Origin of the sequence: Enterococcus sp. PF1-24 (assembly GCF_029893325.1) — a bacterium.
GTDB lineage: Bacteria > Bacillota > Bacilli > Lactobacillales > Enterococcaceae > HY326.
Genome location: NZ_JARXWL010000021.1, coordinates 1 through 55329, shown reverse-complemented (window position 1 = coordinate 55329; position 55329 = coordinate 1). Strand labels below are relative to the sequence as shown.

General features: G+C 34.2%; 51 protein-coding genes and 1 other annotated feature. Of the genes, 37 read left to right on the top strand and 14 right to left on the bottom strand.

Going from position 1 to position 55329, the window contains the following annotated elements; translation table 11 throughout:
• Positions 1-96: 96 nt before the first annotated feature.
• The 3 genes from M2139_RS10075 to M2139_RS10065 all read right to left on the bottom strand — a co-directional run bounded on the left by M2139_RS10075 (position 97) and on the right by M2139_RS10065 (position 3568).
• The gene (locus M2139_RS10075; protein WP_280738718.1) at positions 97-1257 is read right to left on the bottom strand and encodes a pyridoxal phosphate-dependent aminotransferase; all 1161 of its coding nucleotides are present in this window, start codon (positions 1255-1257) and stop codon (positions 97-99) included.
• Between the two features lie 105 nt (positions 1258-1362).
• The gene (locus tag M2139_RS10070; RefSeq protein ID WP_280738717.1) at positions 1363-2085 is read right to left on the bottom strand and encodes an amino acid ABC transporter ATP-binding protein; all 723 of its coding nucleotides are present in this window, start codon (positions 2083-2085) and stop codon (positions 1363-1365) included.
• Positions 2078-3568 carry an ABC transporter substrate-binding protein/permease gene (locus tag M2139_RS10065; protein ID WP_280738716.1) on the bottom strand — a complete coding sequence of 497 codons (1491 nt, stop codon included), beginning with the start codon at positions 3566-3568 and terminating at the stop codon, positions 2078-2080. The genes M2139_RS10070 and M2139_RS10065 overlap by 8 nt, the downstream gene beginning before the upstream one ends.
• Before the next feature lie 256 nt (positions 3569-3824).
• Between M2139_RS10065 and M2139_RS10060 the strand changes: the two genes are divergently transcribed.
• From M2139_RS10060 to M2139_RS10050, 3 genes are all read left to right on the top strand, one after another.
• Positions 3825-4919 (top strand): iron-containing alcohol dehydrogenase family protein, encoded by a 1095-nt coding sequence (locus tag M2139_RS10060; protein WP_280738715.1) that lies wholly within the window; start codon positions 3825-3827, stop codon positions 4917-4919.
• A 125-nt stretch (positions 4920-5044) separates the two neighbouring features.
• Complete coding sequence (locus tag M2139_RS10055) at positions 5045-5923, top strand: PhzF family phenazine biosynthesis protein (RefSeq protein WP_280738714.1); 879 nt, start codon at positions 5045-5047, stop codon at positions 5921-5923.
• Between the two features lie 13 nt (positions 5924-5936).
• Positions 5937-6986: a DUF3114 domain-containing protein gene (locus tag M2139_RS10050; protein WP_280738713.1), complete on the top strand. Its 1050-nt coding sequence runs from the start codon at positions 5937-5939 to the stop codon at positions 6984-6986.
• A 43-nt stretch (positions 6987-7029) separates the two neighbouring features.
• On the opposite strand, the gene M2139_RS10045 is transcribed toward M2139_RS10050, so the two are convergent.
• Together M2139_RS10045 and lepA are read right to left on the bottom strand one after the other, a co-directional pair.
• Positions 7030-7299 (bottom strand): hypothetical protein, encoded by a 270-nt coding sequence (locus M2139_RS10045; protein WP_280738712.1) that lies wholly within the window; start codon positions 7297-7299, stop codon positions 7030-7032.
• Between the two features lie 94 nt (positions 7300-7393).
• Entirely contained in the window at positions 7394-9229 is a 1836-nt protein-coding gene (gene lepA / locus M2139_RS10040; RefSeq protein ID WP_280738711.1) for a translation elongation factor 4, read from the bottom strand.
• 270 nt (positions 9230-9499) lie between these two features.
• Between lepA and M2139_RS10035 the strand changes: the two genes are divergently transcribed.
• The 5 genes from M2139_RS10035 (at position 9500) to M2139_RS10015 (ending at position 12096) form a co-directional block, all read left to right on the top strand.
• Positions 9500-9988, top strand: a complete 489-nt coding sequence (locus M2139_RS10035; protein WP_280738710.1) for a nucleoside 2-deoxyribosyltransferase — start codon at positions 9500-9502, stop codon at positions 9986-9988.
• A 5-nt stretch (positions 9989-9993) separates the two neighbouring features.
• Positions 9994-10659, top strand: coding sequence for a hypothetical protein (locus M2139_RS10030; RefSeq protein ID WP_280738709.1), 666 nt, complete (start codon positions 9994-9996; stop codon positions 10657-10659).
• 116 nt (positions 10660-10775) lie between these two features.
• The gene (locus M2139_RS10025) at positions 10776-11360 is read left to right on the top strand and encodes a histidine phosphatase family protein (protein ID WP_280738708.1); all 585 of its coding nucleotides are present in this window, start codon (positions 10776-10778) and stop codon (positions 11358-11360) included.
• Between the two features lie 155 nt (positions 11361-11515).
• Entirely contained in the window at positions 11516-11689 is a 174-nt protein-coding gene (locus tag M2139_RS10020; RefSeq protein ID WP_280738707.1) for a hypothetical protein, read from the top strand.
• A 29-nt stretch (positions 11690-11718) separates the two neighbouring features.
• A complete protein-coding gene (locus M2139_RS10015) occupies positions 11719-12096 on the top strand; it encodes a hypothetical protein (protein WP_280738706.1) in 378 nt (125 codons plus the stop codon).
• Positions 12097-12133: 37 nt separating this feature from the next.
• Here M2139_RS10015 and M2139_RS10010 read toward each other — a convergent pair whose 3' ends face one another.
• Positions 12134-12577 (bottom strand): PH domain-containing protein, encoded by a 444-nt coding sequence (locus M2139_RS10010; RefSeq protein ID WP_280738705.1) that lies wholly within the window; start codon positions 12575-12577, stop codon positions 12134-12136.
• A 269-nt stretch (positions 12578-12846) separates the two neighbouring features.
• On the opposite strand from M2139_RS10010, the gene M2139_RS10005 reads away from it, so the two are divergent.
• Entirely contained in the window at positions 12847-13053 is a 207-nt protein-coding gene (locus tag M2139_RS10005) for a hypothetical protein (RefSeq protein ID WP_280738704.1), read from the top strand.
• 532 nt (positions 13054-13585) lie between these two features.
• Here the strand turns inward: M2139_RS10005 and M2139_RS10000 are convergent.
• Entirely contained in the window at positions 13586-13966 is a 381-nt protein-coding gene (locus M2139_RS10000; protein ID WP_280738703.1) for a PH domain-containing protein, read from the bottom strand.
• 24 nt (positions 13967-13990) lie between these two features.
• Entirely contained in the window at positions 13991-14443 is a 453-nt protein-coding gene (locus tag M2139_RS09995) for a hypothetical protein (RefSeq protein ID WP_280738701.1), read from the bottom strand.
• A 391-nt stretch (positions 14444-14834) separates the two neighbouring features.
• Here M2139_RS09995 and M2139_RS09990 point away from each other — a divergent pair, with 391 nt between their 5' ends.
• The 7 genes from M2139_RS09990 (at position 14835) to pheT (ending at position 27480) form a co-directional block, all read left to right on the top strand.
• Positions 14835-15035: a hypothetical protein gene (locus M2139_RS09990; protein WP_280738700.1), complete on the top strand. Its 201-nt coding sequence runs from the start codon at positions 14835-14837 to the stop codon at positions 15033-15035.
• A 45-nt stretch (positions 15036-15080) separates the two neighbouring features.
• A complete protein-coding gene (locus M2139_RS09985; protein WP_280738699.1) occupies positions 15081-15551 on the top strand; it encodes a hypothetical protein in 471 nt (156 codons plus the stop codon).
• A gap of 172 nt (positions 15552-15723) precedes the next feature.
• The gene (gene lepB, locus M2139_RS09980) at positions 15724-16293 is read left to right on the top strand and encodes a signal peptidase I (protein ID WP_280738719.1); all 570 of its coding nucleotides are present in this window, start codon (positions 15724-15726) and stop codon (positions 16291-16293) included.
• A gap of 111 nt (positions 16294-16404) precedes the next feature.
• Positions 16405-19938, top strand: a complete 3534-nt coding sequence (locus M2139_RS09975; RefSeq protein ID WP_280738698.1) for a PD-(D/E)XK nuclease family protein — start codon at positions 16405-16407, stop codon at positions 19936-19938.
• Complete coding sequence (gene addA / locus M2139_RS09970; RefSeq protein ID WP_280738697.1) at positions 19931-23662, top strand: helicase-exonuclease AddAB subunit AddA; 3732 nt, start codon at positions 19931-19933, stop codon at positions 23660-23662. Before M2139_RS09975 ends, addA begins: the two co-directional genes overlap by 8 nt.
• Positions 23663-23718: 56 nt before the next feature.
• Positions 23719-23926: a binding site (T-box leader), on the top strand.
• Between the two features lie 85 nt (positions 23927-24011).
• Positions 24012-25055, top strand: a complete 1044-nt coding sequence (gene pheS, locus M2139_RS09965; protein WP_280738696.1) for a phenylalanine--tRNA ligase subunit alpha — start codon at positions 24012-24014, stop codon at positions 25053-25055.
• A 4-nt stretch (positions 25056-25059) separates the two neighbouring features.
• Entirely contained in the window at positions 25060-27480 is a 2421-nt protein-coding gene (gene pheT, locus M2139_RS09960; protein ID WP_280738695.1) for a phenylalanine--tRNA ligase subunit beta, read from the top strand.
• Between the two features lie 48 nt (positions 27481-27528).
• Here pheT and M2139_RS09955 read toward each other — a convergent pair whose 3' ends face one another.
• Entirely contained in the window at positions 27529-28290 is a 762-nt protein-coding gene (locus M2139_RS09955; RefSeq protein WP_280738694.1) for a hypothetical protein, read from the bottom strand.
• 145 nt (positions 28291-28435) lie between these two features.
• On the opposite strand from M2139_RS09955, the gene M2139_RS09950 reads away from it, so the two are divergent.
• The 16 genes from M2139_RS09950 (at position 28436) to M2139_RS09875 (ending at position 47729) form a co-directional block, all read left to right on the top strand.
• Positions 28436-29218 (top strand): AraC family transcriptional regulator, encoded by a 783-nt coding sequence (locus M2139_RS09950; protein WP_280738693.1) that lies wholly within the window; start codon positions 28436-28438, stop codon positions 29216-29218.
• Positions 29219-29309: 91 nt separating this feature from the next.
• Positions 29310-29702, top strand: a complete 393-nt coding sequence (locus tag M2139_RS09945) for a VOC family protein (RefSeq protein ID WP_280738692.1) — start codon at positions 29310-29312, stop codon at positions 29700-29702.
• A 189-nt stretch (positions 29703-29891) separates the two neighbouring features.
• The gene (locus tag M2139_RS09940) at positions 29892-30734 is read left to right on the top strand and encodes a PRD domain-containing protein (RefSeq protein ID WP_280738691.1); all 843 of its coding nucleotides are present in this window, start codon (positions 29892-29894) and stop codon (positions 30732-30734) included.
• 133 nt (positions 30735-30867) lie between these two features.
• Positions 30868-32718 (top strand): beta-glucoside-specific PTS transporter subunit IIABC, encoded by a 1851-nt coding sequence (locus M2139_RS09935; protein ID WP_280738690.1) that lies wholly within the window; start codon positions 30868-30870, stop codon positions 32716-32718.
• Between the two features lie 14 nt (positions 32719-32732).
• Positions 32733-34190: a glycoside hydrolase family 1 protein gene (locus tag M2139_RS09930; RefSeq protein WP_280738689.1), complete on the top strand. Its 1458-nt coding sequence runs from the start codon at positions 32733-32735 to the stop codon at positions 34188-34190.
• A gap of 243 nt (positions 34191-34433) precedes the next feature.
• Positions 34434-36467: a BglG family transcription antiterminator gene (locus tag M2139_RS09925; protein WP_280738688.1), complete on the top strand. Its 2034-nt coding sequence runs from the start codon at positions 34434-34436 to the stop codon at positions 36465-36467.
• 6 nt (positions 36468-36473) lie between these two features.
• Positions 36474-37094: a bifunctional 4-hydroxy-2-oxoglutarate aldolase/2-dehydro-3-deoxy-phosphogluconate aldolase gene (locus M2139_RS09920; RefSeq protein ID WP_280738687.1), complete on the top strand. Its 621-nt coding sequence runs from the start codon at positions 36474-36476 to the stop codon at positions 37092-37094.
• A gap of 52 nt (positions 37095-37146) precedes the next feature.
• The gene (locus tag M2139_RS09915; RefSeq protein ID WP_280738686.1) at positions 37147-37608 is read left to right on the top strand and encodes a PTS sugar transporter subunit IIA; all 462 of its coding nucleotides are present in this window, start codon (positions 37147-37149) and stop codon (positions 37606-37608) included.
• Between the two features lie 13 nt (positions 37609-37621).
• Positions 37622-37903: a PTS sugar transporter subunit IIB gene (locus tag M2139_RS09910; RefSeq protein ID WP_280738685.1), complete on the top strand. Its 282-nt coding sequence runs from the start codon at positions 37622-37624 to the stop codon at positions 37901-37903.
• 11 nt (positions 37904-37914) lie between these two features.
• A complete protein-coding gene (locus tag M2139_RS09905) occupies positions 37915-39264 on the top strand; it encodes a PTS transporter subunit IIC (RefSeq protein ID WP_280738684.1) in 1350 nt (449 codons plus the stop codon).
• Between the two features lie 26 nt (positions 39265-39290).
• On the top strand, positions 39291-40436 hold the full coding sequence (gene dgoD / locus M2139_RS09900) for a galactonate dehydratase (RefSeq protein WP_280738683.1): 1146 nt from the start codon (positions 39291-39293) through the stop codon (positions 40434-40436).
• 350 nt (positions 40437-40786) lie between these two features.
• Positions 40787-41629, top strand: a complete 843-nt coding sequence (locus tag M2139_RS09895) for a PRD domain-containing protein (RefSeq protein WP_280738682.1) — start codon at positions 40787-40789, stop codon at positions 41627-41629.
• 219 nt (positions 41630-41848) lie between these two features.
• Positions 41849-43720 (top strand): beta-glucoside-specific PTS transporter subunit IIABC, encoded by a 1872-nt coding sequence (locus M2139_RS09890; protein ID WP_280738681.1) that lies wholly within the window; start codon positions 41849-41851, stop codon positions 43718-43720.
• Between the two features lie 151 nt (positions 43721-43871).
• Positions 43872-45311, top strand: a complete 1440-nt coding sequence (locus M2139_RS09885; protein ID WP_280738680.1) for a glycoside hydrolase family 1 protein — start codon at positions 43872-43874, stop codon at positions 45309-45311.
• A gap of 151 nt (positions 45312-45462) precedes the next feature.
• Entirely contained in the window at positions 45463-46185 is a 723-nt protein-coding gene (locus M2139_RS09880) for a DUF2087 domain-containing protein (protein WP_280738679.1), read from the top strand.
• Positions 46186-46370: 185 nt separating this feature from the next.
• Positions 46371-47729 (top strand): MATE family efflux transporter, encoded by a 1359-nt coding sequence (locus tag M2139_RS09875; RefSeq protein ID WP_280738678.1) that lies wholly within the window; start codon positions 46371-46373, stop codon positions 47727-47729.
• A 28-nt stretch (positions 47730-47757) separates the two neighbouring features.
• On the opposite strand, the gene M2139_RS09870 is transcribed toward M2139_RS09875, so the two are convergent.
• Positions 47758-48453: a PRD domain-containing protein gene (locus tag M2139_RS09870; protein WP_280738677.1), complete on the bottom strand. Its 696-nt coding sequence runs from the start codon at positions 48451-48453 to the stop codon at positions 47758-47760.
• 232 nt (positions 48454-48685) lie between these two features.
• Between M2139_RS09870 and M2139_RS09865 the strand changes: the two genes are divergently transcribed.
• The 4 genes from M2139_RS09865 (at position 48686) to M2139_RS09850 (ending at position 51663) form a co-directional block, all read left to right on the top strand.
• The gene (locus tag M2139_RS09865; RefSeq protein WP_280738676.1) at positions 48686-49501 is read left to right on the top strand and encodes a MerR family transcriptional regulator; all 816 of its coding nucleotides are present in this window, start codon (positions 48686-48688) and stop codon (positions 49499-49501) included.
• A 69-nt stretch (positions 49502-49570) separates the two neighbouring features.
• Complete coding sequence (locus tag M2139_RS09860; protein ID WP_280738675.1) at positions 49571-49999, top strand: GNAT family N-acetyltransferase; 429 nt, start codon at positions 49571-49573, stop codon at positions 49997-49999.
• Positions 49992-50849, top strand: a complete 858-nt coding sequence (locus M2139_RS09855; RefSeq protein WP_280738674.1) for an aminoglycoside 6-adenylyltransferase — start codon at positions 49992-49994, stop codon at positions 50847-50849. Before M2139_RS09860 ends, M2139_RS09855 begins: the two co-directional genes overlap by 8 nt.
• A gap of 19 nt (positions 50850-50868) precedes the next feature.
• Positions 50869-51663, top strand: a complete 795-nt coding sequence (locus M2139_RS09850) for an AAA family ATPase (RefSeq protein ID WP_280738673.1) — start codon at positions 50869-50871, stop codon at positions 51661-51663.
• A 64-nt stretch (positions 51664-51727) separates the two neighbouring features.
• On the opposite strand, the gene M2139_RS09845 is transcribed toward M2139_RS09850, so the two are convergent.
• Positions 51728-52216: a hypothetical protein gene (locus M2139_RS09845; RefSeq protein WP_280738672.1), complete on the bottom strand. Its 489-nt coding sequence runs from the start codon at positions 52214-52216 to the stop codon at positions 51728-51730.
• 301 nt (positions 52217-52517) lie between these two features.
• Between M2139_RS09845 and M2139_RS09840 the strand changes: the two genes are divergently transcribed.
• Positions 52518-52823, top strand: coding sequence for a hypothetical protein (locus M2139_RS09840; protein ID WP_280738671.1), 306 nt, complete (start codon positions 52518-52520; stop codon positions 52821-52823).
• Between the two features lie 76 nt (positions 52824-52899).
• Here M2139_RS09840 and M2139_RS09835 read toward each other — a convergent pair whose 3' ends face one another.
• Genes M2139_RS09835 through M2139_RS09825 form a run of 3 tightly spaced genes read right to left on the bottom strand, consistent with a single transcriptional unit; the run spans position 52900 to position 54930 of the window.
• Positions 52900-53844, bottom strand: coding sequence for a LacI family DNA-binding transcriptional regulator (locus M2139_RS09835; RefSeq protein ID WP_280738670.1), 945 nt, complete (start codon positions 53842-53844; stop codon positions 52900-52902).
• Between the two features lie 11 nt (positions 53845-53855).
• A complete protein-coding gene (locus M2139_RS09830; protein ID WP_280738669.1) occupies positions 53856-54635 on the bottom strand; it encodes an HAD family hydrolase in 780 nt (259 codons plus the stop codon).
• A 25-nt stretch (positions 54636-54660) separates the two neighbouring features.
• The gene (locus tag M2139_RS09825; RefSeq protein ID WP_280738668.1) at positions 54661-54930 is read right to left on the bottom strand and encodes a hypothetical protein; all 270 of its coding nucleotides are present in this window, start codon (positions 54928-54930) and stop codon (positions 54661-54663) included.
• Positions 54931-55329 lie beyond the last annotated feature (399 nt).

Sequence of the window (55329 nt, the reverse complement as noted above, 5' to 3'; positions counted from 1 at the left end):
CCTAAAAAAACAGAAATCCCACAAAAACATAATGGTTTTCATAGAATTTCTTTTTTTTGAAACTACGAACATAATTTACTTATGTCACAGCCCCTTTTATTTTAGATAAAATTTCAATTTTTCTAAGCGATCAAAGGCTTCTTTTAAGCAATCAAGGCTTTGGGTGGCTGCTAAACGAACATAGCCGTCACCAGTCGTTTCTCCAAAAGCTTTACCAGGAATCATTAAAACTTTTGTTTCTTTTAGAACTTTTTCAACGAAAGCCACTGAATCTAAGCCGGTTTTTTCAATATTAATAAAAGCATACATAGTGCCTTTAACAGGCGATAAAGTTAAATAAGGAATTTCAGCAACGCGTTTTTCCACGTATTCTAAACGTTCTTTAAAAACGTCAACGACTTTCGGGACTAACTCATCAGCGTGTTGTAACGCATAAATTCCCGCTCTTTGTGAAATTGTCGGAGCAGAGTAGGTTAAGCTTTCATTGATTAATTTGGCGATGCTATTTACATTAGCTGGTGAAATCATATAACCCATGCGCCAACCGGTCATAGCAAAAGCTTTCGAGAAACTGCTAAAAGTAATCGTATGATCTGGCGCAAAAGTCGCCATTGGTACAAATTCTTCATAAAAACTAAAAGCTTCATAAACTTCATCAGATAAAATATACAAATCATTTTCAATCGCCACATCAGCAATCGCTTTAAAAGTTGCCGGTGAAAAGACTGCGCCGGTTGGATTATTTGGTGAGTTAATAATAATCGCTTTAGTCTTATTAGTGATGGCTTTTTTCAAAACTTCAACATCAATCTGAAAACCATCTTTTTCAAAAGTAGGAATAAAAACCGGTTTTCCGCCAGCGAAAATCACTTGATCTTTGTAAGGGGAGAAGTAAGGTTCGTGAATAATCACTTCATCACCAGGATTTAAAATCGCTTGTAAAGCCAAATACATACCATGCAAGGCGCCAACTGTTCCACGAACTTGAGTCGTTTCGAAAATTAAATTGTATTTTTTTTGATAAAAATCAACAACATTTTGAATAAATTCTGCACTACCGTCTGAAGCAGTGTAGTGTGTGTGGCCCGCTTGAGCATCTGCAAAAGCAGCTTCAATAATTGCTGAGTCGGTAATTAAATCAGGATCTCCAATTGATAAATCAATTAAATCCGTCATTTGTTTGGCCAAAGTGGCAATTTCCATTAATAAATTTTCAGCTGGCGTTTTAAAACGTTCAGCAACTTCTAGTTCAGTCATTAACGAACACATCCTTTATAATAAACTTTTTCTTTACAATACACCTACAGCTCGAAATAATCCACAATTGGAAAAATTTCGAGCTGGTGTTTACATCTTGCTATTTTATAAAACTTTTCTTAAAAAGTCTTGGGTTCTTGGATTTTTTGGAGCACCGAAAATTTCAGCTGGTGTGCCTTCTTCTTGAATAATGCCTTCATCCATGAAAATTACGCGATCCGCAACTTCACGAGCGAAGCCCATTTCATGAGTAACCACGACCATGGTCATGCCTTTTTCAGCTAAAGCTTGCATAACTGCTAAAACTTCGCCAACCATTTCAGGATCTAACGCTGAAGTGGGTTCATCAAAAAGCATCACATCAGGATTCATAGCTAACGCCCGGGCAATCGCTACCCGTTGTTGTTGACCACCTGATAAACTAGCAGGGTAGCTGTCAGCTTTATCTTGTAAGCCAACTTGCTCTAATAAATCCAAAGCTGCTTTTTTCGCTACTTCAGGATTTTCTTTTTTGACTTTAATCGGGCTAATTGTTAAATTCTCTAAAACTGATTTATGGGGGAACAGGTTAAAACTTTGAAAAACCATCCCCATTTTTTGACGTAATTGATCAATATTAACGCTTTTATCTAACAGATTTTTACCTTCAAAATCAATGATACCATCGGTTGGGTCTTCTAAAAGATTTAAGCAGCGAAGAAAGGTACTTTTACCGCTACCAGAAGGGCCGATAATTACGACAACTTCTCCAGCTTTAACTTCTAAGTCAATTCCTTTGAGAACTTCGTTTTTTCCGAAGGTTTTATGCAGATTTTTTACATTAATCACTAGTACTCATTCTCCTTTCAGCAACACCTAATAGGCGAGATAATGCAAATGTTAAAACAAAATAGATTAAGGAAACAATGACATAAGGCATAAATGGCTTGAAGCTAGCTCCTTGAACTACGCCAGTTTGGAAAATTAATTCTGATACACCAATCACTGAAACCACAGAAGATTCTTTAATTACTGTTACAAATTCATTTCCTAAAGCTGGTAAAATATTTTTAATAGCTTGTGGGAAAATAATATATTGCATTGCTTGCGTTTGATTCATCCCTAATGAACGAGCGGCTTCTAATTGACCTTTGTTAACGGCATTAATCCCAGCCCGAACAATTTCCGCCACATAAGCACCACTGTTTAGTGATAAAGCGATACAACCAGCCATCAATTTAGATAACTCTAAACCAATCACGCCGGTACCGAAATAAACGATGAAAATTTGCACCAATAAAGGCGTGCCCCGAACGTATTCAATATAAGCCGTAGCAATAAAGCGAATCAGTTTGTTTTTTGATAACTTCATAAAGGCTAATAGCGCCCCGAAAATCGAACCGAAAAGTACTCCGACAAAAGCTAAAAGCACTGTATAACCAGCACCGGATACATAATAAGGTAAGTATTTTTTCAAGAAACCTTCATCTTCAGCTTGGTTTTCTTCAGAATCACTACCAAACATTAATCCATTAGCTTCTTCTTGATAAGTTTCAAAAAGGTGATTTTCCGTAATTAAAGTGATAGAAGCATCGACTTTTTCAAGTAAGACAGGGGCGTCTTTAGAAATCGCCACCGCAGTTTGTTTAGAACCGTCAATAAATTCGATTTTTTCAGCAACAGCCAAATCAGAACTTGCTTGGGCATAAGCGTCCGCCACAGGCCCTTCTAAAACAATTGCATCAATTTTTTTACTTTTTAAATTGGTAATTAAATCAGGAACTTTTTGCAGAGAAGTGACTTTTGAACCAGTCATTTCTTTTTGCGCTAATTCTTCTTGGGTGGTTTGCTTTTGGGCACCAACACCAACGCCGTCAAAATCAGCAGTTGAAGTAAATTTGTCTTTATCTTCAGCTCGCACTAAAACTTTTTGGGTAACGGTCATATAGGGAGCAGAAAAGTTAACTTCTTTTTCCCGCTCGGCAGTTTTAGCCATACCAGAAATAACTAAATCAATTTTGCCAGTTTTTAAAGCACCTAACAGGGCATCAAAACCTAATTCTTCAATTTTTAGCTTAACCCCTAAATCGTCAGCGATTTTTTGAGCAATCGAAATGTCAAAACCAACAATCGTGTCTTTGCCTTCAATGGTTGTATGGAATTCATAAGGGGCATAATCGGCAGATAAACCGACGACTAATTCACCTTTATCCATAATTCGCTGGTAAACAGGATCGCTTTCTTCAGCCGAAACGCTTGTTAATGGTAGGAAAGAGAAAAGTAAAATTACAGCAATCATCAAGCTACGACTGATTTTTTTCAAAATTTTCATATGTTTCACTCCTTATCTTTAGTAAAAGAACAACTGATTTTTGTCAAAAAAACGAAATTGTAAGCCAAAACTTGACCTTTTTATGAAATGGTATAAAATTTACGCTTTTTTGTATAAAAATACATTTGTCATTTGTTGTGATTTATAATATCATATATTTAATTATTGGAAAAGAATAAATTGAAAGAAAATGCAAATTTCTGCAAATTAAATGAATAAATTTGTGAGATTCACAAATTGAAGGGGAAGATTGAAAATGGAGCAAGCATTAATTGTAAGAGGGGCACCACAAGAATATCAATGCGGAGCAGGTGCTTGGCAACAATTACCTAATCATTTGAAGCGTCGTGATTTAAAAAAATTATTAGTTTTGCATGGGGAAAAATCTTGGGCAGCCGTGAAAAATTATTTTCCTGATTTATCAAAGTTTGAGGTAGATTATGAATATTACGGTGGTAATTGCACCGATGAGTTAGCTGAAAAGTTTGCTCAATTAGTTTTAACTAATAAATATCAAGGAATTATTGCGGTTGGTGGCGGAAAAGTCAGTGATTGCGGGAAGTTGGCGGCTTATTTAGCCAAAGTGCCAATTATTATGTTGCCGACTTTATCAGCAACTTGTGCGGCATACACTCCTTTAAGTGTTGTTTACGATGACCATGGAGTCATGGAGCGTTTGGCATTTTTCCCTGTCAGCAACGCTTTAGTTTTAATTGAACCCGCAGTAATTTTAGAATCGCCAGTTGAGCTAATGGTTGCTGGCATTGGCGATACTTTAGCGAAATGGTACGAAGCAGATGCTATTATCGCCCAGTTGGAAATCAAACCGATTGAAGTCAAGGTGGCAGAATATGCAGCTCAGCAGTGTCAGGAAGTTTTATTAAGAGACAGCGAAGCGGCTTTAGCTAGCATGGAAAAACAAGAAATCAGCCAGCCCTTCTTAAATGTTTTAGAAACGAATATCTTATTAGCCGGCATGGTTGGTGGCTTTGGGGATGAATATGGCAGAACAGCTGGCGCTCATTCGATTCATGATGCTATGACTTTATTGCCAGCCAGTCATCAGCAACTTCATGGTAATAAAGTGGCTTACGGTGTTTTCGTGCAATTAGTGATTGAAATGAAATGGCATGAAATCGAAAAATTATTACCTTTTTATCAAAAATTAGGGTTACCTCATTCTTTAGCCGCAATGAATATGCATTTAACTGAAAAAGAATACATGGCAGTTGCCACTAGAGCTTGTATTGAAGATGAAACAATTCACTTTATGAAAGAAGAAATCAGCCCGGAAATCGTTAAACAAGCGATGCTTGATTTAGAAGCATTTATGGCAGACAAAGGCATTTAAAAGACTGAAACTGTAAAATTCGAGAAAATAATTGAATTTTACAGTTTTTTTCTATGGAAGAAATGATAAAATGTTTAACAACCATCTTTTTAAAAGGTAAACCTATTTTGCAAGGAGAATAAACTATGGCGGAAAAAATAATTCAATTGCAACAAGTGGATGTTTTTACTAAAGAAGTGAACCAAGGAAATCCAGCAGGGGTTTTATTAGTTGAAAATGAGTTAACTGAAGACGAAATGCAATTAATTGCCAAAAAAGTTGGTTTTAACGAAACAGTTTTTATTTTGCCAAGTCAGCTGGCTGATTATCGCTTGCGCTACTTTACGCCAGGGCATGAAACACCTCTTTGTGGCCATGCCACTTTAGGGGCAGTTCATTATTTAAGTGAACTAGGAAAAGTTGAACAGCAATTAACGATTGAAACTGGTGTGGGTGTGTTAAAGATTACTATTGATGAAAACCAGCAAATCGTCATGGAGCAAGATACTTTAAAACAAGTTGCCTTTAAGCAATCAAAAGCAGCGTTATGTACAGTTTTAGGCATTGAAACGACTGATTTAGAAGAAACGTTGCCAATCGAATATGGCAATACTGGTTCATGGACCTTGTTAGTGCCAGTTAAAAGTAAAGCTGTTTTAGCAAAAATGCAGCCTTTGACAGCAGAATTTCCTGATGTTTTAAAAGAAATGCCTAGAAGTTCGATTCATCCTTTTGCGATTATTGATAAAGAAAAACAAGAATTTGTTGCTCGCCATTTTTCTTCGCCTTTTTCGGGAACGATTGAAGATTCGGTAACTGGTACTGCCTCTGGTGTGATGGGAGCTTATTTTCAACAATATTTATATCCAAATGAAAAAAGTTTAACCGTTACGATTTATCAAGGTGAATTTATTGGTAAAGCCGGCGAAGTTAAAGTTTTTATAGCAGAAAAAAACGGTGAACAATTAGTAAAAATAGCTGGCACCGCCGTTATGAATCCCCAAGAACTTAAGATTAGCTATTAATTGAGAGGTGCTTATGAGTCCGTCGTTAGAGGAAATAAATAATCAACCACATTTACAATATTATTATCAAAAATTACAAAAGTCTGGTTGGAATCAAGGGGCTTGCCAAGTATTTTTTGCAGATTTGCCAGTCAATCAATCTCAGCAAGCTGTTTTTTTGCAAAAAAACTATGTTGATACTTATCTGGTAGGTTCAGAACTTTATCTGAAGATGTTGGCAGGCATGATTAATCAGCAAGAATTGAATGTTAACAACAGTCGAATACTCTTAAAATTGATTTTAGCGCAATTAGGTGCTGAGATAGATCAGTTTGAGATGCTGCAACTAGTTGGTACCCATACGTTCGGAGAAAAAATCCCGCCCCATAGCGAATTTTTTGTTTATTTAGCCAAGTTGGTTCAAACCGCTTTTCCTGATGGTTTGGTTGCTGATTATGAAAAAGCTACTTCAGCAGTAGAACAGCAATTTCCTAAAAGCATTCATCAATTGCGAATGTATCTTGATCGCCATAATATCGCCTATATCAGAAATTATTTTAAAACTTTGGGGGATAGCGATGAAGTTGCGTTAGCTAACTATGTTCAGGCAACAACTGTTGCCGGTGGTTTAGCTGGTGAAAAGATGATTGGTGAGCGGGGGCGCCTGCACAATAAATTTATTAAAGGAAGTCGCTTTGATGCCAAAAAGCTTAATCGTAAACGTTTAACGCCTGATTTTCATGCTGAGTTTATTTTAGATAGTCAAGGAAACTTTTTAACGCCCCATGATTTTTTCGTGGTAGAAGCAGGGCGAATTATTAGTGATCCGCTTTATTATCAGCAGCAATCAGCAGATCAACAGTTGCAAATCGAAGCCGCTATAGTTAATGGTGAATCATTTAATTATGCCAATCGCAATAATAATCTGCATCGCTTATTAGATATTCAGCCACCAGCTGTTTTAGATTGTCAGCTAAGAAAAACCGCCATGAAAAAGTGGCAAAGTCCTAAAAACATTAGTGAATATTGCTGGCGTAAGCTTGATTTACAAAGGAAAAGTTATTTTAAACGCAATAAATTATAAAAAATAAAGGCTAATCTTCAAGCAGGGAGGAACTGTTTGAAGATTAGCCTTTATTCATTAAACTAGCAATTTTTTCAAATTGAATAATAATTTCTGGTTGACTATGCAGACAATATTTCCGCACAACAAATTGTTGTCGTTGATTAAAATCACCAGTAATTGTAAGACGCATCCCATTGCTGACTTCAGCAAAAAAATTGAGGCTATGAACAGCAATCAAGCAATTGGTATCATCTAGAGAAAAGCGTATTAGTGGGGACTTGGATAATTTAAGTATTTTGATTTTAGATACAATTCCTGTTTTTGAAATCATGCTGTTCACCTCAAAAAGATTATAACAAACGTATGTTCGTTTTGCAAGTAGTAAAAAAGCAATTCTAAGAAAAGAATTGCTTTTTATAATCTTTTTACTTTTTAATATCATCGTCATCCATTTTTAAAACAGCCATAAAGGCTTCTTGTGGAACTTCAACAGAGCCGATTTGTTTCATGCGTTTTTTACCTTCTTTTTGTTTCTCTAATAATTTACGCTTCCGAGAAACATCGCCGCCGTAACATTTAGCCAAAACGTTTTTGCGCAGGGCTTTAATATCAGAACGGGCAACAATTTTTTGACCAATTGCTGCTTGAATAGGAACTTCAAACTGTTGGCGTGGAATTAATTTTTTTAATTTTTCAACAATTAGTTTGCCACGTTCATAAGCAAAATCACGGTGAACGATAAAGCCTAAAGCATCTACTTTTTCAGCGTTTAACAGAATATCCATTTTAACTAGCTTGCTTTGGCGGTAACCAGCCATTTCATAATCTAAGGAAGCATAGCCTTTGGTACTTGATTTTAATTTATCAAAGAAATCAAAAACAATTTCTGATAAAGGAATTTCGTAAACTACATTGACACGATAATCATCTAAATAATCCATGGTAACAAATTCGCCACGTTTTCGTTGTGAAAGTTCCATTACAGCCCCAACATAATCATTTGGAACCATGATTTGAGCTTTAACATAAGGCTCTTCAACATTTAAAATCGTCACCGGTTCTGGAAAATCAGCAGGATTATCAACGATTACTTGGCTGCCATCGGTTTTATTTACATGATAAATTACTGATGGGGCAGTGGTGATTAACTCTAAATTAAATTCACGCTCTAAACGCTCTTGCACCACATCCATATGCAATAAACCTAAGAATCCACAACGGAAACCAAAGCCTAAAGCTTGCGAAGTTTCGGGTTCGAATTGTAATGCTGCATCATTTAACTGTAATTTTTCCAAAGCTTCCCGCAAGTCATTGTAGCGAGAAGTGTCGATTGGATACAAACCACAATAAACCATCGGATTCATTTGACGATAGCCGTCTAAAGCTTCCGTAGCTGGATTATTGGCTAAAGTTACGGTATCACCAACACGAGTGTCTTGAACGGTTTTAATGCTGGCAGTAATATAACCTACATCACCAACCATCAGAAAATCTCTTTGAATGGCTTTAGGAGAGAAGACCCCAACTTCACTAACTTCAAAAGTCTTGCCATTACTCATCATCTGAATTTTATCGCCAGGTTTAACTACGCCATCAATGACCCGAATATTTAAAACAACCCCGCGATAAGCATCGTAAACTGAGTCAAAAATCAAAGCTTTTAAAGGTGCTTCAAGATCACCACTTGGTTCTGGCACATATTCAACGATTTGTTCTAAAATTTCTTCGATACCAATACCAGCTTTGGCGCTGGCTAAAACAGCTTCGCTAGCATCAATGCCGATGACATCTTCAATTTCTTTACGAACACGTTCAGGATCAGCTGCCGGTAAGTCGATTTTATTAATAACGGGTAAAATCTCTAAATCGTTATCTAAAGCTAAATAAACATTGGCTAAAGTTTGCGCTTCAATCCCTTGAGCCGCATCCACAACTAAAACGGCACCTTCACAAGCCGCTAAGCTTCGAGAAACTTCATAAGTAAAATCCACGTGTCCAGGAGTGTCAATTAAATGGAAGATGTAAGTTTCGCCATCTTTAGCAGTGTAGTTTAATTCAACTGCATTTAATTTAATGGTAATCCCACGTTCACGTTCTAAATCCATAGAATCAAGGAGTTGATCTTGCATTTCACGAGAAGTTACGGTATTTGTCTTTTCTAAAATCCGATCGGCTAAAGTTGATTTTCCATGGTCAATATGGGCAATAATTGAAAAGTTACGAATTTTCTTTTGCCGTTTTTGCATATCATTCATATTCATTAATAATTATCCTACTTTCTGGTTCGGCTTCATAAATAACTCTTTAATAATAGAAGCTATTTCTTGAGCAATCAGCACTTACGATTATAACAACCTTCTGGGGACTTGAAAAGAGTTTTTCATGAAGCTTTTCAGATAATTCCTTAATAAGTCGTAATTTCCCTAAAAATACCAGTGAAATTTTAGTCAGAGGAAGTAAAGTTTGTTATAATATTAAGAAAGAAATCGTAAAGCTGTTTTTACCACAGCTTTTTGGGAGGAATAATAATAATGAATATTTATTTTGCAGGACCGATGTTTGCTACCAGTGATTTACGTTATAACGCTTATTTAGTTGAAGAAATTCGCCAATTAAGCACTGAAATTAACGTTTATTTACCACAAGAAAACGAAGCGATTAATGATAAAACAGCCTACGCTGATAGTAAAATGATAGCTTTAGCTGATACTGAAAAAGTTTTAGAAAGTGATTTAATGATTGCGGTCTTAGATGGCATCACGATTGATGCCGGCGTTGCTTCTGAAATCGGGGTGGCTTACGCCAAAGGAATCCCAGTTTTAGCTTTGTATACAGACACGCGTCAACAAGGAGCGACCAACAGTAAAAAATTAGCGGCTTTACAAGAAACTGCGGAAAATCAATTTCATTATTTAAATCTTTATACAGTAGGGCTAGTAAAACTAAATGGCCAAGTCTTTACAAATGAAGCTGACTTATTATCCGCAGTCGCAAAAATGCAGAAAAGTTTCGAGGCGTAATAAAAATGGATAATAAACTGAAAAAATATCAACTCTTTTTAACGATTTTTGGCTTTTTAGTATTAGGCTATAATCTTTATGAATTAATCACTGCGCGCTATTCAACCAGCCAAGGAATTATTTTTGTGGTTGAATGTTTAGCGGGTATCGTTTTGATTTATTTGCCAACCATCGCTAAAAAACTTTTTAAGCTAGTTTTTGCTGATGGGATTATCATTTTTTATTGGTTCTTTCTGATTATCTCAGTCTTTTTCGGTACCTGTTTACATTTAATTTCAATTATTCCTTTTTGGGATAAAATTTTACATGGTATCAGCCCGATGGTTTTAACCGTTTTAGGTTATGGCTTATGTGGTGTTTTCTTGAAAAAAGCCAAGTTATCTGAAACAAGTCCATGGCTATTTTTATTATTTGGCTTTTCTTTTGCCGGCTTATGTGGTGTCTTTTGGGAATTTTGGGAGTTTTTCTGCGATCAATTTTTCCAAATGAACTTGCAACGCTATCAACTGACTGGCGGTATTGATTTAATTGGTCGAGCGGCGGTGATGGATACCATGGGGGATTTATTTACCAATACCTTTGGAGCCACCGTAATGGGTATTTTTGCTTGGGTGAAAAGCCGTAATAATGTAACTTACTTTGAACAATATAAAATTCATAGAAGTAAATAATAGTCTTAAATCTAAGTAAAGCTAGTTTTTACTTAGATTTTTGCATATTTTTAAGAAAACATTTGCGCTAAAGTTCACTTTAAGGTATAAACTAAAGATAAAAAGGGGAGTTATTTGTGAGTAAAACATTATATTTAATGCGACATGGTCAAACATTATTTAATCAAGTCCATAAAATTCAAGGGTGGTGTGATTCACCCTTAACTGAATTAGGGATTCGTCAAGCACAAGTAGCGGGGCAGTATTTTAAAGATAAGGGGATTTTGTTAGATGCTGCTTATGCATCTACTTCAGAAAGAGCCTGCGATACTTTAGAACAAGTTACTGATTTACCTTATCAAAGAGTAAAAGGCTTAAAAGAGTGGAATTTCGGCCGTTTTGAAGGAGAACATGAGTATTTAAATCCACCATTGCCTTATAATGATTTTTTTGTAGCCTATGGCGGAGAAAGTCAGACTGAAGTAGAAGCACGTATGGCGAAAACCTTGCAAGAAATTATGACTATAACTACAGGAACTAATATTTTAGCTGTTTCTCACGGCGCAAGTTGTGCAAATTTTATCAGGCATTGGAGCCATACTAGCGAAGTAACTCGTAAAGAGCCGATTGCTAATTGTTGTATTTTCAAATTTGAATTTTCAGAAAATGAATTTAAACTATTGGAAATTATTAACCATGATTTTTCAAAACTAATGGAATAAAAGAGTCGGTGGAAAAACAGCTGAAAAGCTGTTTTTTTTGATATCAGTAATATGGTATAATTTTGAAAAGGTTATACTATTGATAGTCCTAGTGTCTTTCTTTTTAGAGTTGAAAGCTTATAAATATACTTATAGAAGGTTTAGTAGGGTAAATAATGAATAAGTCAAGTCAAAAACATGAAGCAGAACGTCGTCGGCGTAGACTACGGATGGATGCAGAAGAAAGATATTATGAAAAATCAAATGATTCTGAAGCAGTTGGCGGTTGTATTGGTTGTGGTTGTTTAGGAATTATTATTTTGATTGTTTGGTTTTTTGTGTGGATATAATTTGATAAAAAGTTTAAGGGTGAAAATAGATGAAAGAATTTAAGTGTCCAAATTGTGGAGCTAAGCTGAAAAGCATGCAAGTGAACAAAACTTTTAAAGGTAGGGAAATTATAGAATGTGAGTTTTGCTTAAGCCAGTTTGAATTAGAATTAAAAGCGGAAAATCAAACAAGGGATAATTCTGCTGCTAAGGCTAGCAAAAAAATGATGCAAGATATAAAAAATAAAGTTGCAGAAAGTAATTTAGAAAAACTTGAACGTGAATATGAAGAAGAACTGAGAATTGCGGAAGAAGAAGAGAGAGCAAAGCAGTTAGCTATTGAAGAACAGGCCAAATTGAATACTCAAGTACAGTTAATAATCGGTGGTTTTATTGGTATAATTTTATTCTTGTTAATAGTATTTTAGAAAAGGAGATGCTCAGCAAGCATCTCCTTTTTTCATCTTAGCCATTAATTCTTGCACGGTTTTGCATACAGACATTACCTAAATAGCGATATAAAGGCAGAATATCCGTTTTCTTAGGAAACTCAAACTTACGCATACGCAAGTCAGCATGGTGTGCTTTTTGGAAAGTATTGACCATATAAGTGATTTCAATTTCACTATCATCAATCCCGAAGCCAGCTATTTCCATTTCAACATGAACAATAGAATCTAAAAAGATTGTAAGGATTGCAGTTTTTTTACCAGTAGTACCTTGCTTATCAACATAGATAATTCTTTGGTTTGTAAAAATAATTACATCTCTAATTAATTGAAAGCCCATTTCAATTGCTTCATTATCAAATAAATATTGATTGAACTCCTGTGCTAAATCTTCAGTAGATTTTTCTGAAAAATTCCCCATTGCCCCTTGAACCAAAGTACCAAAATTTAATTTCGCCATCATTTTTCTCCATTTCATTTATTTTTACCAAATAAAATTATAATCAACTCTTTAAATAAATCATAGTAAAATTTTGGGAATGACTATTCCTTATATTGAGAGCTGAACAGTGATTTCAGTGATGAAAAAGATGATATAATAAAGCGACCGGATACACAATTACCGAAATCATAGGTGACAAAGATATTAAAAATAAAATAGACGATAAATCATGTTGCCTTGAAAAAGACTGGTAAAATCGAATTTAAAGTGAAAACGAGGTGATTAAAATGTATTCGATTGATGTTGTGCATTTAAGAGAAACGTGTGTTTCGTTGGAAAAAGGAAAGACCTATAAAGCTGTTGGCTTTGATCCAACATTGAAAAGCATTGCAGTTATTGATGAAAGTAATGAGACTTATATGTATCCACCCTCTGCATTCAAAATAATTGCTGATTATAAAAAGTTACCATTACTAGACAATCGAATAACATAATAGCACTCAGTAACGAAATGTTTGTATTGCCCCCAAAAAAAGTTAGACCCAAAAAGACTCTTAGCTAGCTGGTGTTGGTGGAGAAAATTCAATAGAATAATTCAATTTATGCAGACAAGCAGCTTTCGTTGCGTATCTGGTTTTTTCGTTACCAATGCCGAATATTATAGAGGTTATTATTAAAAAAAGGTTAGACGATTATTGTCTAGCCTTTAATATTTTTCTGTATTGTTATGTTAATCTCACTCACCATTTGGAATCGCCCCACAAATACCCCACGAAATAAATAATATTCAGAACCATTCAAAATCGTAAAAAATGTTGATAGTGCTAGTTTCATATCATTAAAGTAAAACTAGCAACTCTATCAAAACGTGGATGGTGGGTTTCGAACCCACACCTCTTTCTTAAATGTGGACTACTTCACTGAACGAGTAAAACACCAAGTTCATCCACGAGTATTAGCATAACAGACAAAAATTAAGGAATGTTTAAGGAATCATCAAGAATTCCTTAAACATTCCTTTTAAATTTAGTTTAAAATTGCGGCTGCAAGAGCTTTTTGAACAGCGACAATATTTTTATCTTTTCTGAATTGTAAAGTTTCAATTGGGTTAAGGTTACCAGAAATCCAAATTTTTAATTCAGCATCTAAATCGAAATGACCAGAAGTTTCGACTGTAAAACGGGAGATAGAGCGGTAGGGGATTGATTTATATTCCACCTTTTTAGCAGTTACGCCTTGCTTATCAACCAAAATTAAGCGTTTATCTGTAAAAACAATTAAATCTCTGACTAAAATAAAGGAAATTTCAACTGATTCACCAGGAATTAAAACATCAGCTAATTTTTCTTCGGCTTTTTTTGAAGAATATTGTGTTGCGTTATCCATAAGTCCATTAAATAATCCCATAAGAACCTCCAAGTTTTAATTAGTTTAAGAGTTAAGTGGTGGATTGACTAAATTTTCGTTGCCTTTTTCCAAATTCATTCTGTATTTGTTTAAGCGATGTTCCACACGACAAAGTAAATTTTCTGGGGCGTGGGTTTCTTTTAATAAATCCAATGCTTCTTCTAAAACTTCAATGGCATTATCAACTTGTCGTTGTAGCTTATAAAGACTAGCTAGCCGTTCATAATATTCATAATAAATAGTATCAGAAGATTGAATTAATTGAATTAGTAAAATTTCGGCTAATTCGTAGTTTTTATTAGCATAGTGATCTAAAGCTGCCCGATACATTTTTATACGATGATCTTCTTCATTGGTATTACGACGTTTTAATTCATTAATTGAAATTTTTTCAACAATTCTATCAGTATTGTTGGCACGAATAAAAATGACAGGGACATCATTGATATCATTTGCTAAGTTCTGAATTTTTTTCATCCTGTCATCTCCTTGTTCAGTTTGTTATTATGTAAATAATAAAGGTTATTTAAAAATAAAGAAATAGTATTTAAGAAAAATTATATAAATTCTCAAAAATAAAATAATATGGGAACATCTATGAAAAAAAGCGTTATAATATTTCTTAGTTAATTTTTTTGAGTGTTCTGTCATTTGAAAAGTATAGGTATTTAAATATTTTCGAGAGATTTTCTGTTAAAATTAAGAATATTTAAAATAACTAAGATAAATTGAAATAATTTTAATAAAAAACATATTTTTTGTCGTAGTTTATTAAAAGTAAGGTATAATAAAAGAGAACACTAATTCCGTTTTGTTTATCTAGTAATTAACGGAAAATATAGTTAATCTGAAAAGAGGGGGGCGGCGAATGAGAGAAGATAAAGAAATTCAAAAACTCGAAAAAGATAAAATGAAATATGTTCAAAAACTCGCTGCTCATTATCAGCGCATTGAAGGCTTACCTAATGGTGCCCAGAGGGATGCGGTAGTTAAGGACATTCTTGAATGTAAGCAAATCATATTCAAGATTAATGATCAATTGATGGATTTAAAAACTAGAGAACAATAGTTTTTGATGAGTAATATATATTATTGGTAATGATGGGAGTTTCGTATGTCTATTTTAAGTATGGTTATGATTGCGTTTATTATTAGTTTGTATTTATTTTTAATTTTGGTTCGCAGAGAAATTTTAATTGCGGCTAAACAAAAGCGAGGCTTGCTATTTATTTGTCTGCTTTTGGCAGCTGTGATGCTGTTTTTGAGCATTGTTGATTATTATTCAATAGATGATTTAATTCAAGGTGGCGTGATGGTGCTACTAATTTTTAGTTTTTTATTGGAAAGACGGGGCTTAACAGAAGAACAATTGGTGGTTAATCCTTTGCATCGCACAGGAATTCCTTATGAAAAAATCAGTAAAATTATCGTGCGAGAGCTACCCTTTATGAATGGGGTACAAATTATCTTTTTTAAAGAGGGACGCAGAGGTTTTGCTTTGAACTTTGATCAACCGGTTACGGAGTTATTAGCGTTTTTAAAGAGTCATTTGCCTAAAACTACAGAAGTTCAGATTATGGGCTAGCAAACTTTTAAACTTATAAATTTTTATGAAAAATAACGAGCAGAAGTTTTGAAAACTTCTTTTTCTCTTAATCTATGTTAAAATGTAAAGTGGTTCTTCTGGATATTTAAGATTTTAGAGAGAACAGAGTAATACTGGAGGCGATAATTTGAAATTAAGTGAAACAGCTAAAATGATTATATATTGGGTATGCCTACTGTTAACGATTGTGCTTTTGAGAAAATTTGTTTTTTCTTCGATTGAAGTTAGAGGGGAATCCATGCATCCCACAATGGTTGATGGGGAACGAGTCATCGCCTTAAAAATTAGTGATATTGACCGCTTTGATATTGTAACTTTTCCAGCACCAGATGCTAAAGAAAAGAATTATGTGAAACGCGTAATTGGTTTACCTGGCGATACTGTTGAATACCGTGAAGATATTTTGTACATCAATGGTGAAGCGGTTGAAGAGCCTTACTTAGATGAAAGTAAAGCGGCTTTAACTGATGGCGAACCACTAACCACCGATTTTACCTTTAATCTTTTAAGTGAAGGCTATGCGGTAGCACCTAATTCGGGCTTGTATACGAATACGACTTTTTCTGGCGTAACCGAAGTACCAGAAGGAAAAGTTTTTGTTTTAGGTGATAATCGGCGCAATTCAAAAGATAGCCGCATGATTGGTTTTATTGATGAAGCTGATATTATCGGCGATGTAAAATTTGTTTTTTGGCCATTAAATCGTTTTGGTTTGATTTAAATAAGATGACAAAAAAAGAAGTGAGGGAAATCAAGCAAGTTGATTTTATCTTGACTTCTTTTTTTGATAAAATGAGTATAGTAAAAATACAAAGAACAGGGGGCGGATAAATTGAGTTTGCAATTTATATTAGGAACTGGTGAAAAAAATCATCAAAAAGTTTTGATTGAAGAAGCAGAAGCTTGGACTGCCAGTCATCCGCTTAATGAAGTATATTTTTTAGTGCCTAACTACAATAAATTTGAGCAAGAGAAAAACTTGCTTTCTTTATTACGTCAGGCGCAACAATCAGAAATTTTAAGTACCACTCGAACGCAAGTCTTTAGTTTCCGGCGTTTAGCTTGGTTCTTTTTACAACAAGAAGCAACTTTTACCAATAGTAATTTATCTGATGCTGGAGCAGCGATGATTTTTCGGAAAATTTTATTAGAGTCAATGGAAGAGTTGACGGTTTTCCGTGGAGAAGTCAATAAAACAGGCTTTATTCAGCAACTGTATGATTTATATAAAGAGCTGCAAGATGGTCAGATTTCAATTGCTGAATTTTCGCAATTACTAGCAGAAAATCAAGCAGGCAATGAGCAGCAATTAAAATTGCAAGATTTAGCACTAATTTTTCAGCGTTTTGAAGAAGCTTTAATTGCCAACGATTTACAAACCAATCGCACAATTGAAGAGTTGGCGACTTACTTAGCAACGCGGGATTTAAAGCATATTCGTTTTATTGTTACTGGTTTTTCCCGTTTTTCTGCTCGTGAAATCCACTTGTTAATTGTCTTGATGAGTCAAGCACAACTGCAAGTTTCTTTAATTTTAGATAAACCATATATCAATGAACAGCCAAGTTCTCTTAATTTATTTTATGAAAGTGGCTTGATTTATTATAAGCTGTATCATTATGCTAAGCAGAACCAGCTTGAAATTCTTTTTGATAAAAAAGCTGAGAAAAGCGATTCAGAATTACCTGAATTAGCTGCTTTAAGAAACTACTGGGAAGCGAGCCAAAGCCAGCAGTCTTTCAACAAAGCAAAATTAGAAAATCCTGCTGGGTTACATTTAATTAAGGCTGAAAATCCTAAAGAAGAGATTGCTTGTGTGGCTCGCAAAATTCGGCGTTTAGTTGCTAAAGAAGGCTTGCGCTATCAGGAGATTCAATTATTAGTGCGAGATATGACGGTTTACCAAGACTTGATTCCAGCGATTTTTAAACAACACGAAATTCCTTTTTACTTAGATCAAAGTTTATCAATGGAGCAGCATCCTTTAGTGGAGTTTTTAAATGCTTTATTTGCGATTAAAAATAATTATTACCGCTTAAGAGATATTATGCGTTTTTTCCGTACGGAATTATTTTTCCCTGGGGTGAAAGCTGATGATTTAGCCCTTTGGCAACGAGAAAGAGATGCTTTTAGAAATAAAGTTGATATTACCGAAAACATTTGTCTGGCTAATAATTTTCAAGGGCATTTTTGGCAACAAGATAAAACGTGGCAAATCTATCATTATGATTTTGAAAAAGAAGAATTAGCTAACACCACTGACTTACAAGAAATCGCCAATGAAGTTCGTCAGAGTTTTAATCACGTAGTACCACAATTTTTTGAAAAACTAGCAACAGTGGAAACAGGGCAGCAAGCAGCTGAATGTTTGTATATTTTTTTACAAACAGCTGGTGTTGAAAATCAATTACTAGCTTGGCGCCAACAAGAGATTATGCAGGGAAATTTAGCGAATGCGCGCAATCATGAGCAAACTTGGAACGCCTTAATGAACTTGTTAGATGAATATGTCATGATTTATGGGGAAACCGCTTTTGATTGGGAAGTTTTCCAAGAGATCATTAAAACCGGTTTAGCTAATTTAGATTATGGCATGATTCCAACAGCATTGGATCAAGTCAATATTAACCAATTAGAATTAGCGACACCCAAACAAAGCCAAGTAACTTTTGCGATTGGTTTAAATGATCAAGTTTTCCCACAAAAAATTGAAGCTCGCAGTTTATTAACGGCAGAAGAGAAAAGTTTTTTAAACGAGCGTTTAACTGAGAACAAATATTTAGTCGATGAAACGCTACAAGGAATGAGCAAAGAACCTTTTTCGGCTTACTTAGTCTTTTTGTCAGCCGAAAAAACTTTGTACTTATCTTATGCAGCCAATGTGGATACGAAAAAAGATTTGATTATGTCGCCTTATCTGCAACAAATTCAAAAAAACTTAGGGATTGAGTTAGAGACGGTTAATAGTCTTGATTTAAGTAGTGATAGTAGCGAACGGGTATCGACTTATCGCAGTCTTTTAGGAGACATTAATATTATTCATCGCTTAGCAGCTGATAGCCAACAACTACTACCAAAAAGCTGGTTGTATTTTGAAAAACTTTTAAAAAACTCGCAGTATAGTGAGTTAGTCAGTCAAGTTTTAGCTAGTTTAGACCATCTGAATGTTCCTAGTAGTCTTGATAGTCAATTGATTCAAGAGCTATATGGCAAAAATCTTTATGTATCAGTTTCTCGTTTAGAAAGTTTTTATAATTGCTCTTATAAATATTTCGCGACTTATGGCTTAAAGCTGCAAGAAAGAGAAATTTATGGTTTAACGCCAGCAGCTACAGGTGATTTCTATCATGAAGCTTTGGATCGTTTCTTTAAAGTTTTAATCGCAAATAATTTGACCTTAGTTGATTTAAGCGAAGCAAAACGAAAAGAATTGACGGAAATTGTTTTACAAGAAATTTTAGGTGAAGTTCGTTTTGAAGTATTAAATCGTACTGCTAGAATGAATTATATTCGTTATCAATTATCACAAACCATTCAAAAAGTTAGCTGGGCTTTAAAAGAGCAGAGCCAACGGACTGGTTTAGCGCCTTTACAAACAGAAGTTTTATTTAGTCAAATCGCTACTAAAAAAGGTTTGTCTAGTTTATCTTTTGATTTAGATAACGGCGGGCAACTGCATGTTCGCGGAAAAATCGACCGAGTGGATGTCGCTGAAAAAAATCAAGAGTTATGGTTAAGTGTGGTGGATTATAAATCCAGCGCCAGAAGTTTTGATGTTAGCGAAGCTTATTATGGCTTAGCTATGCAGCTGTTAACGTATTTAGATGTGGCTTTAACGGAAGCTGTTACCTTAACTGGCAGTCAGAATGTTCGACCAGCTGGGGCATATTATCTACAAATTCAAAATCCTGTTTTAACAAGTGCTGATAATATTGAAAGAGATACTTTAAAGAAATTTAGCTATGATGGTTTTTTTGTTGATAATCCTGAAAGTTTTGAGCTATTAGACCATACTTTAGAGGCTAAAGAAAACTCATTACTTTTCCCGATTCGTAAAGACGCCAAAGATACTTATCAAAAAGTTGGTGTTAGCAAAAATAAATTTTACAGCGAAGATGAATTAGCTTTATTAACCATGCATAATCGTCAAAATATGCAAAAAGCTGGTAATCAAATTTTATCTGGTGAAGTCGCATTAAACCCAGCTTATAAAGATAAACAGCGGATTGCTTGTCAATATTGCCCATTCCGCAGTGTTTGTGAATTTGATGTAATGTTGAAGGAAAATCAATATCATCGCTTAGAAAAGATGAACAGAGAACGTGTTTTAGAAAAATTAGAAGGAGGCTGTCAAGCAAATGACTAATATTCCCTTAAAACCTGCTAACGAGTTATTTACTGATTTTCAATGGCAGTCGATTTTCGATGGTGATGACAATTTACTGATTTCAGCATCAGCGGGTTCTGGTAAAACCACCGTTTTAGTTCGCCGAGTAATTGAAAAGTTGAAGAATAATGGCAATATCGACGAACTTTTAATTGTTACTTATACGGAAGCCGCCGCTCGCGAGATGAAAGAGCGGATCCAAAAAGCTTTGCAAGAGGCAGTCAATCAAGAAAGTGATGAAGCGTTGCGGCAGCATTTTACGAAACAATTGATTTTATTACCAACAGCTCATATTTCAACTTTACACGCTTTTTGCTTAACAGTAATTCGCAGATTTTACTATTTGATTGATTTAGATCCGGTTTTTAGAATGTTAACCGATGAAACGGAAACTTTATTATTAAAAGAAGAAGTCTGGGAAGAATTGCGAGAAGAATTTTATCAAAATAATGAAACGACTTTTTTCCAATTAACCGAAAATTTCTCTAATGATCGCAACGATGATGGCTTAACTCGTTTAGTCTTTTCTTTATATGAATTTGCTCGCGCCAATCCCAATCCGGAAAAATGGCTGTTGGAGCTAGCAGATAATTATCAAGTTCATAACAATCTGGCAGATAATCCTTTATTTCAACAGCACTTACAGCCGATTATGTTAGCGACTTTGCAAGAAGCGGTTGACACTTATCAGCAATTGGAGCGGTGGAGTTTAGCCGAAGAGGGTTTAATTAAGGTTGCTGATTTAATTATTGCTGAAAAACAACAGTTAACAACAATTTTAGATTGTTTACAACAAAGTCAGCTAGATGATTTTTATGATCAGTTGCAAGCTTTAACTTTTGAACGCTACCCAAGTATTCGTAAGGAAGAAATAAAAGAAGCTGCACAATTGATTAAAAAACAGCGAGATGCTGTAAAAAAAGCTTTACAGGATTTACAAAAAAATTACTTTCCCTATTCACCAAATGAAATGCAGGAACAGTTGGCGGCGGCTTATCCGTTAGTTAAAGAGATGGCTCAAGTGGGGCAGGCCTTTATGACCCGTTACTATCAGAAAAAACAAGAAAAAGGCGTATTAGATTTTAATGATTTAGAGCATTTCACTTTGCAAATTTTATTAGCTAAAAATGATGAAAATAAACAAGAAGCCGCTGATTTCTACCGCAATAAATTTGCGGAAGTTTTAGTAGATGAATATCAAGACGTCAATCGTTTGCAAGAAGCTATCTTATTTTGGCTAAGAAATCCTAATCCTGAGCAGGGAAATATGTTTATGGTGGGAGATGTTAAGCAATCAATCTATTCTTTCCGTTTAGCTGATCCGACTTTATTTATTGAAAAGTATAATCAATTTGGTAAAGAAGAGGGCGGCCGGCGAATTGTTTTAGCTGAAAATTTCCGCTCTCGCAAAGAAGTTTTGGATTTCACTAATTTGATTTTTGAGCAGTTGATGGATGAATCGGTGGGGCAAATCTCTTATGATGAAGCCGCTAAATTGATTGCTGGTTTCCCTAATTTCCCTGAAAGCCAAGCTTTTGACACCGAAATTTTATTGTATGAAAAAGAAACGGAAGCCGAAGAAGATTCCTTAGACGAAGTTTTTGTAGAAGATAAAACTGACGGGGAATTATTAATGACCGGGTTAAAAATCCGTGAATTAGTAGATAATAACTTTCAAATTTATGATAAAAAGTTAAAAGAAAATCGCTCAGTGGAATATCGCGACATTGTTTTATTAACGCCAACCAAGAAAAATAATTTAGCTATTTTAGAGACTTTTAAACAATTAGGGATTCCTTTAGAGGTAAATGATACGCAGAATTATTTTCAAGCTACTGAAATTCGCACCATGATTGCTTTATTGCAAATTATTGATAATCCTTATCAAGACATTCCTTTAGCGGCTGTTTTACGTTCAGCGATTGTTGGTTTAGATGAAAGAGAACTAGCGGAAATTCGCTTAACTAAGCGCCAAGGCAGCTTTTATGAAGCTTTACTAGCTTTTGACAGCCAAGAAGAAAGTCATTTAGTGAAGAAACTTGAATTGTTTAAACAGCGTTTAGCTAGTTGGCGGGAAGCTGCCAGACGGGTTAGCATCGCAGAGTTATTGTGGCAAATTTACGATGAAACAGCTTATTTGGAATATGTTTTAGGTTTAGCGGCTGGTAAACAACGTTACGCCAACTTATTAGCTTTAGTGCAACGGGCGGAAGCTTACGAAAAAAGCAGTTTCCGGGGGTTATATCAATTTATTCGCTTTATTGAAAAAATGCAGGAAAAAGATAAGGACTTAGCCGAACCTTTAGCTGCCAGTCAAGAAAATGCTGTGCGGGTAATGACGATTCATGCCAGTAAGGGTTTAGAGTTTCCGATTGTATTTGTTTTAGATATGACGAAACGCTTTAATTTGCAAGATACCAAAACCCGCTATATTTTTGAAGAACGAGCTGGTGTAGGCTTACGCTACTTAGACCCAGAAACCCGTGTTTTAAAAGATACTTTACCTTATTTAGCGATTAAGCAAGTTCGCTTGAAAAAATTGCTTTCAGAAGAAATGCGTAAACTCTATGTGGCTTTAACACGCGCCGAACAAAAACTATTTTTAGTTGGTTCTTATAAAGACCAAGAGGCAACTTTTAAAAGTTGGGGTGCAGTCGCTGACGAAGAACAATTGGTTTTACCAGCAACTTTACGCTTGAAAAGCCAAAGTAGCTTAATGGATTGGATTGGTATGTCATTAGTGCGCCACCCTGATATTCAAGAATATTGGCAAGAAGGGGATATTTTAGCTTATTTGAAAAAGCATCCCGCTCATTTTCAAATTCACTGGTTGAATGAAATGACTTTAGCTGAAGCTGTCACCAAAGTTCAACAGACAACGGAAACTTTAATGGCGGCGCCAGATAGTCAATTAAGTAGTGATTGGCAAGTGCAAGCCATGGAATTGTTAAACTTCAATTATCCTTATTCTGAAGCAACGAAAACTACTAGTTATCAATCAGTGTCAGAAATCAAAAGATTATTTGAAGATCCTGATAATGAACAAACGAATAAATTAGTTTGGGAGAGTCAAGAACAAAAAGCCCTTAGCCAATTCCGTTATACGCAAGAAGAATTAGCGAAGCCGAAATTTTTAGCGACAACGACTCAGCCAAGTGGTGCTGTTGTGGGGAGTGCCACTCACAGCCTTTTACAATTATTGCCGCTGGAAAAAACACCAACCAAAGCATTAATTGAAGAAATTCTGGCACAGTTGGTAGTCAGCAAACAAATTGATTCAAATGTTGCTCAAATGATTAAAATTGATAATATTTTACAATTCTTTGAAACAGATTTAGGTCAGTTTATTATCGCACATCAGCAACTGTTAAAACGTGAGCAACCTTTTGCGATGCTGTTGCCAGCTAATCAGATTTTTGAAGGTTATCCAGTAGCTAGCGATGATTTGTTAATTCACGGGATTATTGATGGTTATGTAAAATTAGAAGATCAGTTAGTTTTATATGATTATAAAACCGATTATTTGGCAGACCCACAAGATCCGTCGGCCATAAAAGCGGTGATTAAAGAGCATATTGGTCAGTTACGTTTATATGCCCAAGCTTTAACTCAAGCTGAAAAATTACCAGTTGGCAAAGTTTTCTTAGTTTTATTAAATTATCAACTTGTTTTAGACGTTACTGCCGAGGTTTTGGAAAAATAACTGAAGTAGTTGCTTTTCTGCTTTTTTTCTAGTAAACTGATGTCAATTGAATAAAATAAAAAATGTTGATAGAAAAGAGTAATTTAGTCTATGCTGAAAAGGGAGTACCTGTCGTTGACTGGAAGCAGGTTCAGAGATAACTAAATGAAGTTCACTTCTGGAGTTTGTTTATTCTACGGAATAAGCCGGCAATGTCGTTAAAACAATTAAGTGCACAAATTTTTTTTGTGAATTAGGATGGTAACACGAGCCCTCGTTCCTTTATAGGAGATGAGGGCTCGTTTTTTGTTTTTAACTAGTTGTTAAACAGAAACAATATTCAAATGAAAATCAACAAGGGGGAAAAATCATGTCATTACAGGCAAAATTAGAAGGGTTGCGCAACGAAACCTTAACTAAAATCGAAGCAACAAGCGATTTGAAAACATTAAATGAAATTCGCGTTGAAACATTAGGGAAAAAAGGCCCGATTACAGAAGTATTAAGAGGCATGAAAGATTTATCGCCAGAAGAACGTCCAGTTGTGGGGAGTTTCGCTAATGAAATTCGTGATGAATTAGCAGCTGCCATTGAAAAGCAAAAAGCGGCATTAGAAATTGCTGCCATGAATAAAGCTTTGTTAGAAGAAACTATTGATGTTACTTTACCAGGGCAAACAGTTCAACAAGGAACGCGCCATATTTTAACGCAAACGATGGAAGAAATCGAAGATATTTTTGTTGGCATGGGCTATCAAATTGTTGAAGGCTATGAAGTAGAAGCTGATCACTACAATTTTGAACGGATGAATTTACCAAAAGATCATCCAGCGCGAGATATGCAAGATACTTTTTATATTTCTGATGAAATTTTAATTCGGACTCACACTTCACCTGTTCAAGCCCGCACAATGGAAAAACATGATTTTTCAAAAGGGGCTTTACGGATGATTTCTCCAGGGAAAGTTTTCCGTAGGGATACTGATGATGCTACTCACAGTCATCAATTCCACCAAATTGAAGGTTTAGTGGTTGATAAAAATATTACCATGGGCGATTTAAAAGGTACCCTTGAAGTTCTTATGAAAAAAATGTTCGGTGAGGACCGTAAAATTCGCTTACGCCCAAGTTATTTTCCTTTTACTGAACCATCAGTGGAAGTTGATGTGAGCTGCTTTAAATGTGGCGGTGAAGGCTGTAACGTTTGTAAACAGACGGGGTGGATTGAAATTTTAGGAGCTGGCGTTGTCCATCCTGAAGTTTTAAGAATGTCAGGCATTGATCCTGAAGTTTACTCTGGTTTTGCTTTCGGCTTAGGACCAGATCGCGTGGCGATGCTACGTTATGGTGTTAATGATATTCGTAGCTTCTATCAAAATGATTTACGTTTCTTAGAACAATTCAAGGGGGAGTAAGCAAATGTTAGTTTCTTATAAATGGTTAAGTGAATATTTAGATTTAAGTCAAATTCCTGCAAAAACTTTGGGAGACCAAATGTCTTTAACAGGGATTGAAGTTGAAGGTGTTGAATCACCAGCAGAAGGTTTGAAGAAAATTGTTGTCGGTGAAGTCAAAGAATGCGTGCCACATCCAGATTCTGACCATCTTTCAATCTGTCAAGTAGATATTGGTGAAGAAGAGCTATCTCAAATCGTTTGTGGTGCACCAAATGTGAAAGTTGGCATCAAAGTTATCGTAGCTTTACCAAATTCACGGATTGCCGGCAATGTTAAAATTAAAAAAGGCAAAATGCGTGGGCAAGTCTCTAACGGCATGATTTGTTCTTTACAAGAGTTAGGCTATGCTGATAGCGTAATCCCTAAAGAATATGCGGATGGCATTTATTACTTACCAGCGGAAGCTGTTGCTGGCGAAGAAGTTTTCTCTTATTTAGATATGGATGATGAAATTATTGACTTATCAATTACCCCCAACCGAGCAGATGCTTTAAGTATGCGGGGAGTGGCTTACGAAGTAGGGGCGATTTATCGTCAAAAACCAGCTTTTAAAGATGCTGTTTTAACAGAAAGCGAACAACCAGCTAGCGATAAAATTAAAGTTAGTGTGGATGATGCCAACGATGCACCGGCTTATCAAATTCGCATTATTGAAAATGTAAAAATTGCGCCAAGTCCACAATGGTTGCAAAATCGGTTAATGAACGAAGGCATTCGTCCAATTAATAATGTAGTGGATATTACTAACTATATCTTGTTATTATTTGGTCAACCTCTACATGCTTTTGATTACGATAAAATCGGTAGCCAAGAAATTTTAGTTCGTCGTGGTTTAGAGAAAGAAATTATCGTAACTCTGGATGGCGAAGAACGCCAATTAACGCCAGAAAATATTGTCATCACTAACGGTCAAGCACCAGTAGCGATTGCTGGCGTGATGGGTGGTTTAGATTCTGAAATTACGGCTGAAACAACAACGATTGCTTTAGAATCAGCGATGTTTAATAGCGTTTCTATTCGTCGCACCTCTAAACAGTTTAATTTACGTAGTGAAGCCTCTAGTCGTTTTGAAAAAGGTATTAACGTAGCAACAATCGCTGAAGCTGGCGATGTAGCAGCTGCCATGATTGCTGAATTAGCAGGGGGAACTGTTTTGCAAGGCGCTGTTGAAGCTACCGTAATTGAAGCCAAAGATGCGGTTGTTGATACCACACTAGCTCATATCAATCGGGCATTAGGTACGGATTTAACAGAAGCACAAGTCAATGAAATCTTTGAAGCATTAGGCTTTACTTATCAAGTAAATGCTGGCACTTACTCAGTAACGATTCCACCAAGACGTTGGGATATCAAGATTGAAGCGGATATTGTGGAAGAAGTAGCGCGAATTTATGGCTATGACAATTTACCATCAACTTTACCAAGTGGTGAAACAGTTGCCGGAATTTTAACTAAGGAACAAAGTTTACGCCGCAAAGTCCGCAATGTTTTAGAAGGTAGTGGTTTAAGTGAAGCAATTAGTTATGCCTTAACGACTGAAGAAAAATCAACACAGTTTTCAATGCGAGAAAGTAAATTAACCCGCTTAGATTGGCCAATGACTGAAGAAAGAGCGGTCTTACGTCAAAACTTAATTAGTGGCTTGCTAGACGATGTGGCACATAATATCGCTCGTAAAAATAGCAACGTAGCTTTATACGAAATTGGCAAAGTCTTTTACCAAGATAATGACCCATTAAAAGACTTACCAACTGAAATTAATCACTTAGCTTTAGCGATGACAGGTGAAAAAATCAGTAAAACTTGGGCGGAAACCGGTGAAAAAGTTTCTTTCTACACGTTAAAAGGTGTTTTAGAAAACTTATTTGAAATGTTAGCAATGACAGCTGGTATCACTTATGAAAGTTGCCAAGATTTAGCAGAAATGCACCCAGGCCGAACAGCAAAAATTTATTATCAAGCTGAATTCATAGGGTTTATCGGTCAAGTTCATCCAAGTACCGCAAAAGCTTACGATATCCCTGAAACTTATGTAGCAGAATTGGATTTACAAAAAGTTTTAACTATGGAAAAAACAGCTTTTGTCTTTAAAGCAGTGACTAAATATCCGTCTGTCAGTCGTGATATTGCCATATTAATTGATGAAACGGTAGCTAATACAACAATTACTGCCCAAATAAAAGAGGTAGCCGGTCGTTTCCTAAGCAATGTTCATCTATTTGATGTGTATCAAGGGGCGAATATTGAAGCCAATAAAAAATCAATGGCATACAGCTTAACTTTTGTTAATTCAGAAGCAACTTTAACTGATGAAGAAGTGACAGGCAGTATGAATAAAATTGAAAAAGCCTTAGTTGAAAAACTTGGTGCTGTAATTCGTTAAAAAGGTAAAAAGGTAGGAAATCCACAGATTTCCTACCTTTTTTGCTAATTATAATTCTTCGAAATAAGCAAATTTACTTCTCGTCCACAACCACAGAGGTGTATGGATATCAATCGCTTCGTATTGACTTTCAGAAAAAATTTCTTGCCAGCATTCAGCTACAATTTGTTGAACCTGGCTGCTATTGTATTCTTCTTCAGTAATGATTGCCAATTTTAAACTGGCTTGAATGACATTGGTATCGGGAGCGACTGAGATATTTTCTCTGTCTACTAATTTTAAATCTGTGTACTGAGTCATGACATAGAGCCAATAGTTCATAATTTTATTACCTGAAAGATAAGGAAAATCCTTTTTATGAGCTAACATATAGGTTTTTATTTCTGTCACCGAATAATTAGTTCGTTTAAATAATTCCCGAACATCACCATTAAAATCTTTTGTAAAAGTCTGACAAAGTCTTTGCCAAATTGCTGTTTGCTTATTCATTTGTAAAGCAACTTTATGCTTAACGAGTTTTTCTCTCAGTTTTTCCTCGGTCATAGCAATGACTTTTTGTGGGTCAAAAACATCCGCAACTAAAGAATCACTGGCTGTTTCGTAAGCAGATTCCCATAGTTTATAAGCATTTCTTTGATAATTTAGTGCCATAGGTAAAGTAAAATACAAATAGTTTTCTTTGCTACCGAGTGAATAGCCTGGATTTTTATCTTCTGGCATAATTTCGCCACCTAATTTACCCGTTTGATGAAGTTCTATTAATTTAATCGCTTTATTTAAAAAAATTTCTCTGTCTTGTGTTTTCAACATTAGCTCCTTCAGAAATTTAATATAGTATTATAATACCTTACTATGGATTAAAATGAACTAGTAAGATGAACTAAAGTTCACTTCGCTTTTGCTAAAAATTTTGTTAGTATAGTTTTATAACTAAAGAATAGGGGAGCTTATTAAAATGTATTATCCAATTCAAATACCCTATATTTTAAATCAGGAATTTGCTAAAGGCATCAATTACCGGGAGCTGCCTTTACCAGAGTTTGAAGGTCTGGCAATTTGTCTGTGGGAAATGCTTCCAAGCGAGAAAACTAGTAAATCGATGAAAAATATTATTATTGCCGATGCTTGTATTGATATTATTGTCGATTTTGAAAAAGAGCAAATCGGTTTTTCGGGTATGAGCCAAACTGACTTTGATTTCAAAGTTGTTGATTCAGGAAAGTCTTTTGGTATCCGCCTATTGCCAGGAGTTTTCCATCAATTGACAGGTTTGTCAGCCATGGTTGCAATGGATAATTTTTTAGAATTTAGTGCTGTTTTTTTAGAGTTTGACCAAACTGCTTTATTTAAATTGGATTTTCCTGTAGCACAACAAGTCCTGAGAAAATTTATCAAGGAGCAGTTGCAAGCAAGAGAAAGCGATAAATTTGTAGCTTTTTTTAATGAACTTTGGATAAATCCGCCAGTAAATACTGCTGAGTTATATCAAAGAAGTCAATTTAGTCCGCGGCAGTGTCAGCGTTTATTCAAAAAATCTTTTGGTCTAACCCCTAAAATGCTACTTAGTATTATTCGTTTTCAAAAGTGCTTGATCGCTTTAACGAAAAGTAAGCAAACCCCCGCCGAAATTTTGAAAATCACTAATTTTTATGATCAAGCTCATTTTATCAATGATTTCAAAAGAAATATCGGCATTACGCCACAACAATTACTAAGTATCTACCAAACTACTCAATAAATGACGATTTTTTCCAATACAAATGAGTGGTGGTAACTTAAACTGAAATCATTCACAATAAATGTTATTACTAGACAAGGAGAATGATAAGATGTTTAAAAGTATGACGACAAATTTAATGGTGGTAGATGTCGAAAAATCAGCAAATTTCTATCAAGAAATTTTAGGTTTTAGCATAGTAGATTCAGTACCAGCCAAAACAGTTGGTTTACAATTTGCGATTCTCGCTAAAGATAATCTGTTATTAATGATAGAGGAACAACAAGTTTTTATTGAAGAATATCCTGTTTTACAAACAGAAAAAATTCACCCATCCATTAGTTTATTTATCGAAGTGGATGGATTCAACGATTTTTATCAAAAAGTCAAAGCTAGCTATCCAATTAACACTGAATTACATCAAACTTTTTATGGGACGAATGAATTTGCGATTGTTGATCCAGATGGCTATGTTTTAACTTTTAAAGAAGTGGTTGAGGAATAGTTGGTCTAAGAAGATTTTAAATTTTTGTTGACAATTGCTTTTTTTGCTCCTATAATCTAATTAAATTAAAAACGTTTTCTAACTGGATTAGTTACTGTTCGGCAGGCAAGACCAGAATAACATGGAAGAAAAGGATTCTTTTTCTTGCGTTATTCTGGTCTTTTAGATTTTAAAAAAGGAGGTGAGTAAGTGCTTATCGAAAAACGAATTAATAATAATGTCGTTTTAGCCAAAGAAAACGGAGTTCAAGCTATATTGATGGGCAAGGGGATTGGTTTTCAAAAATATCCAGGTGATGCAATTATTCCAGAACAAATTGAAAAAAGATTTTATTCAGAAGGTAGTTTGACAGTTGAACAGATGGCTTCTTTAGTTACCAATGCAACTGCTGCTGATTTAGAAGTAGTTGATGAAATTGTAAATTATGGTCAGGAGCAAATTCAAAGCCCGTTAAACCCTAATATTTATTTCACTATCTTGGATCATATGCTATTTTCCATTAAACGCCAACAGAAAAACATGGAAATCGCTAATCCTTTAGAGTGGGAAATCAAAAAATTCTATCCATTAGAATATAAAATAGGTTTAAAAGCCGTTGATTTAATTCATGATAAATTAGTCGTTCCGATTTCAAAAAATGAAGCTGCTTTTATTGCCTTACATTTTGTAAATGGACAGCTGGAATCTACCATGAGCTATGATGCTCTGGAGTTAGCTGAAATGACTAACACGATTTTGCGACTGGTTAAGTATCATTTAAATTGTGATTTCGATGAAGAGTCATGGTATTTCAATCGTTTTTTAACCCATGTTCGTTATTACTTAATGCGTCAAAAATCGGCAGATAATCCTGTTGCTGATGATCAAAGTGAACTAGTGGCAATGATTTTTGAACGCTTTCCGAAAGAAAAGCGTTGTGTGGATGCGATTGATGAGTATTTATTTAATGAAAAAGGTTGGCAAACCAAAGATATAGAAAAAATGTATCTAATTTTGCATATTCGCAATTTAGTTGAAAAAAAAAGAGAATAATAGAGATAACTAAAAATGGATTCGTTACAGTTAGGCTGGCAAGACCTATATAGTTAGAGCAAACCTTGAAATATCAAAGGGAAACTCTAACTATATGGGTCTTTTATTATATTATATTGGAGGAACTAAAAAAATGAACAATAAAGAGTTAGCAGAAAAAATCATCGAATTAGTTGGTGGATTAGAAAATATTAATTCAGTAACGCACTGTATTACTAGGTTACGTTTTATGTTAAAAAATGATAAACTAGCCAAAACTAAAGAAATTGAAGCGTTAGATGTTTTAGGTGTTCAAATTCAAGGGGGCCAATATCAAGTAATTATCGGTAATAATGTTGGTAAAGTTTATCGGGAAGTTTTAAAACTATATCCGCAATTAGAAACCGGTACAGCTTCAGAAACAACAAGCGGCGAAAAAAAATCTGTTTTTTCTCAAATTTCTGGTACGTTATCAAGTATTTTAGTTGCTGCATTGCCACCGATTGTTGGCGGCGGGATGTTAAAAGGGATCACTTTCTTCTTTACTAATTATAATTTAATTGATACTGAAGGTGATTTAGTTAAGTTGCTAACGATTGCCGGCGATTGTATGTTTTACTTTTTCCCATTCCTATTAGCAGTTAGTGCGGCTAAAAAGTTTAAAACTAATGAATATATGGCGATTGCTTTAGCTGGCGTTTTGATGTATCCAACCATGGTTAGCGGTGCCGCAGAAGGGTTAGCGCCAATGAAATTATTTGGCTTTATTTCATTACCATATATTAACTATAGTTCATCTGTAATTCCGATTATTTTAACCGTTTGGCTGTTGAAATATGTATATGGTTTTTTACAAGATCGTATGCCAGATATGTTAACTACCATTTTTACACCGCTGTTAACATTAATTGTTATGTTGCCTATTGAACTTGCTGTGTTAGCCCCATTAGGTTATTACGGCGGTAATTATTTAGCAATGGGTATTGAATGGATGATTAATAGCGTTCCTTGGTTAGCAGGTTTCTTTATTGGTGCAACACGACCATTGTTAGTTATTGTAGGGATGCATCATGCTATTCGTCCAATTCAATATCAACAAATTGCTACTTTTGGTTATACAACAATTACACCTGGTAATTTTTTAAGCACAATGGCTCAAGCTACTGCTACTTTGGCTACTTGGGTATTATTGAAAGATAAGAAGCAAAAACAAATTGCTGCTTCTTCAACATTCTCAGCCTTTTTAGGGATCACTGAGCCTTCATTATATGGTGTTTTAACCAAATACAAAGCAGCGATGGTTGGTGCGTTGCTAGGTGGTGGTTTTGGTGGGATGATTGCAACGATGATGGGAGCCAAAGCTTACGCTTCAGCAATGCCAAGTATTTTAACGATTCCTGTTTTCATGGGTGGCGGTGCGATGAGTATTATTGTTGGCTTAGCTGTAACCGTTGTTGTAAGTTTTAGTGTTACTTATATTTTAGGAAAAACAATTTTCAAAAATGATGTTGTTCAAATCACCGAAGGAAAAGAAGCTAGTAAAATTCCAGCAGAAGAAATATTTAGTCCAGCTACAGGAACAGTAGTCCCTTTATCAGAAGTGGCCGATCAAACCTTTGCGAAAAAGCTGTTAGGTGAAGGCATCGCAATTGCAGCAACTAACGGTGAAATACTTGCCCCTGTTAACGGAAAAATTACAGCGTTATTTGAAACAAAACACGCAATTGGGATGACAGCTGAAAATGGTATGGAAATTTTAATTCATATTGGGATTGATACAGTTAAATTGAATGGTGAGTTCTTTGAAGCTTTTTGTAAAGTTGGTGAAGATGTTAAGAAAGGTGAACTTTTAGTCAAGTTTGATTTAGATGGGATTAAAAATGCTGGTTATGATACAACAGTAATGTTAGTTGTAACTAATTCAGTTGACTACTTATCTGTTTTACCAGAATTTGAGAGCGGCCAGATTTTTTCTGGTGAAAAATTATTAACATTAATTAAATAAAGGAGTAAAGATAAATGCAAAAATTACAAACAGGTTTTCCAGAAAATTTTTTATGGGGTGGGGCGATTGCTGCTTGCCAAGCAGAAGGTGCTTATGATGAAGCGGGTCGCGGCTTAACCGTTGCTGATTTAGCAACTAAATATGATAAAACTGTTTCGCGTTCAGAGCGAAAATTTATGGATTCAAAAAAAGTACAAGCCGCCATTGCTGACGAAAATTGGCGAAAATATCCTAAGCGTTATGGGATTGATTTTTATCATCGCTATCAAGAAGATATTAAACTATGTGCTGAGATGGGTTTTAAGGTTTTTCGTTTATCAATTGCGTGGAGTCGACTTTTTCCTAAAGGCTACGAAGAAGAAGTAAATCCTGATGGGCTAGCCTTTTATAATAAAGTATTAGATGAAATCATTAAATATAATATGGAACCCCTTGTGACGATTAGTCATTTTGATTTACCAGTGGCTTTAGTAACAGAATACGGTGGTTGGAAAAATCGCGAACTAATCAAATTTTATGAAAATTATGCCGTAACTCTTTTTGAAAATTACGGCGACCGGGTAAAATATTGGGTAGCTTTCAATGAAATTAATGGTGCCCGCTTCAATGTTTTCTATTCAACTGGCGTGACAGCCGATTCTTCCGATAATTATTTACAAGATTGCTATCAGGCAGCACATCATCAATTTTTAGCATCTGCCATAGTAACCAAGCGATTACATGAAATTTCTCCAGGAGCGATGATGGGATGTATGGTGGCTAAATTTACAACTTATCCAGCTAGTTGTCGACCTGAAGATTGTATTGAAGCACAAAAGAATGAACAAATGGATAACTATTATTTTACAGATACGTTAATTAATGGTAAATATCCGCCATATGCTGCTAGATTCTGGGCAGAAAACAATATTGAATTAACGGTATTACCTGAAGATGAAGAATTATTAGCAAAATATCCAGCTGATTATCTAGCATTTAGTTATTATATGTCATCTATCTCTAGTGCGAATAAAGATGGCTTAGAAATGACTGACGGAAATTTAAAAAAAGGATTGAAAAATCCATATTTAGCAGCATCAGATTGGGGTTGGCAAATTGATCCAATCGGCTTACGTTATACTTTAAATGATATGTATAATCGCTACCACATTCCTTTGTTTATTGTAGAAAATGGTATTGGGGCAGAAGATCAATTAGTAGATGGCAAAATCGAAGATACTTATCGCATAGATTATTTATCTCAACATATTGCGCAAATGAAAGAAGCAATTGCTGATGGGGTAGATTTGATTGGCTATACAACATGGTCTTCCCTTGATATTATCTCTTCTGGAACGTCTGAAATGGCAAAACGTTATGGTTTCATTTATGTTGATTTAGACGATAAAGGTGAAGGAACATTAAAAAGATATAAGAAAAAATCCTATGATTGGTATAAACAAGTGATTGCAAGCAACGGAGAAGTGTTGTAAGTCATACAACAGTATCATTTTAGGAATCAAGTAGCATAACGCTATTTGGTTCCTTTTTTAGTATATACTTTATGAAGAAAATAATACTTTAATTAATATATCTTATGTTTATATAATAACTAGCCATCTTAAAGTTCAGTTTTTGTAATACAATAGGGTATACTTTGTAACACAAAAGTCGGGATGAAAACGTATTCCAAAAATATATAACAGCTTTTATAATACTTATAAGGGGGGAACGAAATGAACGAACGCGGTATAAAGATTTTAAATCTGCTCATACGCCGGCCTGAGTATCGAATGACAGATCTTGAAGACGTGCTTCATTTGACGAAACGCCAAATTAATTATTCAATAGCTCAAATTAATGAAACTTTGGAAAAAAAACAATTGCCTAAAATTGAAAGGAACAAACTTGGAGATTTTTTTATTCCTGTAGAGGTGATTCAAGCTAGAGCGATGGGACGAGATATAAATTCTGAGCAACCTGATTTCCTTACTGATATTGAGCGGAGAGAATTGATTCTACTTTATTTAATGATTAATGAAGAAAATATATCTTTGTTTCATATCATTGATTTACTAAATGTTAGCAAAAATACTGCATTAATGGATATAAAAAATGCAAATAAATACGTCAAGCGTTACTTATTGAAGATATCCTATACAAGAAGATCAGGTTATTACTTAGAAGGGGAAGAACTGCAAATCAGAATGTTGTTAAACGATTTAGTTCAAAAAAAGCTTAAACTATCGCAATCGACTGATTTATTAATCCCTTATTTATCAATTGGTAAAGATGAAATTATTCATTTGATTCGTTCTGTAGAGAAGCGCTTAAAAATAAATTATGCAGATGAATCTTTTGATTTTATTGTAGAAGTGCTTTCTTATTTAATTAGTAGAATTCAAAACAATCGAGTACAAGAAACTAATTTCTTTAAAAATCATGTTCAGGATACATTGGAATTTAGAGTTATCAAAAGTCTATTACCAAACCAATGGTGTTTTAGTCAAGATGATATTGAATGGACTACTTTACTTTTTCTTTCTTCTAATACCTACCAAAATTATTTAGAAGAAAAGACTTCAGATAAAAAGCTACGTAGTTTTATTCACGAAATGATCAATCAATTTCAAATTCAAACTTTTATTGAAATTGAAGATCGCATTAAATTTGAAAAAAGATTATTTGATCACCTACGTCCTGCTTGTTTTCGAATTAGGTATGGTTTGAAATTAGGTAATATGGGCTTGCAAGATATTGTGTATGATAATAATCACGTTATTTTAGTTAATTTAATGAAAGAAATCATTTTACCATTGGAAGAATACTTGGGTAAATCATTTCCTATAAACGAGTTGGAATTACTTTCTTTCTATTTCGGACATCAACTAAGTCAAGGAAATTTACCACCAGCTCCTAAAAAAAGGGCAGTAATCGTTTGTACAAATGGATTGATTGTCTCAAAAATGATGATGGAATCTCTTAAAACACTTTTTCCAGAATTACATTTTTTAGCGGCAATTTCAGTTAGAGAATTCGAAGTTTTTTCATCAGATTATGATTTGGTATTTACGACAGTTCCGTTAGATACATTCTTACCTCAATATATTATTGACCCCCTTATGAATTATCAAGAACAAGTAAGCTTACGCTATAGAGTATTAAAAGAAACAGGTATTGCTGAGTTAGATCAATTAATTAATGATCTATTTCAATTGATTGCAAAAAATGCAACAATTCATGAGCCAGAACAGTTGAAAAATAATTTAGAAAGATTTTTTGTAACTAATAAAGAAGATGGACCAATTTCAGAATTACAAATTCTTCCTAAACTATCTAGTTATATCAAAAAAGAGTATATACAGTTTATTGAAGAGCCATTGGAATGGAAAGAGGCTTTAAGATTGGCTTGCCAACCTCTATTAGTAGAGGGAGCTATTACTGAAGCATATATTGATGAGCTAATAGCTCAAACCAATGACGAAAATAATTATAGCTTTTTAGGGACTGAAATGGCAATTCCCCATGCAGTTCCAGAAGCGGGGGTTTATAGTGAAGGAATTGGTTTATTAATTAGTAAATATCCAATTGAATATCCTTTTGGTAAAAGAATTCATATTGTTGCACCAATAGCTATTTTAGATTTAACTAAACATTTAAGAGCAATTAATCAATTAGCAGAATTGGCGAACAACCAACAAAGTGTGCAGGAATTATTAGAATTAAATAATAGTAAGGAAATTCATTTGAAAATTGAAGAATTGAGATGATCGTAATTGAAAAATAGAAATTTTCCGATTTTTACAGTCATAATGCGTCATTATACATTAGAGCAAGCATTGTTAGTGACTGAAGTATTAAGTGAGTTTGAAGGTAAATTTGCAGTAGAAGTAACTTTAAATACTGAAAATGCTTATAAAATCATTTCTCAGCTTCAAAATAGCTTCGGAAAAAAAGTGCAAGTGGGTGCTGGAACTGTTAGAAATCTTGAAGAAGCGCAAAAATCTGTTGAAGCAGGTGCAACTTTTTTACTAGGACCACATACATTTACCGAAGAAATTTTTGATTTTTGTAAAGCTAAAAATATTATAGCTGTTCCTTCTGCAATGACGCCTTCAGAAATCAATAAAATGATAAATTTAGGTGCGGATATTGTAAAAGTATTTCCTGCTAGCGTGGTTGGAGCAACATTTTTTAAAGATGTTCAAGCACCGTTAGGAAAATTGCCATTAATGGCAGTTGGTGGTGTATCTTATGAAAATGCATCTGATTTTCTAAAGCATGATGTAACTTATTTAGGGATGGGATCAGCAATGTTCTCTAAGGATACCTTAGCTCACCTGAATACAAATGAAATAAAAGCAATATGCGAAAAATATTTAAAACTCATTAACTAACAAAACAATTATTGTAAGATGACTCGAATAAACAAATGAAAGGGAATTTTATATGTCAGTAACTGTATTATTAGATGAAAATTTAATTTTAACTAATTTAGAGGTCAAAAATTCTAGTGAAGTTTTGAAAAAAATGGCTGAACAATTAGTAAAAAATGGATATGTTAAGCCTGAGTATGTTCAGGCTATTCAAGAAAGAGAACAGGAATATCCGACGGGGTTACCATCTTCTACTCCAGCAATTGCTATTCCCCATGCTAACTTTGAATTAGTTAATCAAACAACACTAGCAATTGCAACATTAAAACAACCTGTCGATTTTCGAAATATGGAAAATACTGCAGAATTAATTCCAGTTCAAATTGTAATAATGATGGCAATCGGGGAACCACATGGACAAATAGAAATGTTACAGAAGATTGTTACAATTATTCAAGATGAAGCATTTCGCAATGAGATGTTGAGAACTACCGATAAAAAAACTTTGTTACAACTTATAAAAACTAAAATTTGAGGAGAGAATAAATATGAAACGAATTTTAATTGCATGTGGTAATGGTATTGCGACTTCTACAGTTGTTGCTACAAAAGTTAGAAACTATTTAGCTGAACAAGGAATTCAAGTAGAAACTACACAAACAAAACTGATGGAAGTTTCTGGAAAAGTTTCTGGTTATGATTTGTTAGTTACTACTGGTCAGTTTGATGGGCAAACTGGTGATGTGCCGATTGTCAAGGGAATGTCAATTTTAACAGGAAATGGTGCAGAAGATACGATGAAAGAAATTTTAGATATTATTAAAGATTAGGGGAGACAATAATGAATATTGTAATGGATGTTTTTAACTTCTTTATCGGAGCCGGAGCTACAGTTATGCTTCCGGTAATTATTACCATTATAGGACTGATTTTTGGCTTAAAAATTACAAAAGCTTTCAAATCAGGTTTAACTTTAGGTATTGGATTCGCGGGAATTAAGTTAATTTTAGATTTTATGACAACAAATGTTGGTCCTGCTGCAAAATCGATGGTAGAAAGGACAGGTGTTCAATTAGATGCGTTAGATGTCGGTTGGGGTTCAATAGCTGCTGTAACATGGGCATCACCAATCATTGCATTGTTAATTTTTGCAATCTTAATTGTTAATATCATCTTGCTGATTTTGAAAAAAACACATACTTTAGATGTGGATATTTGGAATTATCACCATATGGCAATTGTTGGTGTGATGGTTTATTTTGTAACAAAAAATATTGCACTTGGAATTGGCTCTTCAATTGCAATGGCTATTATCACTTTTAAAATGTCTGATTGGTCACAGCCATTAGTTGAAGATTTTTTTGGTATCCCTGGGGTTTCTTTACCTACAGTTTCAGCACTATCATCGTTAGTGATTGCCTGGCCGATGAATTGGTTACTAGATCGAATTCCGTTTATTAGAAAATCAACTTTCACAATTAAAGATGCTCAAAAATATCTTGGATTCTTTGGGGACTCAATGATTATGGGCTTGGTTATCGGAATTGTAATTGGTGTTTTAGCTGGTTATGATATTACTGCTATTCTGCAATTAGGAGTTAGCATGTCAGCTGTATTAGTGCTCATTCCCAAAATGACTTCTTTATTCATGGAGGGATTAATGCCTATTTCAGATGCCGCTCAAGAATGGTCACAAAAGAAATTTAAAGGTCGAAAACTATTTATTGGCTTAGACGCTGCTGTCATTGTAGGAAATCAAGATGTAATTACTACAGCATTAATTATTATTCCATTAACAATTGCAATGGCGCTTATTTTACCAGGAAACCGTGTTTTACCATTTGCAGATTTAGCTGTTGTACCTTTTAGAGTTGCAATGGTCGTTGCATTAACACGTGGTAATTTGTTAAAAAATATTATGATTGGATTAGTTGTTACTGCTTCATTATTATGGTGTGGTTCGGCAACAGCACCTGTTTTAACTGAAATTGCTAAATCTGTCGGCATAGACTTAGGATCAGGCGCAATGTTAATTTCATCTTTTGCATCAACAGCGATGATTCAAAGTTACTTAGTATTTTTAGCATTTACTTATCAACCAATGATTGGTATTCCCTTATTACTCATTGGATTTTCTGGTGCTTGGTATTTCTTTGAAAAAGTAAAAAATGTTAATCATGCTATGGACTAAAAAAATTAACTATAAGGATGAAAAAAATGAAGATTGAAAAAATTAAAGTTTATAAAATAAAACCGCGTTGGATTTTTATTAAAATTTCGACAGATACTGGCATTGAGGGCTGGGGCGAAATGATTTCTGGAACTAAAACAGATACAGTTGTTACAGGTGCTTACGAAATGGGGAATAGAATTATTGGAAGAAATCCATTTGAAATTGAACGGATTTTTCAAGAATTACATCGGTCATTTTTCAGAGGCGGTCCAATTAATGGAACGATAGTATCTGGAATAGAAATGGCACTTTGGGATATTAAGGGAAAAGCTTTAGGCGTTCCTGTTTATGAATTATTAGGTGGTGCAGCTAGAGACCGCATTAAAGTTTATTCTTGGATTGGTGGTGACCGACCTGCAGATGTTGTTAAAGAAGCACAAGATAGATATGACAGAGGATTTACTGCAGTAAAAATGAATGCTACTGAAGAACTTCACTATATTGATTCTTATGACAAAGTACAAGATGTTGTTGATCGGGTTGCTTCAATTCGTGAACATTTTGGACATAAAATGCAAATAGGTGTTGATTTTCATGGTCGTGTTCATAAACCAATGGCTAAAGTTTTGGCAAAGGCTTTGGAACCTTACCAACCTATGTTCTTGGAAGAGGTTGTTCTTCCAGAAAATGAAGAGAGTTTCAAAGAAGTTGCCCAACATGCTTCAATACCTATTGCTACAGGTGAAAGATTATATACAAGATGGGAATTTAAAAAATTATTTCAACAAGGTGTTGTAGATATTATTCAGCCTGATGTAGCTTTATGTGGTGGAATTTTAGAAACTAGAAAAATTGCTGCTATGGCTGAAGCATATGATGTGGCAGTTGCACCGCATGCACCGTATGGACCGATTGCACTTGCTGCAACTTTACAAGTAGATGTCTGCACACCAAACGTCTTTATTCAAGAACAAAGTCTAGGTATTCACTACAATAAAGGATTCGATCTATTAGATTTTGTCCATAATAAAGAAATTTTTCAATATAAAGATGGTTATGTAGATATTCCAACTAAACCAGGTTTAGGATTGGAGATGAATGAAGAAATGATTGAAGAAATTGCTCAAGAAGGTCTAATTTGGACCAACCCTTCTTGGAAAAATTATGATGGAACTATTGCAGAATGGTAAATATTTAATTTGCGATGAAGAAAACTATCCTAACGAACAGAGAAAAGCTTAGTTGCTACATTTCTCTGTTCGTTTTCATTTATATTTACCAAACTCAAACAACTTAAAAAAATTACTTTTCAAAATTAAGTTAGCCAAATTTCAACCTAAAGTCTTGTTATTTTTTTTGAAAAATGTTATGCTGTAAGAGGATTAAATGGATTGTTACTGTTAGGCAGGCAAAACCAGAATCAGCCATAGCTGCGACTAGCAGAGCAAGGGTGGATTCTAGGTTTTTTTATTTTGTCCTGAGGTCTGACAAGAGGTTTCAATTAAGCAATTTTCGCTTTTCTAGTAAAGAGAGGTTCATTATGATTATTGAAAAAATTTTGAATAACAATGTTGTAATGACAACCAATCCTGCAGGTGAAGAAGTTGTCTGTATGGGCAGGGGACTAGCTTTTCAGAAAAAAATTGGTGAGGAAATTAATCCAGCATTTATTCAAAAAGAGTTTATTTTAAAAGATTCCTCATTTTCAAGCCAATTTCAAGAGTTATTTTCTGATTTACCCCCTGAAGAAGTTGAATTGGTTAAAAAAATTGTTGATTTAGCTGAAGAAAAATTAGAGACCGAATTATCTACTAACATTTATTTAACTTTAACCGACCATATTCACCATGCAATTTTGCGAGCAAAAGAAGGAATTGAGTTAACCAATCCTTTAAAATACGAAACTCGTAAATTTTATCCTAAAGAATATGAAGTCGCTTTACAAGGAATCGCATTGTTAAATGAAAGTTTTGAGATTCAGCTGACTGACAATGAAGCTGGGTTCATCGCTTTTCATATTGTTAATGCGACACAAGCGAATGGTAGTATGGATGTTACGATGAACGCTACTGAGATGGTTGGCGATATTTTAACGATTATTAGTCGCTATTTCGGAATTGTCTTTGATGAAAATTCTTTAGCTTATCAGCGAATGGTAACCCATATTCAGTTTTTTGCACAGCGTTATTTAAAAGATGAAGTTTATAACGAGAAAGATGAATTTCTTTATGAACTGATTCCAGGGAAATACCCGAAAGCTTTTCAAGCAGTACAAAGAATTAATCAATTTTTATTAGGTAAATATGATAAAAGTATTGATGAAGCAGAGCAAACTTATTTAACGATTCATATTCAACGAATCATCGCAAAAGATGAGCAATAATTAAAATCATAGCGGATTGTTACTGTTAGGCAGGCAAAACCCAGATTGAAAATAAGGATTGTCACTCGTAGACAAGCTTTTTTCAGTTTGGGTTTTTTAGTTTTATTTTTTGGCAAGAGAATAAAGTTTTTAAATAAATAGAAACTATTTAAAAACTTTTACTTATGCTGAAAATAGCTTATTGACAGCAAAAAATTTTTTAGAGAAAGAGGAAAACATATGAGTAAGAATCAAGAGATTGCCAAACGGGTCTTAGACCTTGTTGGTGGTGAAGGAAATGTAAATTCAGTTGTTCACTGTGCAACACGTTTACGTTTCAATTTAAAAGATGAAAACATCGCAGAAACAGAAAAATTAAAAGCTAATCCCGATGTTATTCAAGTTGTTCAAAGTGGTGGACAATATCAAGTAGTTATTGGTAGTCATGTTAATGATGTCTATAAAGAATTAACTGCTATCAGTAATTTAGGCGGTTCTAGCAGTAGCGAAGATACAAAACCAAAAGGTAATGTATTAAATCAATTAATTGATATTATTTCTTCTATTTTTACACCATTCTTAGGTGCTATGGCTGGTGCTGGGGTGTTAAAAGGTTTACTAACTTTAGCTTCTACTATGGGCTGGATGGCTCCTGAGTCAGGTGCTTATGTCATCTTTTGGGCTGTAGCAGATGGTTTATTCCATTACTTACCAATTCTTTTAGCATTTACAGCGGCTAAAAAATTCGATACCAATCCATACTATGCTGTTTGTATCGCAATGGCTTTAGTTTATCCAGGCATTAGTGCTTTAGCTGGTACAAATTTAAGCTTCTTTGGTATTCCAATTGTCTTTGGTCAAAGTGGTTATGCTTCATCAGTATTACCAATTCTTTTAGCAACTTTCGTTTTGAAATATGTTGAACGTTTTGCAAAAAAAGTTATTCCAAATGCAATTAAGATTATTTTTGAACCATTATTAATTTTTGTAATTATGATTCCTTTAACATTTATCGTAATTGGTCCTTTAGGCACAATTGTTGGTAATTTGTTAGGTGACGCTTATAACGCAATTTACAATTTAAGTCCAGTGATTGCTGGTGCGGTTATTGGTGGTTTCTGGCAAGTCTTTGTTATGTTCGGTATGCATTGGGGCCTTATTCCAATCATGATGTTGAACTTAGGTGAAAGTGGCGTTGGTTTTGATACAATGCAACCAATGTTATTACCAGCTGTTCTTGCACAAGGTGGCGCAGCTTTAGCTGTCTTCTTAAAATCTAAAAATGTTAACCTTAAAGGTGTGGCATTATCTACAGGTTTAACAACTATTTTTGGGATTACTGAACCAGCTGTATATGGTGTTACTTTACCATTGAAAAAACCATTTATTGCAGCTTGTATTGGTGGGGCTGTTGGTTCTGCTTTTGTAGCTTTCCAAGGTGTTAGAAACTATGTATTTGGTTTAGCTAGCGTATTTAGCTTGCCAGGCTTTATCGAACCAGGTTCATCAGATACTTCAGGTATGATGTATTCAGTGATTAGTATGGTTATTGCAGCTGTGATTGCTTTCATTTTAACTTTAGTTTTAGGTTTTGATGATCCTGTTGAAGCAGCAACTGTTACTGAAGAAACAACTGAAAATGATACTTCTACAGGTCAACGGATTACTTTAGCTAGCCCAGTTACTGGTAATGTTTTACCTCTTTCAGAAGTAAAAGATGAAGTTTTTGCTTCAGGTGCTATGGGTAAAGGTTTAGCGATTCAACCAACTGAAGGTGCGGTTTATGCGCCAGTAAGTGGTGAAATTACAACTATTTTCCCTACAGGTCATGCTATTGGGATTACTTCAACTGACGGTATTGAATTATTAATTCATATCGGTATGGATACTGTTGAATTAGAAGGTGAAGGTTTTGAAGCTTTAGTTAAAACTGGCGACAAAATTAACCAAGGTGATTTATTAGTTAAATTTGACCAAGCTTTAATTACTGAAAAAGGTTATTCAACTGTTACACCAATCGTGGTTACAAATACTGCTTCTTATTTAGATGTTCTTGATTTATCTCAAGATAGCGTGATTCACGGTGAAGATTTCTTAGTTGTTGTAAAATAAATATACAAAATAAGCCAGTTCTATTATAAAATCTGTGAATGCCGATTGAATAATAGCGCTGGCTATTTATTTAGTAAGAAAATTAGCGTAAACTGAAATTATATAACCATTTATGATTTTACTAAGAAGAATGAAGGAGAGTGGACAAGAGATGACGCGATTTCCAAAAGGATTTTTATGGGGCGGCGCAACGGCTGCTAATCAATTAGAAGGTGCTTATCAAGCAGATGGTAAAGGTTTATCCGTTGCCGATGCAATGCCTGGTGGCAAACAACGCATGATGATTTTAGGTAGTCAAGATTTTGATTGGTCAATTGATGAAGAAAAATATACTTATCCAAATCATCAAGGAATTGATCATTACCATCATTTTAAAGAAGATATTCAATTATTTGCAGAAATGGGCTTTAAATGCTATCGCTTTTCAATTGCTTGGAGTCGCATTTTCCCGATGGGGGATGAAGCACAACCTAATGAAGCTGGTTTAGCTTTTTATGATCAAGTGATTGATGAATGTTTGAAATACAACATTGAACCAGTAATTACGATTTCTCATTATGAAATGCCTTTAAATTTGGCAACAACATATGGTGGCTGGAAAAACCGTGAATTAATTGCTTTCTTTGAACGTTTTGCGGAAACAGTTTTAAGTCGCTATTATAAAAAAGTTAAATATTGGATGACCTTTAACGAAATCAATTCAGCTGGTCATTTACCAGTATTAAGTCAAGGGATGATTAAACAAACCGGTGGCGGCGATATGCAAAATGTCTTCCAAGCTTGGCATCATCAATTTGTTGCTAGTAGTAAAGCCACTAAATTTGCTCATGAATTAGATGAAAACTTACAAATTGGTTGTATGATTATCTATGCAACAAGTTATAGTATGGATGCGAATCCAGTTAACCAAATGGCTGTCCTTGAAGAAAATCAAGAGTTCAATTTCTTCTGTGCTGATGTTCAAGTGCGGGGAGCTTACCCAGCTTATACTGACCGCTATCTTGAAAAAAATGGCGTTGACAAAGCTAAATTAGTGATTACGGATGAAGATTTAGCACTAATTAAAGCTCATCCTGTTGACTATATTGGTTATAGTTATTACATGTCGCGAGCAGTAACGATTACTACTGAAGAAGATGTAGTTGCTGGTAATATTCTTGGTGGAACTAAAAATCCATTCCTTAAAGCTAGTGAATGGGGTTGGCAGATTGATCCAGAAGGTTTACGGATTTCTTTAAATGAATTATATGATCGCTACCAAAAACCATTATTTATCGTGGAAAATGGTTTAGGAGCAATTGATAAAGTTGATGAAAACTTCTATGTAGCTGATGATTATCGGATTGACTATTTGCGTCAACATATTGATGCAATGGCAGCTGCCATTCACGACGGCGTTGATTTAATGGGCTATACACCTTGGGGATGTATCGACTTAGTCAGTGCTTCTACGGGTGAAATGAGCAAACGCTACGGCTTTATCTATGTAGATTTAGATGATGAAGGCAAAGGCACTATGAATCGTTATAAGAAAAAATCATTTGACTGGTATAAACAAGTAATTGCCACAAACGGTGAAGATTTAGTTTAAATTCCAAAAAGACTGACTACAATTTGTGAAGTCAGTCTTTTTTTGATTGATATAAACAAAAACACGATAATGTTTGTCTATTTGTAGATAGTTATTACGAAAAATGATATTATGGACTGTAGAAAGTAAAAATCATGAAAGCAGGGGAAATATGGAACAAGAAAAATTAACGACTGAAAAAATTACCACGGGTTATTTAGAAAAAGAAGAACAGTTAGTTTGTCTTTTTTGTGGGGCTGATTTTAACAAAGAAGAGATTTTTGAAATAGATGAACATTTCTTTAATGCTAAGTATGCAATCACAAACCATTTAGCAAAAAAACACGGTGGCGTGTTAAAGGCAATTTTAAATTTATCCTCTGAAATGACAGGTATTTCGGAAACCCAAAAGAATTTAATGTTATTGCTAAGCTTAGATTTAAAAGATCAGGAAATCGCTGAACAACTGGAAATTAGTCCTTCAACCGTGCGCAATCATCGCTTTAAGTTAAAAGAGAAAAAACAGCAAGCGTTACATTTTGTGGCAGCCATGGAGTTGTTGGAAAAAAATAATAAAAAATTGCGGAAAGAGGAGATTGCCATTTATAATTATGATTCTCGCTTTGATATTAATGAGCAAGAACGGGAAAAAGTTTTAGCAAATTTCTTAGATGAAGCCGGTCAAGTTATTACCATTCCTCGCAAAGCGAAAAGTAAAATCATCTTATTAGAATATATTGTCAGCTCTTTTGATAATGAAAAAATATATAGCGAAAAAGAGGTTAATCAGTTAATTCAAAAAGTTTGTGATGATTTCGCTGCTATTCGTCGTTACTTGATTGAATATGGCTTTTTAGGTAGAACCAATGATGGCAGTAAGTATTGGCGCATTTAATTAAGTGCAGTCATTTTTGGAAAATGGGCTGAAAACTTTCTTGACTTTTTACTGAAAAATGATTTAATATGAATATACAACTGAATTGCATAAGATTATGCCACGTATTTTTGCTTGTTTGCCGTTAACCAAAACAACAGAAATAGGTGGCTTTTTTTGCGGTTTTTGATTATTTGGAGGTTTTTATGGAAGTAAAGAAAAATAAAATGGCAACAGGGAAACTGCTGCCTTTAATTATAAGTATGTCATTACCACCGATTTTTTCAATGTTAATTCAATCCTTGTATAATATCGTGGATTCAATGTTTGTTGCTAAAATAAGCAATGAAGCGTTAACGGCTGTTTCTTTAGCTTTTCCGATTCAAAATTTAATTCTAGCATTATCTGTTGGTTTCGGTGCTGGTCTAAATGCTTTTATTGCTCGCAAAATGGGGAATAAGGAACAAGCTGCCGCTGACCAAGCAGCTACAATTGGCGTGATTTTATCAGTCGTCCATTATTTAGTGGTAGTAGTTTTAGGATTATTATTTGGTCAAGCTTTTTTAGGAATTTTTTCAAATAATCAGGAAATTTTAGATTTAAGTAATCAATATGTGGTGATTATCATCATTTTCGCTTTAGGGCAAAGCGTTCAAATTACTATCGAGAAGATTTTTCAAGCTTGCGGACATATGATTGAACCGATGTTTTTTCAATTGATTGGGGCAATCGTCAATGTGATTTTGGACCCGATTTTTATTTTCGGCTGGTTAGGGTTGCCGGCAATGGGGGTTCGTGGGGCAGCAATCGCTACGGTAATTGGGCAAAGTTGTGCCATGTTGGCGGCTTTAATTGCTTTAAAAACTCGCAAATTGCCAGTTACTTTTGATTTTAAAAACATCAAGTGGGATTGGCAGATGATTCGAGAGATTTATATAATTAGTTTGCCTTCATTTTTACTGACTTCCATTAGTTCTGTAATGGTAAGTAGCATCAATATTATCTTAAATGGCTTTTCTGATCTTTCAGTTGCGGTTTTTGGCATTTATTATAAGTTACAATCCTTTGTTTATATGCCGATTAGTGGCTTAGTTCAAGGTACTTTACCGATTATGAGCTTTAACTATGGTGGTAAAAACAAAACGCGTTTATTAGCAACTTTAAAGATTACCTTGATTATTGCTAGCACTTTTAGTGTGATAGGAATGCTCTTATTTTGGTTATTACCTAATCAAATTATCGGAATGTTTAGTTCTGATCCAGAAATTTTAACACTTGGAAAAGAAGTCATTCAAATTATTAGTCTAAGCTTTTTCTTTGGTGGGCTATGTTTTGTTTTTTCTTCTTATTTTCAAGCTACAGCCAGTCCGGTATTTTCATTGATTTTAACTTTACTAAGACAGCTATTTTTCGTTACTTCCTTTGCTTATCTGTTAAGTCGGATATTCGGTTTAACTGGAGTTTGGTGGGCCTTTGTTTTAGCTGAAAGTATCACAGCCTTAATTGCTTTAGTGATGTTTAAGTATGATTATGGCCGTAAAAGGATTTATCATAATAAAAATTAAATATTATCTTTATCCCTGCAATTTGAAATCAATTAGTTGCAGGGGCTTTTTTTACTTGCTCTAAATGTAAGGTTAAAAAACTAATTTCCGAGTTGGAACAATCAAAATTATATTTTTCAGTAATGAAGCGGCGAAGATCTTGAGCAAATTTAAAAGAGTTTGGATATTTTTTCTGCATATGAAAATAAATATCTGGATCACTAGCAATAGCACTTTTATCAATTTGACTAGTAATAATTCGGATAGCTAAAAACTTAATATGATGAGTAAAATTAGGATACTTTTGATAAAAATCTGATTGTTGAAGCCCTGTATACCAAGCGATTTTTCTAGTTAATTTGTAAAGTAAAGAAAAGAGCAACTCAACTTGTTGTGTAGCTAGAACCGGATAGTTTTCACAAATAATGATTTCAGTCAATTGCCGAAGTTGAATGTCCGTTAAATGTAAATCAAGTTCTTTGACCACTTTATTTGTATGATTTTTTTCAGCATTGAAGAAATTTTCAAGAATTTCTTGATAAAAAGATGCTGGTTCTTTTTCAAAAACTGATTCATGTTTTAAACATGTTAAAAATTCCGCAATTTGTTCCACTAAAAAATGATTAGGGGAGATATTTGAATCTGTAACTAATAGGCGAAGAATTTCAAGCAAGTCTTGCTGTTCTTTAAAAGTTAATTGTTGTTGCATTGAATCACAAGTTAGTGGTGTAAAATTATTTGTCATAGGTATTCCTTCTTTCTATTAATCCAGCTACACGAGCTAACTTCTCTCGATAAAGTGAAGAAGAAATTTGTGGTAAACAATGCCACTAGAATTTATTCTTACACTTTACTCGGAAGTTCAACGAGCTCGTTTCGCTTTTTCTATAGTTATAGTCTATAATGTATAGTAACTAGACAGTCAAGCTTTTTAAAATATTTATTTTTAAAGAAGTTTTCAAGAAGGAAGGATTTATATGGATACCAGCAATTATTTAGCAATTGGTGATTTTGCAAAACGTTCAGGGATTAAACGAAAAGCGCTGATTTATTATGACCAAATGGGCTTTTTCAAACCAGAAATCGTGGATGAAAAAGGCTATCGTTATTATCATTATCATCAGCTATATGCTGCCAATAAACTATTATTTTTAAAAGATATAGGTATGTCTTTAAAAGAAATCGAAAAGAATATGTATGGTGTCAGTGATTCAAAAGAGATGATTCAACTGTTGCAGCAACAAAAAGAATTGGTAATCAAGAAACAACAATATTATCAACAAATGCAAGAATTGATAGAAATGCAGCAACAACTTCTTTTAGAATCACAAAATGTCAACTTTTCTGAAATTTTAATTATGCAGCAAACAGCAACGCCGTTATTTTCTTGTAAAGAAGTGATTAATGCTGAATATCCGCGAATGTCTTTGGCGATTAGTGCCTTATACCAAAAAACACTGGCTTATGGTTATGAGTTTCCGTATCCACCAGGAATGATGGTAAATTTACCAGCAGCTAACGGTGAGTTTTGTTTTAAAAATACAACTTATTATACTAAAGTACCTACATCAGATGTTTATCGACCAGCTGGCAAATATTTAGCTTGCTATGTTCAGGGGGATATGGATTACCAAGGGGCTTTTATCGAAATGCAAGCATATGCAGAAGAAAAAGGAATAGAGCTTGTTGGTAATTTGTATATTGATTTCATATTAAATGAATTGGTTTCACAAAATTTTGATAAGTTTATTCTAAAATTACAAATTGCTATTAAAGAATTAATTTTCTACTAAGTATTGACTTAAAAAAGCTGATTAATGGTAAAATTAAAAATGAAAATTGAAGCAAAGTGAGGCATATTTATGGCAATCAAAGAATTACCTAAAGAACAAAATTCGACAGACTTAATTTCCCTATTAGAAAGTCATCAATTAAAAGAAAAAGCTATTTCTGCAACACCAAAAGCTGATTTTTCTTATGGCTTTTTTGATGGCGAACAGTACCTTGGTGGAATTACTGCTAATGTTTTTATGAATACCATGCACGTTCAGTTATTAGCAGTAGCGGAAGAAGTTCGGGGAAAAGCTATCGGTCAGCAGTTATTACATACTGTAGAAGCAGAAGCCACTAAATTGAAATGTACTTACATTACGATTCATACGCAAGATTATCAAGCCCTAACTTTTTATCAAAAATTTGGCTATCAAGTGTTTGGCCAACTACCAGATATGCCTTTTACTGGCACGACGAAATACTATTTATATAAAAGATTGGACAAAGCCGATGCGTAATGAAGAGATGATGTTCAGTTTGATTTTAGAGGTTGCAAAAAAGTTGGATGGGCTAAAAGCAGTGGCTTTAAACGGCTCACGCGCTAATCAAAATGTTCCCAAAGATGCTTTTCAAGATTATGATATCGTGTATTTTATTAAAGATCAGAAGATGGAAAAACTAATTAATCACCAAGAGTGGTTGAAAGCTTTTGGTGAGTTATTGATTCGACAAACACCGGCTACTGGTCAATTGCTCCCTTGCGATATGAATGGGAAATTTACTTTTTTAATGCTATTTGCAGATGGCAATCGCATTGATTTATGCCTTTGTCCACTTTCAAAAATTAATGATTGGGTAAAAGAAGATTCAATTGGCAAAATTCTTTATGATCCACACCAGCTGTTGCCAACCGATTTATTGACAGATGATCAAATTTATTGGTGTAAAGAGCCAACAGAAACTCATTTTCAAGAGTGCTGTAATGAGTTTTGGTGGGTGAGTACTTATGTAGTGAAAGGAATTTGTCGCAAGGAATTTCTTTATGCTAGTGATCACTTCTATCAAGTTTGTTATCAAGAATTATTGCGTTTAATCAGTTGGCAAATTGCCGAAGAGCAGCATTATCAAGTAAATTTTGGTAAAAATTATAAATATTTGTTTAATTATTTGACCCAAGAGCAGCAACAAACTTTATCAGATTTATTAGATTTTACTTCATTGGAAAAACTGGCAAAAAATTTAATGCAGATGCAGCAACTTTTTCATCAACAGGCGCAGCACTACAGTCAAGAGAAAAACTTTGCCTATCAGCTGTTAGAAGGGCAAAATGTGTTAAATTATACTAAAGCTCTACTGACAAATCATTAAAGAGGGGAGGAGACTAGTTATGCGTTATCTTCGCTGTGTTCAATTTTCTTCAGAAACAGTTAGAAATCCGAATTTATATCCTTATAATATTTTGCGGAATAAAACAGGCGAGCTTTTAACTTTAGATCCGATTACCATGCTCTATGGGGATAACGGCAGCGGTAAATCAACTTTGCTTAATTTACTAGCCGCCAAATTGGGCATTACCGGAGCAGATATTCCGCACTTGAATTACTTTGAAAAATATCTGCAAGAAATGCAAGTTTCTTTTGATTGTGATGACAATGGCAAAACTTATCAAAGAGTTCCTGAAAATTCTCGCTATTTAAAAAGTGAAGATATCCTTTATGAAATTAAAAAGATTCAACAGGAAAGTATTTTACGAGAAGGTTATCTTTATCAGCGAAGAAAGCTAGGTATGACACGGGAGCAAGTTTTAAAATATCAAGATTCTCGTCAAATGCAAGTTCAAATGGAACGACACTTATTCGCTCAAGAAAAATATTCTAATGGGGAAACAGCTTTGCAAATTTTTGAAGATTATTTAGTTCCGGATGGTTTGTATTTATTAGATGAGCCAGAAGTTTCTTTATCACCAGAAAAGCAATTAGCATTGGCTGAAATGATAACTCATTCTGCACGATTTTTAGGCACGCAATTTATTATTGCTACTCATTCACCTTTATTGTTAGGCTCTTTACAAGGAACGATTTACAATTTTAGCCAAGAAAATTTAAATCCTTGTAGATGGCAAGAATTACCTAGCGTCAAAACTTATGCAAAGTTTTTTAAAGAACGTTATAAAGAATTATAAAGAGTTTTAACGCAAAAAAAGACTGAAATATCAGCTAATTAAAGCAAATATTTCAGTCTTTTTGTTATTTACTTTCTTCAGTTTCACCATTTAAGCCATTACTATTTAAAACATCTTTAGCAGCTGTCAAAGTTGCTTCATCTGTTCGGTCAGTTACTTCAATTTTGCTATAATTACCAATAAAAGCTGGATAACTATGAGCGACAATACCATTGAAAGTAATCATCAATACTTGGCCTTCAGCTAATTGTTCGATCGGAACAGTTGTACCGCCAGCATCAACAATTTTATTCGCTTCAAGTGTTAAACGATATAAATCATTACTGTTTTGATTTTTAGCGACGGTTAGATTTTGGTCGTCAACATTGACAACTACCGCTTCAAAAGTTTCATCGGTCACAGGGGACACCTCGTTTCCATTATTATCTGAAACAACTGTTGAATCGCTGCTTTTTGCAGTAGTATCAGCTGTTGTTTGTTTGTCATTTCCACAAGCAACCAGTGTAAATAATAAACTACCGGCTAAAAGAGTCGTTAAGAAGATTTTTTTCATTAGTGAACCCTCCAATTTTTAACAAAAAACTACTTCTAACTCGTAACAAAAGTTCTCGTTAGAAGTTACCAGTAGTTTATCATTGATTTTGCTAATAAAGAAAGTGATATGCTTTATAATTAAGAATTTTTTAGTTTTTGTAGCAAATCCAAGCTATGATAAGTAATAGATAAGAAACAAGTTCCTAATTCTGAAATCTGTTATAATGTACAGGTAAAGACAAATTAAAAGTTGTAAATGTGTTTTTGAAATAGTCTTTAATGATATAATATACAGCATTATGAACAGGAGAAAAATACTGATGAAACAAATATTAGAAATGACGTCTTTCAAACTAAAAAAAGGAATATCTGAAGCTAATTTCTTGCTTGCACACGAAAAATTTAATCGTGATTTTATATCTAAACAAGAAGGTTGTGTTTCTCATATGTTAATTAGAGATGGTGATAACTGGTCTGAAATAGTCGTTTGGGATTCAATTGAATTAAAAGAAAAAGCATTTGAAGATATCTATAAATACGATGGTCTTGAAGAATATATGTCATTTATTGACCAAGATGGAACGGATGATGATATTCCTCTTTACACGGTTGTAAAAACTTATTAGCGACAAATTCCATCTTACAGAGATAAAGATTAAATCAAATAGGTAGTACAACAGGCAAGAAGTTACCATAAAAATATTATGTAAACTTCTTATGCTTTCGTTCAATAAAACTAGGAATAATTCTGATTTTTTCTTGGCGATTTTCAATGAATAGGCTAAAGGCTGTGCGACCACACTCAATCAGGTGATAATCAACAGCTGGAAAATTTAATAGTTGACTAATAAATGAATTATCTTGGCTAATAATTGAAATTATTTTTTTATCTTGATAATATTCATAAATAGCCGCAGCAATTTCATCACCGTTACTAATGATGCCTTCAACATTTTTAACTTCATGAAAATATTTCGCAGCTTGAAAACCATCTTCAAAAGTAGTGCAATCCCGAAAAACAAAGGTGTTGTCAAACTCGGGTAAATGAGCTTCTGCTAGCGCTAATAGCTGTTTAGCACTGTTGCTACTATGTTCATTCCGGCCAGTAATCACACCAACTTTAGTAATATCATTTTCTTTAAAATACTGAACAATATCTAAAAAAGCTTTTTCGCGATTGATAGAAACACTGGCGACATTTTCTTCAACTAGCTCTTCACAAAATATTATAGGTCCATATTTCTGATAGTTTAAAATGGTTTTTAAATCATTGGCTTTTGACGTGATAATCAAGCCATCATAGTGCTTAGTGGTTAGTTCTTCTAAATATTCCAATTCAGTTGCCTTATCATAATTCGTAGGTAATAAGGTAACTTTATAATTGTGTTGAAAGGCCGTTTGTAAGATGCCACTGACGATTTGTTCAAAATAGGACATATGAATATAAGGTAGAATTACACCGATATTATAACTTTTCCCCAGACTTAAATTGCGAGCAATGGCGTTTGGCCGGTAATTGGTTTCTTCAATTGCAGCTAAGATGATTTTTCTTTTCTCTTCGTCAACATAAGGGTGTTGATTAAGGACCCGTGAAATCATTGAGGTGGAATAACCAGTTATTTTAGCTAAATCTCTAATCGTTACCATGGAAATCTCCTTTAAATAAGCTGTAATTTGCGTAAAGCATGAAAAATGCCATCTTGATCATTATTACTGGTCACTAAATCTGCTATTTTTTGAATTTCTGCATCTGCATTCCCCATAGCAACACCAATTCCTGAGTGCATCAGCATTTCCTTATCATTTAAACCATCACCAAAAGCAATAATATCTTCTCTTGAAACAGCTAATTGGCTAGCAATCTCTAGAATAGTTGTTGCTTTTGAAAGTTTATCGGCGACAACATCAACACTATTTTCATGCCAGCGGATAAAATTGAATTTTTTAAATTCATTTTCAAATTCACGATCAAATTGCGGTTCAAAAAACGCCAAACCTTGATAGACTTCCTCTTGATTTAGCTGGTTAGAATAGAGTGGGGGGACAGGGGCGCCAACAAGTTCCATACCCGCCTGCATTTTAGTAAAATCGAAACTAGTTAAACGAGTTAAATCATTTAAGGTAATAATTGCCATATCCAGCTGCAATTCTAGGCTTTTTTGATAAAATTTTTGAATTTCGGTAGCATCTAACGGTTTACTGATGATTTGTTGATGCTGATAAAAGCCAATTGCGCCGTTACAAAGAATATAATTTTCAAAGCCTAAGTGTTTAATAATTGATTGCGTGTACAATAAGCTGCGACCAGTTGCCAAAAATAAATGATGACCAGCCTTTTTTAAACTTTTTAAGGCAGCAATTGTTGATGGTAGCACTTTTTTATTGCTATCAAGTAAGGTTCCATCAATATCAAAAACAATCATTTTTTGAGTGTCCACAAATTTTCCTACTTTCCATAGCAAATTAAAGATTTTTTTCTAAAAAAGAAATGATATCGTTTCCATAGTCAATAAAGGTATAATTAACATTATTATAGTAAAAAGATATTTTAGCAATACCATTTTCAGTAAAAGCTCTAAGATCTTCAATTTCTGACAAAATAATACATTGATCCAGCCATTTGGTGAAAATACCCGCAGGTTGTGTCAGCAACATAGCATTAGGGATAAACTTAATTGTAGCATAATAATATTCCAAACCTAAAATATCAGAAATTTCGACAACAGTATTCATTAAAAATTCCTCCTTAAACAGATTAATAATTAAGCTAGCTAAACATCTTATAAGATTTCATCATTAGTGTAATCTATGAAACGCGTTGCAGAGCAAGCATAAATTAAAAATAAAAAATTAAGGAAATAATTTAAATGAATTGTATTAAATCAAGTAAGTAAGTTGTAAAGAATAAAATACTGAAACTGTCTTAAAAACGGCCTGTGAGACAGTCGATTAATTGGATGATAAATAAAAATATAATTTAGTTTACATAATATATATTATACGAAGTTATATATTTGAGGCGTTTGTCAAGTTTAAACGCAACATCTTAATACTTTCTTAATAACTTTTTGAGTTATTTTCACTGATATTATTTTATCTACTTTCTATCAGTAACTTTTTGAAAATTGTAGA

Coding starts and splice junctions, on each gene's coding strand:
- M2139_RS10075 (WP_280738718.1), bottom strand. CDS start 1,257: ATGACTGAACTAGAAGTTGCTGAACGTTTTAAAACGCCAGCTGAAAAT.
- M2139_RS10065 (WP_280738716.1), bottom strand. CDS start 3,568: ATGAAAATTTTGAAAAAAATCAGTCGTAGCTTGATGATTGCTGTAATT.
- M2139_RS10060 (WP_280738715.1), top strand. CDS start 3,825: ATGGAGCAAGCATTAATTGTAAGAGGGGCACCACAAGAATATCAATGC.
- M2139_RS10055 (WP_280738714.1), top strand. CDS start 5,045: ATGGCGGAAAAAATAATTCAATTGCAACAAGTGGATGTTTTTACTAAA.
- M2139_RS10050 (WP_280738713.1), top strand. CDS start 5,937: ATGAGTCCGTCGTTAGAGGAAATAAATAATCAACCACATTTACAATAT.
- M2139_RS10045 (WP_280738712.1), bottom strand. CDS start 7,299: ATGATTTCAAAAACAGGAATTGTATCTAAAATCAAAATACTTAAATTA.
- lepA (WP_280738711.1), bottom strand. CDS start 9,229: ATGAATATGAATGATATGCAAAAACGGCAAAAGAAAATTCGTAACTTT.
- M2139_RS10035 (WP_280738710.1), top strand. CDS start 9,500: ATGAATATTTATTTTGCAGGACCGATGTTTGCTACCAGTGATTTACGT.
- M2139_RS10030 (WP_280738709.1), top strand. CDS start 9,994: ATGGATAATAAACTGAAAAAATATCAACTCTTTTTAACGATTTTTGGC.
- M2139_RS10020 (WP_280738707.1), top strand. CDS start 11,516: ATGAATAAGTCAAGTCAAAAACATGAAGCAGAACGTCGTCGGCGTAGA.
- M2139_RS10015 (WP_280738706.1), top strand. CDS start 11,719: ATGAAAGAATTTAAGTGTCCAAATTGTGGAGCTAAGCTGAAAAGCATG.
- M2139_RS10010 (WP_280738705.1), bottom strand. CDS start 12,577: ATGGCGAAATTAAATTTTGGTACTTTGGTTCAAGGGGCAATGGGGAAT.
- M2139_RS10005 (WP_280738704.1), top strand. CDS start 12,847: ATGTATTCGATTGATGTTGTGCATTTAAGAGAAACGTGTGTTTCGTTG.
- M2139_RS10000 (WP_280738703.1), bottom strand. CDS start 13,966: ATGGGATTATTTAATGGACTTATGGATAACGCAACACAATATTCTTCA.
- M2139_RS09995 (WP_280738701.1), bottom strand. CDS start 14,443: ATGAAAAAAATTCAGAACTTAGCAAATGATATCAATGATGTCCCTGTC.
- M2139_RS09990 (WP_280738700.1), top strand. CDS start 14,835: ATGAGAGAAGATAAAGAAATTCAAAAACTCGAAAAAGATAAAATGAAA.
- M2139_RS09985 (WP_280738699.1), top strand. CDS start 15,081: ATGTCTATTTTAAGTATGGTTATGATTGCGTTTATTATTAGTTTGTAT.
- lepB (WP_280738719.1), top strand. CDS start 15,724: ATGATTATATATTGGGTATGCCTACTGTTAACGATTGTGCTTTTGAGA.
- addA (WP_280738697.1), top strand. CDS start 19,931: ATGACTAATATTCCCTTAAAACCTGCTAACGAGTTATTTACTGATTTT.
- pheS (WP_280738696.1), top strand. CDS start 24,012: ATGTCATTACAGGCAAAATTAGAAGGGTTGCGCAACGAAACCTTAACT.
- pheT (WP_280738695.1), top strand. CDS start 25,060: ATGTTAGTTTCTTATAAATGGTTAAGTGAATATTTAGATTTAAGTCAA.
- M2139_RS09955 (WP_280738694.1), bottom strand. CDS start 28,290: ATGTTGAAAACACAAGACAGAGAAATTTTTTTAAATAAAGCGATTAAA.
- M2139_RS09950 (WP_280738693.1), top strand. CDS start 28,436: ATGTATTATCCAATTCAAATACCCTATATTTTAAATCAGGAATTTGCT.
- M2139_RS09945 (WP_280738692.1), top strand. CDS start 29,310: ATGTTTAAAAGTATGACGACAAATTTAATGGTGGTAGATGTCGAAAAA.
- M2139_RS09935 (WP_280738690.1), top strand. CDS start 30,868: ATGAACAATAAAGAGTTAGCAGAAAAAATCATCGAATTAGTTGGTGGA.
- M2139_RS09930 (WP_280738689.1), top strand. CDS start 32,733: ATGCAAAAATTACAAACAGGTTTTCCAGAAAATTTTTTATGGGGTGGG.
- M2139_RS09925 (WP_280738688.1), top strand. CDS start 34,434: ATGAACGAACGCGGTATAAAGATTTTAAATCTGCTCATACGCCGGCCT.
- M2139_RS09915 (WP_280738686.1), top strand. CDS start 37,147: ATGTCAGTAACTGTATTATTAGATGAAAATTTAATTTTAACTAATTTA.
- M2139_RS09910 (WP_280738685.1), top strand. CDS start 37,622: ATGAAACGAATTTTAATTGCATGTGGTAATGGTATTGCGACTTCTACA.
- M2139_RS09905 (WP_280738684.1), top strand. CDS start 37,915: ATGAATATTGTAATGGATGTTTTTAACTTCTTTATCGGAGCCGGAGCT.
- dgoD (WP_280738683.1), top strand. CDS start 39,291: ATGAAGATTGAAAAAATTAAAGTTTATAAAATAAAACCGCGTTGGATT.
- M2139_RS09895 (WP_280738682.1), top strand. CDS start 40,787: ATGATTATTGAAAAAATTTTGAATAACAATGTTGTAATGACAACCAAT.
- M2139_RS09890 (WP_280738681.1), top strand. CDS start 41,849: ATGAGTAAGAATCAAGAGATTGCCAAACGGGTCTTAGACCTTGTTGGT.
- M2139_RS09885 (WP_280738680.1), top strand. CDS start 43,872: ATGACGCGATTTCCAAAAGGATTTTTATGGGGCGGCGCAACGGCTGCT.
- M2139_RS09880 (WP_280738679.1), top strand. CDS start 45,463: ATGGAACAAGAAAAATTAACGACTGAAAAAATTACCACGGGTTATTTA.
- M2139_RS09875 (WP_280738678.1), top strand. CDS start 46,371: ATGGAAGTAAAGAAAAATAAAATGGCAACAGGGAAACTGCTGCCTTTA.
- M2139_RS09870 (WP_280738677.1), bottom strand. CDS start 48,453: ATGACAAATAATTTTACACCACTAACTTGTGATTCAATGCAACAACAA.
- M2139_RS09865 (WP_280738676.1), top strand. CDS start 48,686: ATGGATACCAGCAATTATTTAGCAATTGGTGATTTTGCAAAACGTTCA.
- M2139_RS09860 (WP_280738675.1), top strand. CDS start 49,571: ATGGCAATCAAAGAATTACCTAAAGAACAAAATTCGACAGACTTAATT.
- M2139_RS09855 (WP_280738674.1), top strand. CDS start 49,992: ATGCGTAATGAAGAGATGATGTTCAGTTTGATTTTAGAGGTTGCAAAA.
- M2139_RS09850 (WP_280738673.1), top strand. CDS start 50,869: ATGCGTTATCTTCGCTGTGTTCAATTTTCTTCAGAAACAGTTAGAAAT.
- M2139_RS09845 (WP_280738672.1), bottom strand. CDS start 52,216: ATGAAAAAAATCTTCTTAACGACTCTTTTAGCCGGTAGTTTATTATTT.
- M2139_RS09840 (WP_280738671.1), top strand. CDS start 52,518: ATGAAACAAATATTAGAAATGACGTCTTTCAAACTAAAAAAAGGAATA.
- M2139_RS09835 (WP_280738670.1), bottom strand. CDS start 53,844: ATGGTAACGATTAGAGATTTAGCTAAAATAACTGGTTATTCCACCTCA.
- M2139_RS09825 (WP_280738668.1), bottom strand. CDS start 54,930: ATGAATACTGTTGTCGAAATTTCTGATATTTTAGGTTTGGAATATTAT.